The following is a 47,484-nucleotide window of genomic DNA, read 5'->3' as shown; positions in this document are numbered from 1 at the left end:
ACATGCGCAGGAGGATTTTCCAGGCGCGGTTCTGGTACACCGCAATCGCCTGATGCTTGCGTGCATCGAGCAGTTCGTCGGTGATGGTCGGCTCGTTGGCCAGTTGCGCCAGTTTGTTCAGCTCACCGTACAGGCGATCCATTTCCGGGATGTCCAGCACGTTGCGCGCATGGTGCAACCAGACCTGAATGCGCTCGATACGCGGCAGTTGTTCAGCAAGATCTTCCGGCTGCTGCTGATAGCGTTGCAGCTGCAGAGCAGTAGCTTCTTCGCCGAGCAGACGCGGCAACCAGCTGTGCAATTGCGCGTCACCCTGACGATTACCGCGAGTATTGCGGTCGGCGGTCCAGGTGCGGGCCAGCAGCCAGCGTGAAGCGTTCAGCGAGAACTGGCCCCAGCGCGGGTCTTCCAGCTCTTCGAGGAACTGCTCAGGCGCGGCCTTGCGCACGTCTTCGTCCTCGATGCCGACCTGCACCAACGGGCGCCAGTCTTCGAGCAAGGCATCGAGGGCCACGCGCAAATCGTGGGTCGACTGACGCGGCGCCGCCTGGCCGAGGCTGCTGAGCAGGGCGCGCATTTCCGCGAGGTTCTCGACCCAGTCCTGCAACAGGCGCCAGTGGCCGTTGAAACGATATTGTTCAGCCAGACGCTGGCTGCTGCCGAGCAGATGCCAGCTCAGCGCGGCGAAGGCGTCGTCGAGACGGGTTTCGCTGGTCAGCTGCGGCGCCGGGAGGCTCAGCGAGTAGCTGTTGGCGTCGTGCAGGCGATAACCGCGCTCAGCCTTGCTGATATCGCATGGCATCAGCGCCAGGGTTTCGGCCAGTTCGGCAGCCAGTTCCAGCAGCGCCGCAGGCTCGCCTTCGCGCAGTTCCAGTTCCAGCTCGCAGATCTCTTCCTTCTGCTTGCCAACCACCACGTGACCGAGGTCCAGCGCGGCTTCGATGACCACTTTGGTCTTGCCACGGCCCCAGGCGATTTCGGCGCGCTCGCGGACGAAATCGGTGGTGAAGATCGGCTTGAGGGTTTTCTTGTCCAGCTCGGCCAATGCCTCGGGCCAGCATTCGCCGTCGAGTTTCTTTACGTCGAGCTTGGCTTTCGGCAGTTTCCAGTCGTACTCGTTACGCTCGGACAGACCGGCGACGCTTTGGCCACGGGTCTTGAGGGTCTGAATCACTTCGTCACCGTCCTTGCGCAGGCGCAGTGCGACTTTGGCTTGGGCGAGGTCGCGCTCGGGGGTGTCGAAGTACTGGTTCATCAACTCACGGCGTTCCCAGCCACTTTTGTTGCGTTTCTTCAGCAGCGGGTGCTCGCGCAGGGCAGCGAGGGTTTCGCGGCTGACGCGGAGTTTGATTTCAGTTTCTTTTTGCATGGCCGGAACATCCAGAATCGGGAGCGCAGCCGGGGGAATGTGTGGCTGCCAAGGCCGTGCAGTGTACAGGAGTCAAACTTCCTACGCCCTGCGGCGGTTTATTCCGCGCGCCGGATGGTTCTATAGTGGGCCTCAATCCGGGACCTGGAGTCAGTGATGCCATTGCCGTCCATGCAAGACCAGTTCGCCGCGCTGATTGCCGCGCCATCGGTCAGCTGTACTCAACCGAACCTGGACCAGTCCAACCGCGCCGTCATTGATCTGCTCGCTGGCTGGCTTGGTGACCTGGGCTTCAGCTGCGATATCCGGCAGGTCAGCCCCGGCAAATTCAATCTGCTCGCCAGTTTCGGCAGCGGCCCCGGCGGCCTGGTGCTGGCCGGGCACAGCGACACCGTGCCGTACGACGACGCGTTGTGGCAGACCGACCCGCTCAAGCTCACGGAGGTTGATGGCCGCTGGGTCGGGCTGGGCAGCTGCGACATGAAGGGTTTCTTCGCGCTGATCATCGAAGCCGTACGGCCGCTGCTCGATCAGCCGTTCAAGCAACCGCTGCTGATCCTCGCCACCTGCGACGAAGAAAGCTCGATGTCCGGCGCCCGCGCGCTGGCCGAGGCCGGGCAACCGCTGGGCCGCGCGGCGGTGATCGGCGAACCGACCGGGCTCAAGCCGATCCGCATGCACAAAGGCATCATGATGGAGCGCATCGACATTCTCGGGCAGAGCGGCCACTCGTCTGATCCGCGTCTGGGCCACAGCGCGCTTGAAGCGATGCACGATGCCATCGGCGAACTGCGCGGCCTGCGCCTGTTGTGGCAGCGCGAATTCACCAATCCACAATTCAGCGTGCCGCAACCGACGATGAACTTCGGTTGCATTCATGGTGGCGACAACCCCAATCGCATCTGCGGCCAGTGTTCGCTGGAGTTCGACCTGCGGCCGCTGCCGGGCATGGACCCGAACCTGCTGCGCGCGGAAATCCTGCGCAAGCTCAACCCGGTGGCCGAGCGGCATAAGGTGAAAATCGATTACAAACCGCTGTTCCCGGAAGTGCCGCCGTTCGAACAGTCAGAGGATGCCGAACTGGTGCGCATCGCCGAAAAGCTCACCGGCCATCGCGCCGAAGCAGTAGCGTTCGGCACCGAAGCGCCTTATCTTCAGCGCCTCGGCTGCGAAACCATCGTCCTCGGCCCCGGCGACATTGCCTGCGCGCATCAACCCGGCGAGTACCTTGAAATGTCACGTTTGCAGCCTACCGTGCATCTGATCCGGCAGTTGATTGAACATTATTGCCTGACGACAGACGAACGATGACGGCCCTGTGTGGGAGCGAGCCTGCTCGCGAAAGCGTTTTGTCAGGCGCCATTGATGAACCTGATCCACCGCTTTCGCGAGCAGGCACGCTGCCACAGGGTTAAATGTCTTGCATCAACCCGGTAAATTGCCTGCACCACAACCCGTATTCATGAGGAGAGCGCGCGTGTCGCCAAGCCTGTTCCGACGATAACCATCAGCCCGCTGTGCGTTTTTCGTTTCGCCCCTTTTTTCGGCTGCTCTTTATTACAGGCCCAGGTTCATGCCCGAATACGTTAATTGGCTTCGCCACGCGTCCCCTTACATCAATGCCCACCGCGATTGCACCTTCGTCGTCATGCTGCCTGGCGACGGCGTCGAGCATCCGAATTTCGGCAATATCGTCCACGACCTGGTCTTGCTGCACAGTCTGGGCGTGCGTCTGGTGCTGGTGCACGGCTCGCGCCCGCAGATCGAAACCCGCCTCGCCGCCCGTGGCCTGACCCCGCATTACCATCACGGCATGCGCATCACCGATGCCGCGACCCTGGAATGTGTGATCGACGCGGTCGGCCAGTTGCGCATCGCCATCGAAGCGCGGCTGTCGATGGACATGGCCTCGTCGCCGATGCAGGGCTCGCGCCTGCGCGTGGCCAGCGGCAACCTCGTCACCGCGCGGCCGATCGGTGTGCTGGAAGGTGTCGACTATCACCACACCGGTGAAGTGCGTCGGGTTGATCGCAAGGGCATCAACCGCCTTCTCGACGAGCGCTCGATCGTGCTGCTGTCGCCGCTGGGCTATTCGCCGACCGGCGAGATCTTCAACCTTGCCTGCGAAGACGTCGCCACTCGCGCCGCGATTGATCTGGGCGCGGACAAGCTGCTGTTGTTCGGCGCCGAGCTCGGCCTGATCGACGAGAACGGCAAACTGGTGCGCGAACTGCGCCCACAGCAAGTGCCGGCCCATTTGCAGCGTCTGGGCATGAGCAACTATCAAGCGGAGTTGCTCGATGCCGCCGCCGAAGCCTGCCGTGGCGGCGTGGCGCGCAGTCATATCGTCAGTTACGCCGAAGACGGCGCACTGCTGACGGAGCTGTTCACCCGTGACGGTGGCGGTACGCTGGTGGCGCAAGAGCAGTTCGAACTGGTGCGCGAAGCGGCGATTGAAGACGTCGGCGGTTTGCTCGACCTGATCAGTCCGCTGGAAGAGCAGGGCATTCTGGTGCGCCGCTCGCGGGAAGTGCTGGAGCGCGAGATCGAGCAGTTCAGCGTGGTCGAGCGCGAAGGCATGATCATCGCCTGTGCGGCGCTGTATCAGATTGCCGACTCCGATGCCGGTGAACTGGCGTGTCTGGCGGTGAATCCGGAATACCGCCATGGCGGACGCGGCGACGAATTGCTCGAACGCATTGAAACCCGCGCGCGGGCGCAGGGTTTGAAAACCCTGTTCGTACTCACCACGCGCACCGCGCACTGGTTCCGCGAGCGCGGATTCGAGCCGAGCAGCGTGGAACGCCTGCCAGCGGCACGGGCGTCGCTGTACAACTATCAGCGCAACTCGAAGATCTTCGAAAAGACCCTCTGAACAACAGCGAGGTCTGTGGCGAGGGGATTTATCCCCGCTGGACTGCGCAGCAGTCCCCTAGCATTTCCAAGTGAAAACATAGGTGGTCGCTACGCGACCCAGCGGGGATAAATACCCTCACCACAGGGTTCTGCATTCAGTCAGTGATGAATTTGGCGCTGACGTACGGCGAATAATCAGGCAGCACCGTCTCGACCTTGCCTTGTTCCTTCAGGAATTTCGCCGTTTCGGCAATGGCCTTGGCGGTGCCGCCGTCCAGCAGCTCCGTGGTTTGCTGCGCCTTGGCATCCGGGAACGCCGAACCGGCCAGCAGTTCCGGCACATCTGCTGCGTTGGCACCGGTCAATTTGGCGATTTTCTGCACAGGCACCGAGTCGGCCGTCCAGCTGTCTTTGTGTGCGGCGTAATCAGCGAACGAGTCCAGGGTGACCTTGGCAAACTTGGCCACGACCTCGGGATGCTTCTCGGCAAAGTCTTTGCGCGCCACCCACACCTCGAAGGTCGGCGCACCCCACTGGCCGACCTGTGCGGCGTCGGTCAGGGTCTTGCCGGTCTTGCGGATCTCGCCCAGTGCCGGCGACCAGACAAACGCCCCGTCGATGTCGCCTCGCTTCCAGGCGGCGGCAATCTCGGCCGGTTGCAGATTGACCACTTTGACTTGCGAGGTAGTCAAGCCCCAGTGCTTCAACGCCCCAAGCAGACTGTAGTGCGAGGTCGACACGAACGGCGTGGCGATGGTCTTGCCGATCAGGTCCTGTGGTTTGTCGATGCCGCTGCCGTTGCGCACCACCAAGGCTTCGGCGGCATTGATCTGCGCCGAAACGATAAACGCCACGATCGGCAGATTGCGTGAAGCAGCTGCTGCCAGTGGGCTTGAGCCAAGGTTGCCGATCTGCACGTCGCCAGAAGCAATGGCAGTGACGACTTCCGGGCCGCTGTTGAAACGACGCCAGTCGATCTTCTCGCCGATGGTTTTTTCATAGACACCATCGGCCTGCGGCACTTTGCTCGGATCGATCCCGGTCTGGTAGCCGACCGTCAGACCGGCGGCATGTGCGGAAAAAGAAAACAGTGCCGACACACAAACTGTAACAAATTGACTTGATAGTGCGCGTTTCGCCATGATGCGTCGCCTTTTCGATGGGATTTGCCGTGTTGGGAGTACGGCAAAGCTAATCGATCTAAAAAAAGGTCAGCAAATACCATTTAGGAATGAGCTTAGGCGCCGATACGCTGTTTCCCGGCGCGGATGGCCATTAATGGGCCATATGCCTGAATGGCATGAAAAAGGACGAATAAATTCTTTTTGGGATTATCAGGAAGTCTTTACGCTGCAGGGACCCAATCACTGGCGATTAGACGATGGTCGTAGACACACAAGGTTACGATTGACTTGGCAGTCACGGTCTGGCGCTAATCGCGCATCTTAGGATTCAGGGCAAATCGACCCCGAACCAGGAACACAAGAATTAGAACGAGAGGAGCGATACATGAACAAGTCCACCTTGGCCCTGGCTGTGGCCGTTGGGGTTATGGCGCAGCAGGCAGGCGCCGCCGGTTTCATCGAAGACAGCAAGGCTACTCTGGGGCTGCGTAACTTCTATATCAACAACGATAACCGTGATAGCGCTGCCAATAGTCCCGCTAACAAGCGTAACGGTGTGCAGAGCAAGAACGAAGAATGGGGCCAAGGCTTCGATCTGCGCTTCATCTCCGGCTACACCCAAGGCACCGTAGGTTTTGGTATCGATGCTATCGGTCTGCTGGGCGTTCGCCTGGATTCGGGCGGTGGTACCAACGGTGCGACCTCGACTTCGTACGGCGGAACTGTATTCCCAAGCAAATCCAATGGCGAAGCTGTTGATAACTTCTCGAGCCTGGGTCTGACGGCTAAAGCCAAGATTTCCCAGACAGAGCTGAAGCTGGGTACCTTGCAGCCGAAGAACCCGGTCATCGTCACCAACGACGGTCGTCTGCTGCCGCAAACCTGGCAGGGTGGCCAGATTACTTCCGGCGAGATCAAGGACTTGACGCTGGTCGGTGGCCAGATCGAGCACGTGAAAGGTCGTAACTCCAGCAACAATGAACAGCTGTCGATCGGTGGCGCAACTGCGCGCACCACAAACAGCAACAAGTTCATCTACGCCGGTGGTGACTATAAAATCACCAAGGATCTGACGGCCCAGTACTACTACGGCAACCTGGAAAACTTCTACAAGCAACACTTCCTGGGTCTGGTGCATAACTGGTCGATTGGCCCAGGTGTGTTGAAGTCCGACTTCCGGTACTTCAATAGCTCCGATGACGGCCGCAATGGCAACGATTCGGACTACTTCAGCAACGGTGCGTACGGCAACAGTACGCTGGGTAACGGCAAAGGTAAGGTCGACAACAACCTGTACAGCGGCTTGTTCCTTTATACCGTTGCCGGTCACACCTTTGGTGGCGGCTATCAGGTGAGCAACGGCAGCAGCGACTTCCCTTGGCTGAACCAGGGTGACGGCTCGTCTAACTACACGATCACCGACATGCAGATCCAGAAGTTCAACCGTGCCGGCGAGCGCACTTGGCAGGCACGCTACTCCTATGACTTCGCCAAAGTTGGCGTGCCAGGCCTGACCGCTGGCATGGTTTATCTGCGCGGCGACAACATTGATACCTACGGTAGTCGTGTGCAAACCTCGAATGGCGCCTCCGAGTGGGAACGCGATTTGACCGTGGCGTACGTTGTTCCGGAAGGCCCGTTGAAGAACGTCGGCTTCATGTGGAAAAACGCTACGTGGCGCAACGACATCGCCGGTCAACGCGACCAGGACGAAAACCGCCTGATCCTCAGCTACTCGATCCCGCTGCTGTAACAGCTCGACCAAGTAACTGAAGCAAAAAAAGCCCCGTCCGGCATCGCGCCGGACGGGGCTTTTGCGTTTCGAGTCAGGCTCACCCCCGTAAGCCCTTCTCGATTTCCCTCTTTGCTGCAACTCAAGGCCTTCTCGAACCTTGCAACCGATATTCGTCGCGATGCCGGCCGGTGTCCAATGAACAGATGTTTAATATTCATTAATGATCTAGATATCTAGTTATTTATTCTTTTTCACGCTGTTCGATCACGAGCTACAGTTGTTGTCTCCCATCCCTCATCAGGAGCAGCACCATGAGCCTCAGACTCGGCGACATCGCCCCCGATTTCGAACAAGACTCCAGCGCCGGCAAGATTCGTTTCCACGAATGGCTGGGCGATAGCTGGGGCGTGCTGTTCTCCCACCCGGCGGACTTCACCCCGGTGTGCACCACCGAGCTGGGTTTCACCGCCAAGCTCAAGGATGAATTCAGCCAGCGTGGCGTCAAGGCCATCGCGCTGTCGGTCGACCCGGTGGACTCGCACCACAAGTGGATCGAGGACATCAACGAAACCCAGAACACCATCGTCAACTTCCCGATCCTGGCCGATGCCGATCGCAAGGTCTCCGATCTCTACGACCTGATCCACCCGAACGCCAATGACACGCTGACTGTGCGTTCACTGTTCGTCATCGATCCGAACAAGAAGATCCGCCTGACCATTACCTATCCGGCGAGCACCGGGCGCAACTTTCACGAGATCCTGCGGGTGATCGACTCGCTGCAGCTCACCGACAACTACAAGGTCGCCACCCCGGCCAACTGGCAGGACGGTGAAGAGGTGGTGATCGTGCCGTCGCTCAAGGATGAGGACGAAATCAAGCAGCGCTTCCCCAAAGGCTATCGCGCGGTGAAGCCGTACCTGCGCCTGACGCCGCAGCCGAACAAATAAGTCAGTGAGATTTTGATCGTTCCCACGCTCTGCGTGGGAATGCCGCCCGTGACGCTCCGCGTCACAGTGGACGCGGAGCGTCCATGGATTCATTCCCACGCAGAGCGTGGAAACGATCTTCGTGTGACTACGCAGGGGAATTTCGGCCGTTTCGACGGCTTTTTTTTCGCCTGTATTCTGCGCAGCGGTATATCTCTTAAATGCATAACCAAATGAATAAATATGATTTATGGATATATAAATCAGCTGGTAAGGTCACTGCCATTGAAGCGAGATCGCAGCCTGCGAATCGCCCGTAACGCTTAAAGGAATCTGCAATGCTGGTCGTCTCACTCGGTGGCAGCCCCAGCCTGCGCTCCCGTTCCGGGGTGCTGCTGGAGCGTTCGCAACGCTGGTTGCAACAGCAAGGGGTGGAAGTGGTGAGTTATCAGGTGCGGGACTTCCCGGCCGAGGATCTGCTCCACGCGCGCTTCGACAGCCCGAAGGTCCTCGACCTGCTGCAACAGATCGCAAACGCCGATGGCCTGCTGATCGCCACGCCGGTGTACAAGGCCTCGTTTTCCGGAGCGCTGAAGACCCTGCTGGATCTGCTCCCCGAGCGTGCCTTGAATCACAAGGTAGTCTTGCCGATGGCTACCGGCGGCAGCATCGCCCACATGCTGGTGGTCGATTACGCGCTCAAGCCTGTGCTGTCGGCACTCAAAGCGCAGGAAATGCTTCAGGGCATTTTCGCCGAGGACAGCCAGATCGCTTACGGCGAAGGCAGTGCCGCCGCGCAACTGGCGCCGGCCCTGGAGCAGCGCTTGCACGAGGCCCTGGACCAGTTCGTCGGTGCCATGGCGCGCCGGCCGAAACCGCTGGAGCCGGGCCTGCTGAACGAACGTTTGTTGAGTGCTCGCTGGAGCATTTAAGCCTCATCGAAATTTGAAGTACTGGCCTTACTCGCCCGCCAACGGGCAAGCAGGTGCAGCCAAAACCCAACAGCAAAAAGGAGAGCGCTATGCGCACTGTATTTTTGCGTCGTGGTCTGGTCGCTCTGTTTGCTGCGGCTGTCACCTTCGGCGCCATTACCCAAGCTCAAGCCGAGACCCTTCGGATCGGTTATCAGAAGTACGGCACGCTGGTGCTGCTCAAAGCCAAAGGCACGCTGGAAAAACGCCTCGCCGCGCAAGGCGTCGACGTGCAATGGACCGAGTTTCCCGGCGGCCCGCAGCTGCTCGAAGGCCTCAACGTCGGCTCGATCGATTTCGGCGTGACCGGCGAAACCCCGCCGGTTTTCGCCCAGGCCGCTGGCGCGGATCTGCTCTACGTCGCCTATGAACCGCCAGCGCCGAACAGCGAAGCGATCCTCGTGCCGAAGGACTCGCCGATCAAATCGGTGGCCGACCTCAAGGGCAAGAAAGTCGCCCTGAACAAAGGCTCCAACGTGCACTACCTGCTGGTGCGTGCACTGTCAGACGCCGGCCTTAAGTACAGCGATATTCAGACCGTGTTCCTGCCACCGGCCGATGCCCGCGCTGCGTTCGAACGTGGCAGTGTCGACGCCTGGGTCATCTGGGATCCGTACCAGGCCGCTGCCGAGAAACAACTGCAAGCGCACACCCTGCGTGACGGCAAAGGCATCGTCGACAACCACCAGTTCTATCTCGCGACCAAACCTTACGCGCAGAAAAATCCCGAGGTGATCAAGACCCTCGTCGAAGAGGTGCGCGCGGTGGGTGAATGGTCGCAAGCCAATCTCGAAGACGTGACGCAACAGGTCGCGCCACTGCTGGGCCTGCCGGCGGACATCACCCTGACCTCGGTGAAACGCCAGGGCTACGGCGCGTTGTTCCTGACCCCGGAAGTGGTCGCTGCGCAACAGAAAATCGCTGACACGTTCTTCCAGCTCAAGCTGATTCCCAAGCCGTTGAGCATCAAGGATGTGATCTGGACCCCGCCGGCCGCTGTGGCCCAAAGCTCCCCAGCCCAGTAATTCGAATCCACAAGGAGACCACTCCATGAGCCTCAATATCTTCTGGTTCCTGCCTACCCACGGCGACGGCCATTACCTTGGCACCGCCGAAGGCGCCCGCGCGGTTGATCACGGTTATCTGCAACAGGTCGCGCAAGCGGCGGATCGTCTGGGTTTTGGCGGGGTGCTGATTCCCACCGGGCGTTCCTGCGAAGACTCATGGCTGGTCGCGGCCTCACTGATTCCGGTGACCCAGCGTTTGAAATTCCTCGTCGCCCTGCGCCCCGGGATCATTTCCCCGACGGTCGCGGCGCGGCAGGCAGCGACGCTGGATCGTTTGTCCGGCGGGCGTGCGCTGTTCAATCTGGTCACCGGTGGCGATCCGGAAGAACTGGCCGGCGACGGTCTGTTCCTCAATCACCAAGAGCGTTATCAGGCTTCGGTGGAATTCACCCGTATCTGGCGCCGTGTGCTGGAAGGCGAAACCGTCGATTACGACGGCGAGCACATTAGCGTGAAGGGCGCGAAGCTGCTGTATCCGCCGATCCAGCAACCGCGTCCGCCGCTGTATTTCGGTGGCTCTTCGGAAGCGGCGCAGGATCTGGCGGCCGAGCAGGTCGAGATGGTCCTGACCTGGGGCGAGCCGCCGGCCGCGGTGGCCGAGAAGATCGCACAAGTCCGGGCCAAAGCCGCCAAGCTCGGCCGCACCGTGCGCTTCGGTATTCGTCTGCATGTGATCGTCCGTGAAACCAACGCCGAAGCCTGGCAGGCAGCGGACCGGCTGATCTCGCATCTGGACGACGACACCATCCAACGTGCGCAGGCTTCGCTGGCGCGCTTCGATTCGGTCGGCCAGCAACGCATGGCCGCGCTGCACGGCGGCAGCCGCGACAACCTCGAAGTCAGCCCCAACCTCTGGGCCGGCGTCGGTCTGGTACGTGGCGGTGCCGGTACTGCGCTGGTCGGCGATGGCCCGACCGTGGCAGCGCGGGTCAAGGAATATGCCGATCTTGGTATCGACACCTTCATCTTCTCCGGTTATCCACACCTCGAAGAATCGTATCGCGTGGCCGAGCTGCTGTTCCCGCACCTCGATGTCGAACGCCCGGAACTGCCGAAGAGCGCCGGTTATGTCAGCCCGTTCGGCGAGATGGTCGCTAACGACATCCTGCCCAAAGCCGCATCGCAGAGCTGAGGCGCGGCCATGAACAAATTTATCCACAGCCTCGCGCCTTGGGCGTTGCCGGTGTTGCTGCTGGCGGTGTGGCAGTTGTCGGTGTCGACGGGCTGGTTGTCGACACGGATTCTGCCGGCACCGGTGGCGGTAATCGAAGCCGGTGTCAGTCTGGTGCGCAGCGGCGAGATCTGGACGCACCTGGCGATCAGCGGCTGGCGCGCGGCACTCGGTTTTACCATCGGCGGCAGCATTGGTCTGGTGCTGGGTTTCATCACCGGCCTGTCGAAGTGGGGCGAGCGCCTGCTCGACAGCTCGGTGCAGATGATCCGCAACGTGCCCCATCTGGCGCTGATTCCGCTGGTGATCCTGTGGTTCGGCATTGACGAGTCAGCGAAGATTTTTCTGGTGGCGCTGGGCACCTTGTTCCCGATCTACCTGAACACGTATCACGGCATCCGCAACGTCGACCCGGCGCTGGTGGAGATGGCGCGCAGTTATGGTCTGAGCGGTTTCAGCCTGTTCTGGCAGGTGATTCTGCCGGGTGCGTTGCCGTCGATTCTGGTTGGCGTGCGCTTCGCTTTGGGCTTCATGTGGCTGACGCTGATCGTCGCTGAAACCATCTCGGCCAGCTCCGGCATCGGCTATCTGGCGATGAACGCCCGCGAGTTCCTGCAGACCGATGTGGTGGTGCTGGCGATCCTGCTTTACGCGGTGCTCGGCAAACTCGCCGACCTCGCCGCCCGTGGACTTGAACGTGTGTGGCTGCGCTGGCATCCGGCCTATCAGGTTGCCAAGGGAGGTGCGGCATGACCGCTCAACAACCTCCACGCCTGTTGCGCGGGATTCCACTGGCGGTGCGCAACCTGCAGAAAACCTTCGGCGCGCGCCAGGTGCTGCGCGACATCGATCTGCACATTCCGGCGGGGCAGTTTGTCGCCGTGGTCGGGCGCAGCGGTTGTGGCAAGAGCACGTTCTTGCGCTTGCTCGCCGGCCTCGATCAACCGACTGGCGGCGAGCTGCTGGCCGGCTCCGCGCCGCTCAGCCAGGCGCGCGACGATACGCGGCTGATGTTCCAGGAAGCGCGGCTGCTGCCGTGGAAAAGGATCATCGACAACGTCGGTCTCGGCCTCAAGGGCAACTGGCGCCAGCAAGCGCTGGATGCACTGGAAGCCGTGGGTCTGGCTGATCGCGCCAATGAGTGGCCGGCGGCATTGTCCGGTGGCCAGAAGCAGCGCGTGGCGCTGGCCCGGGCGCTGATTCACCAGCCGCGCCTGCTGCTGCTCGACGAACCGCTCGGCGCACTGGATGCCCTGACCCGCATCGAGATGCAGCAACTGATCGAACGGCTGTGGCAGCAACACGGTTTTACCGTGCTGCTGGTGACCCATGACGTCAGTGAAGCGGTGGCGATTGCCGATCGGGTGATCCTGATCGAGGACGGCGAAGTCGGCCTCGACCTGCACGTCGAACTGCCGCGCCCGCGTGTCCGTGGCTCGCATCGCCTCGCCGCACTGGAAACCGAAGTGCTCAACCGTGTTCTGTCCCTGCCCGGCGAACCGCCGGCGCCGGAACCCGTTTCACCCCTGCCTACGCAACTGCGTTGGGCGCAATGAAGCAGCTGCAAGCTTCAAGCTACAAGCCGCAAGAACAAGCCTGGTGCTTTTACTTGCAGCTTATAGCTTGCCGCTTGCAGCTCATTTCGATCCTAGGAGAAATGCCATGACTATCAAAGCCATCAACGTGCGCAACCAGTTCAAAGGCTCGATCAAGGAAATCGTCCTCGGCGACGTGCTGTCGGAAATCGACGTGCAGACCGCTTCGGGCATCGTCACTTCGGTGATCACTACCCGCTCTGTTAAAGAGCTGGAGCTGGTGGTCGGCAGTGAGGTGATCGCCTTTGTGAAATCCACCGAGGTATCGATCGCCAAGTTGTAAGCCGGTGAACAAAAAACAACCCCGGAGGGCGTGAGCCCTGCGGGGTTTTTTGTGCCTGTCGCGGATTCGGCGGCGCGGCTTTCGCGAGCAGGCTCGCTCCCACAGGGGAACGCATTTCAAATGTGGGAGCGAGGCTGCTCGCGAAAGGGCCGGTGCATGCGCTAGAGATTTCTTTTGGGTAAATATGGCGGAAGGTACAACCCGATATAGGCATCAAACACGCGCATCCCTTCCTCGGCCATGCGCGGGGTGATCTGCCCGTGCTGCTGCACCGAACGGGCATACACCCGGTCGCCCAGTTCCATCGCCAGGGCAAACACATCGACATCGTCCGGCAGCCTTGGCAACTCGAAATGCTGGTCGAACAGCTTGTGCATCAGGTCGCCCAGTTCCAGATCGTGCTGGCGGTCGGCCTGGGTCACTTCGGTCAGGCCGTGTTGCGCCAGGATCAATTGCCGTGCGGCCGCATCCTGGTCGTAGATCTCGAGCATGCGCTGTTCGACCAGTCGCGACAGATCTCGCCAGTCACGCAAAGCATCGTGATCGATCGGCGCTTGCAGGCAAGCGCGGAAGGCTGCGTGGACATCGGCGGTCAGCGCTTCGAGCAGCGCCGGTACGCTGGCGAAGAAGTGATACACGGAGGAGGGCGGAATCTGCGCGCGCTCGGCGACGCTGTAAATCGACAGACTGGCCACGCCCTCGGCCGCCAGCAGCGTGCGCGCGGCATCGAGGATCGAATCGATCCGCGCCTGACTGCGGGCACGGGGTTTGCGAACGGTGGCGGGACGCGTCATGGAAGTCTCCTGCGGGGCAGCGGGCATTGTACGAGGCGGTTCAGGTGTTGTCTGCCAGTACCCTGTAGCGAGGGGATTTAGCGAAACGTCGCACCGCCCCGTTCGGCTGCGCAGCAGTCGTAAACCCTGAGAGCCGGGTATTCCTGACGCACCGAGTGGGATGGATTTGGGGCTGCTTCGCAACCCAACGGGGATAAATCCCCTCGCCACAGGTTTTGTGTTCGGCCATAAAAAAACGCCGCTGGCTGAATCAGCCAACGGCGTTTTTTTTGAAGCTGCAAACCATTTAAACGGTATGCAGATACCAGTTGTACTCAAGGTCGGAGATGGAGTGTTCGAACTCCTCCAGCTCGCTTTCCTTGCAGGCGACGAAGATATCGATGTACTTCGGATCGATGTACTTGGCCATCACCTCGCTGTCGTCCAGCTCGCGCAGGGCATCGCGCAAGTTGTTCGGCAGGCTCTGTTCGTTCTGCTCGTAGCTGTTGCCTTCGACAGGCGCGCCCGGTTCGATCTTGTTGACCAGACCGTGGTGCACGCCGGCCAGTACCGAAGCCATCAGCAGGTACGGGTTGGCGTCGGCGCCGGCCACGCGGTGCTCGATACGTACGGCATCGGCAGAGCCGGTCGGTACGCGAATCGCCACGGTGCGGTTGTCCAGGCCCCAGCACGGCGAGTTCGGTACGTAGAACTGCGCGCCGAAGCGACGGTAGGAGTTGACGTTCGGGCAGAGAAAAGCCATCTGCGCCGGCAGGGTCTCGAGCACACCGCCGATCGCGTGACGCAGCGCGGCGTTCTGCTCGGGATCCTCGCTGGCAAAAATGTTTTTGCCGGCTTTGTCCAGAATCGAAATGTGTACGTGCAGACCATTGCCCGCCTGGCCCGGATACGGCTTGGCCATGAAGGTGGTGTCCATTTCATGGTCGTAGGCGATGTTCTTGATCAGACGCTTGAGCAGGACGGCGTAGTCGCAGGCCTTGATCGGGTCGGCGACGTGGTGCAGGTTCACTTCGAACTGCGCCGGGGCACTTTCCTTGACGATCGCATCGGCCGGGATGCCTTGCTCTTTGGCACCTTCCAGAATGTCCTGGAGGCAGTCGACGTATTCGTCGAGGTCGTCGATCAGGTAGACCTGCGTCGAGTGCGGGCGTTTGCCGGAGATCGGCGAGCGTGGCGGCTGCGGACGGCCGTTCACGTTTTCCTGGTCGATCAGGTAAAACTCGAGTTCGAAGGCGGCGCAGATGGTCAGGCCGAGCTCGTCGAACTTGGTCACCACCTGGCGCAGCACTTCACGGGGATCGGCGAAGAACGGATCGCCTTCGAGTTCGTGCATGGTCATCAACAGCTGCGCGGTCGGGCGCTTCTGCCATGGCTCGTTGCACAGGGTATCGGGGATCGGATAGCAGATGCGATCGGCGTCGCCGATGTCCAGGCCCAGACCGGTGCTTTCCACCGTGGAGCCGTTGATATCCAGAGCAAATAGAGAGGCCGGCAGGTTGATGCCTTTCTCGTAAACCTTGTGGAGGCTGGTGCGTTCGATGCGCTTGCCGCGCACCACACCATTCATATCCGCAATCAGAAGGTCAACGTACAGAACCTCAGGATGTTCCTTAAGGAACGCGTTCGCTTCGTTAAGCTGAACGGCACGCGGGGGTACCGACATGATGCAACACCTTTGTTGTTAAAAATATCAATCATTGATCTTTTCTGGTTTCAGTCAACCCGAACGGCCTGCCGAAGTCAAGCGAGGCCTTTTTTGCCCTGAAAAAGCGCTTGAAGGGCATTTATGGGGCACTTTGGGGCGTTTTTTCAAACCTTGAACGTTGCTCAGCTGCGGGCTTGAGCAGGCCGTGTTGTATTTTTTACGGGGGTGTTGTGTAAAAAAATGAACAAGGCTAAGCTCCGGTCAAACCCATAACAGCAATAATACCGGGGTGCTTCATGTCTCGCCTGCCGTTAATCGGCATCACCGACTGCTCGCAACAGTCCGGTCTGCATGCTCATCACATCAGTGGCGATCAATCCGTCCGTAGCGCAGCCAGCAAGGCGCGCAGCCTGTCGACGACACGCTCGTCCACATCCGGCAAAACGGCAGCGTCCGATATTCTGGACGTCGGGCACAGCATCCGCTTTATGGCGTCTCCTTTCACTATAGAACTCTTTCCCTCCCAAAGCCCGTGCCGCACTCAGCGTCATGCTTGTGATTCTGCACGTTTGCAAAGTGCACGGGAAATGCAACGCCAGCGTCAAGGGCAGGTAAGCTCCTCTTTCATTGTCTATGCGCGGTGCCAGGCGTAAGCCGGCACTGCGCGAGCAAGCCCCCTTTAACGCGACGCCGCAAGCGTCAAAATTGCCTGACATCGCGTCAGGAGACTCAGCCCAGAGGCATTTATGAGTAACAACCTCGACCAGCTCACCGATTGGTTGAAAGACCGCAAGATCACAGAAGTCGAATGCATGATCGGCGACTTGACCGGTATTACCCGGGGCAAGATCTCGCCGACCAACAAGTTCATCGCCGAGAAAGGCATGCGTCTGCCGGAGAGCGTGCTGCTGCAGACCGTGACCGGCGACTACGTCGAAGACGACATCTATTACGAACTGCTCGACCCGGCCGACATTGACATGATCTGCCGCCCCGACCAGAACGCCGTGTACCTGGTGCCGTGGGCCATAGAGCCGACCGCGCAGGTGATCCACGACACCTACGACAAGCAAGGCAACCCGATCGAGCTGTCGCCGCGCAACGTTCTCAAGAAGGTCTTGAAGCTGTATGCCGACAAGGGCTGGCAGCCGATCGTGGCGCCGGAAATGGAGTTCTACCTGACCAAGCGCAGCGACGACCCCGACTATCCGTTGCAGCCGCCGATCGGCCGCTCGGGCCGTCCGGAAATCGGTCGGCAGTCGTTCTCCATTGAAGCGGCCAACGAGTTCGACCCGCTGTTCGAAGACGTCTACGACTGGTGCGAATTGCAGGAGTTGGACCTCGACACGCTGATCCACGAAGACGGCACCGCGCAGATGGAAATCAACTTCCGTCACGGTGACGCCCTGTCGCTGGCCGATCAGATTCTAGTGTTCAAGCGCACCATGCGCGAAGCCGCGCTCAAGCACGACGTAGCGGCGACATTCATGGCCAAGCCGATGACCGGCGAGCCGGGCAGCGCCATGCACCTGCACCAGAGCATCATCGACATTCAGACCGGCAAGAACGTCTTCTCCAACGAAGACGGGACCATGAGCCAGTTGTTCCTGCACCACATCGGTGGCTTGCAGAAGCTGATCCCCGAGCTGTTGCCGCTGTTCGCGCCGAACGTCAACTCGTTCCGCCGCTTCCTCCCGGACACATCGGCACCGGTGAACGTCGAGTGGGGCGAAGAGAACCGTACCGTCGGCCTGCGCGTACCGGATGCCGGCCCGCAGAACCGCCGCGTGGAAAACCGCCTGCCGGGCGCCGACGCCAACCCGTACCTGGCGATCGCCGCGAGCCTGCTCTGCGGTTACATCGGCATGGTCGAGGGCCTGAACCCGAGCGCGCCAGTGGTCGGCCGTGGTTACGAGCGCCGCAACCTGCGCCTGCCGCTGACCATTGAGGACGCGCTGGAACGCATGGAAAACAGCGCGACCATCGAGAAGTACCTCGGCAAGACCTTCATCACCGGCTACGTCGCGGTCAAGCGGGCCGAGCATGAAAACTTCAAGCGCGTGATCAGTTCCTGGGAGCGTGAGTACCTGCTCTTCGCCGTCTGATGCGCCGGGCGCGGCGGCCAGCCGTCGCGCCTTCACCGATAACAAGGAGAACTGGCATGACCAGCAACAACCCGCAAACCCGTGAGTGGCAAGCGCTGAGCAGCGATCACCACCTGGCCCCGTTCAGCGACTTCAAGCAACTGAAAGAGAAGGGCCCGCGGATCATCACCAACGCCAAGGGCGTTTATCTGTGGGACAGCGAAGGCAACAAGATCCTCGACGGCATGGCCGGCCTCTGGTGCGTAGCGATCGGTTACGGTCGCGATGAACTGGCCGATGCCGCCGCCAAACAGATGCGCGAACTGCCGTACTACAACCTGTTCTTCCAGACCGCACACCCGCCGGCACTGGAACTGGCCAAGTCGATTGCCGACGTGGCGCCAGAAGGCATGAACCACGTGTTCTTCACCGGTTCCGGCTCCGAAGGCAACGACACCATGTTGCGCATGGTCCGCCACTACTGGGCGATCAAGGGCCAGCCGAACAAGAAAGTCATCATCAGCCGCAAGAACGGTTATCACGGTTCTACCGTGGCCGGCGCGAGCCTCGGCGGCATGACCTATATGCACGAGCAGGGCGACCTGCCGATTCCGGGCATCGTTCACATCGCCCAGCCGTACTGGTTCGCCGAAGGCGGTGACATGTCGCCGGAAGAGTTCGGCATCTGGGCGGCCAATCAGCTCGAAGAAAAGATTCTCGAGGTCGGCGTCGACAACGTCGGTGCCTTTATTGCCGAGCCGATCCAGGGTGCCGGCGGCGTGATCATTCCGCCTGATACCTACTGGCCGCGCATCAAGGAAATCCTCGCCAAGTACGACATCCTCTTTGTTGCCGACGAAGTGATCTGCGGCTTCGGCCGTACCGGTGAGTGGTTCGGTAGCGATTTCTACGACCTCAAGCCGCACATGATGACCATCGCCAAGGGCCTGACCTCCGGCTACATCCCGATGGGCGGGTTGATCGTGCGTGACTCGGTGGTGGCCGTGCTCAACGAAGGCGGCGATTTCAACCATGGCTTCACTTACTCCGGCCACCCGGTGGCAGCCGCTGTGGGCCTGGAAAACATCCGCATCCTGCGCGATGAAAAAATTATCGAGAACGCCCACAACGAAACGGCACCGTATTTGCAGAAACGTCTGCGCGAGCTGAACGATCACCCGTTGGTGGGTGAAGTTCGCGGCGTCGGTCTGCTGGGGGCGATCGAGCTGGTGCAGGACAAGGCCACGCGCAAGCGTTACGAAGGCAAGGGTGTGGGCATGATCTGCCGGCAGTTCTGCTTCGACAACGGCCTGATCATGCGCGCGGTGGGCGACACCATGATCATCGCGCCGCCGCTGGTGATCAGCAAAGCGGAGATCGATGAGCTGGTTACAAAAGCACGCAAGTGTCTGGACCTGACCCTCGGTGCGCTACAGGCCTAGGTGCTAGGCTTTGGGCGGGGGAGCCGCGGCGCACTCGCTCAAAGCTGTCAGAAAGGCTGGTCTTTTGTTGAAAGACCGCCTCGGATCTTGCCAGACTAGCCGCGGTTCCAGTTGTCCGGGTTCGGCCGCTGAACAAAGTGGTTCAAAAAAGAAAAATTTGGAGCATGACGCATGAAGGCATTAGGTAAAAAGCTAGCTGGCAAGACTCTGCTCGCGCTGTCCATGGCGGGCATGATGGCGGGTGCGGTGCACGCGGACGACAAGGTACTGCACGTCTACAACTGGTCCGACTACATCGCGCCGGACACCGTGGCCAACTTCGAAAAAGCCACCGGGATCAAAGTCGTCTACGACGTCTTCGACAGTAACGAAACCCTGGAAGCCAAGCTGCTGGCCGGCAAGTCCGGTTACGACATCGTGGTGCCTTCCAACAATTTCCTCGCCAAGCAGATCAAGGCCGGCGTTTACCAGGAGCTGGACAAGTCCAAGCTGCCGAACTGGAAAAACCTCGACGAAGATCTGCTCAAGGCCGTTGGCGATGCCAGCGACCAGGGCAACAAACACGCCTTCCCGTACATGTGGGGCTCGATCGGCATCGGCTACAACCCGGCCAAGGTCAAGGCTGCGCTGGGCATCGACAAGATCGATTCGTGGGACGTGGTGTTCAAGCCTGAAAACATCGAGAAACTCAAAAGCTGCGGTGTGAGCTTCCTCGATGCCCCGACCGAAATGATTCCGGCGGCATTGCACTATCTGGGCAAGCCGACCAACAGCAAGGACAAGGCTGACCTGAAAGCCGCCGAAGACCTGTTCCTGAAGATCCGTCCGTCGGTCGCCTACTTCCACTCTTCCAAGTACATCTCCGACCTGGCCAACGGCAACATCTGCGTCGCCGTCGGTTACTCGGGTGACCTGGAGCAATCCAAGACCCGCGCCCAGGAAGCCGGTGACAAGGTCAAACTGGCCTACACCATTCCGAAAGAAGGCGCCGGTACTTTCTATGACATGGTCGCCATTCCCAAGGATGCCGAAAACGTCGAAGCCGCCTACAAGTTCATGAACTACCTGATGGAGCCGCAAGTGATGGCCGGCATCACCAACGCCGTGCGTTTCCCGAACGGCAACAAGGCGGCGACGCCTATGGTGGATAAGGACATCACCAGCGACCCGAGCATTTACCCGTCGGCTGAAGTGAAGAAGCAGCTCTATGCGATCAGCGATCTGGACGCCGCCACACTGCGTCTGATCACCCGTAGCTGGACCAAGATCAAATCGGGCAAATAAGCCGGTTTGTCGCCACAACCACTGGCCGTCGTCGTCGCGGCGGCGGCCAGCGGATAATTAAATGACAGAAAGTTTTGCTGGATCGGTTTTTCGAGGGTAAGTTGCGCGCCGGTTTTGTTGTCGGGCAGCCATGGCTGTCATGCAGCGCGGGGCAACTTGGGCCCAATCCATTTAGAGGACCTCCACTTGCCTGTATTTTCTTCTTTGCGCAAAGCCCTGCTGGCCGCTGCCGGCCTGACAATCGCTGTCGGAGCCCAGGCCGCCGGTACGGTGCATATTTATAACTGGTCCGATTACATCGGCGAATCGACCCTGGCCGACTTCGAGAAAGAGACCGGGATCAAACCGGTCTACGACGTTTTCGACTCCAACGAAACCCTGGAAGGCAAGCTGCTCGCCGGGCGCACCGGTTACGACGTGGTCGTGCCGTCGAACCACTTCCTTGGCAAGCAGATCAAGGCGGGCGCGTTCCAGAAGCTCGACAAGGCGCAGCTGCCGAATTATTCCAACCTCGACCCGGTGCTGCTCAAGCGCCTGGAACAGAACGACCCCGGCAACCTCTACGCCGTGCCGTATCTGTGGGGCACCAACGGCATTGGCTACAACGTCGACAAAGTCAAAGCCGTGCTCGGTATCGACAAGATCGATTCCTGGGCCGTGCTGTTCGAGCCGGAAAACATCAAGAAGCTGCACAGCTGCGGTGTCGCGTTCCTCGATTCGGCTGATGAAATGATGCCGACCATGCTCAATTACCTGGGCCTGAACGCCAACAGCACCAACACCAAGGACTACGAAAAGGCCACCGCCAAGCTGCTCGCGGTGCGTCCCTACGTGACCTATTTCCATTCCTCGAAGTACATCGGCGATCTGGCCAACGGCGACATCTGCGTGGCCATCGGTTTCTCCGGCGATATCTTCCAGGCGAAGAACCGTGCCGAGGAAGCCAAGAAGGGCGTCAACATCGCCTATTCGATTCCGAAAGAGGGCGGCGCGCTGTGGTTCGACATGCTGGCGATCCCCAAGGATTCGTCCAACGTCAAGGAAGCCCACGCCTTCATCAACTATTTGCTGAAACCTGAGGTGATCGCCCAGGTCAGTGATTACGTCGGTTACGCCAACCCCAACCCGGGTTCGGACAAGCTGATGGAACAATCCATTCGCACCGATGAAGCGGTTTACCCACCGCAAGCAGTCCTCGACAAGACCTACGTGTCGACCGAGTTGCCAGCCAATATTCAGCGTTTGATGACCCGCAGCTGGACCAAGGTCAAGTCGGGCAAATAACGCACAAACTATCCAGGGTTCGTCTTGCGGGGCGAACTGCTGCTTCTGTTGGGAGTTTCGTAAATGGCAGTTGCCTCCGGCGCCTACAAGAAAGCCCTCGAGGGCGACCAGACACCAAAACAGGTGCTGGTCAAAATCGACCGGGTCACGAAGAAGTTCGACGAGACGATTGCCGTGGACGACGTGTCCCTGGAAATCAAGAAGGGCGAAATTTTTGCTCTGCTCGGGGGTTCGGGATCGGGCAAATCCACCTTGCTACGGATGCTTGCAGGCTTCGAACGGCCCACGGAAGGGCGGATTTTCCTCGACGGCGTCGACATCACCGACATGCCGCCGTACGACCGTCCGATCAACATGATGTTCCAGTCTTACGCTTTGTTCCCGCACATGACCGTGGCGCAGAACATCGCCTTCGGCCTGCAGCAGGACAAGATTCCCAAGGCTGAAATCGACGCCCGCGTGGCCGAGATGCTCAAGCTGGTGCAGATGAGCCAGTATGCCAAGCGCAAGCCGCATCAACTGTCCGGCGGTCAGCGTCAGCGCGTGGCCCTGGCCCGCTCGCTGGCCAAGCGCCCGAAGCTGTTGCTGCTCGACGAACCGATGGGCGCACTGGACAAGAAACTGCGTTCGCAGATGCAACTGGAACTGGTGGAAATCATCGAGCGCGTCGGCGTGACCTGCGTGATGGTGACCCACGACCAGGAAGAGGCCATGACCATGGCCGAGCGCATCGCGATCATGCACCTGGGCTGGATCGCGCAGATCGGCAGCCCGATCGACATCTACGAAACACCGACCAGCCGTCTGGTCTGCGAATTCATCGGCAACGTCAACATCTTCGAAGGCGAAGTGATCGACGACGCCGAAGGCCACGCGACCATCACCTGCAAGGACCTCGACCGGCAGATCTACGTCGGCCACGGCATCAGCACCTCGGTGCAGGACAAGTCGGTCACCTACGCGATTCGTCCGGAGAAGCTGCTGGTCACCGCCGACATGCCGACCTGCGAGTACAACTGGTCGAGCGGCAAGGTCCACGACATCGCTTATCTGGGCGGACACTCGGTGTTCTACGTCGAATTGCCGAGCGGCAAACTGGTGCAGTCGTTCGTCGCCAACGCCGAACGTCGCGGCGCGCGTCCGACCTGGGGCGATCAGGTCTACGTGTGGTGGGAAGACGATAGCGGCGTGGTGCTTCGCTCATGAACATGCGCAAATTCAAACGCCGTATAAACCGAATCATCCCCAATGGCCGGCAGATGGTCATCGGGGTGCCGTTCATCTGGCTGTTCCTGTTCTTCATGCTGCCGTTCTTCATCGTCCTGAAGATCAGCTTCGCCGAAGCCGACGTGGCGATCCCGCCTTACACCGAGATCTACACCTACGCCGAGCAGAAGCTGCAAGTGCTGCTCAACCTGGGCAACTACGCGTTGCTTGGCGACGACGAGCTGTACATCGCCGCCTATCTCGGCTCGCTGAAAATGGCCTTTATCAGCACCGTGCTCTGCCTGCTGATCGGCTATCCGATGGCCTACGCCATCGCCAGCGCGCGCAAAGAGCTGCAAACGGTGCTGGTGCTGCTGATCATGATGCCGACCTGGACGGCGATCCTGATCCGCGTCTACGCGTGGATGGGCATCCTCAGCAACAACGGCCTGCTCAACGGCTTCCTGATGAGCATGGGCCTGATCGACGAGCCGCTGCAGATTCTCAATACCAACCTGGCGGTGTACATCGGGATTGTCTATTCGTACCTGCCGTTCATGATCCTGCCGCTCTACGCCAACCTGGTCAAACACGATCAGAGTCTGCTGGAAGCCGCGTCTGATCTGGGTTCGAGCACGTTCAACAGCTTCTGGAAGATCACCATTCCGCTGTCCAAGAACGGCATCATTGCCGGCTGCATGCTGGTGTTCATTCCGGTGGTCGGCGAGTTCGTGATCCCGGAACTGCTCGGCGGCCCGGAAACCCTGATGATCGGTAAGGTGCTGTGGCAAGAATTCTTCAACAACCGCGACTGGCCGGTGGCGTCCGCGCTGGCGGTAGTGATGCTGGCGATCCTGATTGTGCCGATCATTCTGTTCAACCGCAGTCAGGCCAAGGAAATGGAGGGTAAAGAATGAAGCGCTTCCGTTTCTCCAGCCTGATGCTGGTATTGGGTCTGCTGTTCATCTATCTGCCGATGCTGATCCTGGTGATCTACTCGTTCAACGCCTCGAAACTGGTGACGGTGTGGGGTGGCTGGTCGATCAAGTGGTACGTCGGCCTGCTCGACAACTCGCAACTGATGGGCTCGGTGCTGCGCTCGCTGGAAATCGCCTGCTACACCGCGATCGCTGCGGTGGCGCTGGGTACCCTGGCAGCGTTCGTGCTGACGCGCATCACCCACTTCAAGGGCCGCACGCTGTTTGGCGGCCTGGTGACTGCGCCACTGGTGATGCCGGAAGTGATCACCGGTCTGTCGCTGTTGCTGCTGTTCGTGGCCATGGCGCAGATGATCGGCTGGCCGCAGGAGCGCGGCATCGTCACCATCTGGATCGCCCACACCACGTTCTGCGCGGCGTATGTGGCGGTGGTGGTGTCGGCGCGCTTGCGTGAGCTGGACCTGTCGATCGAAGAGGCGGCGATGGACCTGGGCGCGCGGCCGTGGAAGGTGTTCTTCCTGATCACCATCCCGATGATCGCGCCGTCGCTGGCGGCGGGCGGGATGATGTCGTTCGCGCTGTCGCTGGATGACCTGGTGCTGGCGAGCTTCGTGTCCGGCCCGGGTTCGACGACGCTGCCGATGGAAGTGTTCTCGGCCGTGCGCCTGGGTGTGAAACCGGAAATCAACGCCGTGGCCAGCCTGATTCTGCTGGCGGTGTCGCTGGTGACCTTCCTCGTCTGGTTCTTCAGCCGCCGCGCCGAAGAAGCCCGCAAGAAAGCCATCCAGCAAGCCATCGAAGAAAGCGCGGCTGATTCGTGGAAGCAACCGGACGCACGCCGCGCGCCTGCGCCACAGACTGTGTGAGCCGGCGGGTTGGTTTCATTCCCGAGGCCAACCCAAATCAAAATGTGGGAGCGGGCTTTTGTGGTGAGGGAATTTATCCCCGATGGACTGCGCAGCAGGCCTTTTTTTGGGGGTCGCTTCGCAACCCAACGGGGATAAATCCCCTCGCCACAGAGCCCAGTTCCAAATCTGGTTTTAAGCAGTCCAGGGAGACTGGCGGATGACCTCGACGAAATTCATCGGTTTGAACCCCGGCTCCTGATCCACCAGCACATCGGTCTTCACATTGCCAAACGTGGTCTGCGGTCGATGACGCAAGCCGTCGGCAAACGCGCAGATGATGCACTCCTTGAAACCCTCCCCACGCGGATGCGCATGCACCACGGCTTCGCGCTGCACGCTGCTGAACGCCGCGTAGTCCATGCCCAGCACGTCCATCTCCACCCCGGCCGTCACCAGCGCGACGGTCGGGCGCAGATGCCTGGGTACGCCCGGCGTGGTGTGCAATGCGATCGACAGCCAGACTTGCTCGATATCGTCGTCGCTCAGCCCGTACGGTGTGAGAAAGGCTGCGGCGGCATTTGCGCCGTCCACTTCAAAGCGCTCGTCATCGCTGCGATGACCTGCGACCAGACCAAGGTCGTGGAACATCGCGCCGACATACAGCAGCTCCGGGTTATAGGCCAATTGCTGGCGCTCGCCGCTCAAGGCACCGAACAGAAACACCCGGCGCGAGTGGTGATAAAGCAGTTCGGATTCGATGTCGCGGATGTATTCGGTGGTGGCCCGGGCGAGGGCGCTGTCAGGGATCTTGATGCCGGCGATGGTGCTGGTCATAACGGTTTCCTCGTCGAAAACGCCGTCGTGGCGCTGCTGGAGAAAGTCTGTTCCCCGCGCGCCAAGCGAACAATCGAGTCATGGCTGCGATCCTTGCCATTGCACCTGCAAATCGTGCCAAGCTCACTTGTCGGGTGTGGGCTGGCCAGGGTTAGCTCGATCAACCAGTTGGACATGGCCCATGTGGGAGCGAGCTTGCTCGCGAAAGCGGTTTCTCATTCGACAGCTATGTTGCGTGTGTTGGCCTCTTCGCGAGCAAGCTCGCTCCCACGGGTTTGTGTGTTTGCCACAGGTATTGAGGACGTTTCAGTCATGAACAAATCCGTCGCCATTGTGGTGTTCCCCGGCGTGCAGTCACTGGACGTCAGCGGCCCGATGGACGTGTTCGCCGAAGCCAACCGCTTTCTTGCGCCGCAGGATCACTATCGCTTGCAAGTGATCGGCGTCGAGCATGGACCGATGGCCTGTTCCAACGGAATGAGCCTGAACGCCCATCGTCACTTCAGCGAAGCAAAGGATAGCCCTGACCTGTTGCTGGTCGCCGGTGGCCCGCAGTTGCCGTTCATGGATTTTGGCCCCACGTTCGATGCCTGGCTGCGTGAAGCCTGTGGCCGCGCCCGGCGTTTCGGCTCGATCTGCAATGGCGCGTTCATGCTCGCCCGCGCCGGTTTGCTCGAGGGGCGCACTGTCACCACGCACTGGAACGATGCCGAGGCGTTGGCGCAGTTGTGCCCGACCACGCGGGTCGAAGCGGATCGCCTGTATGTCGAGGACGCCACGCTCTACACTTCGGCCGGGGTCACGGCGGGCATCGATCTGTCGCTGTACCTGCTGGCGCGCGACCACGGTGCCGAGGTCGCGCTGAGTGTGGCGAAACGGCTGGTGGTGTTCACCCAGCGCTCGGGCGGGCAATCGCAGTTCAGCCCGTTCCTCACGCCGCATGCCGAGCCGACGTCAGCGGTGGCGCTGGTGCAGTTGTATGTGCTGGCCAATCTCACTGGCGATCTGACGATCGCCGATCTGGCCAATGCGGCGAACATGAGTGCGCGCAATTTCTCGCGGGTGTTTGCGCGGGAAGCGAAAGTGACCCCGGCGGAGTTTGTCGAACGGGCGCGGGTGGATGCGGCGCGGGTCATGCTGGAAAGCACCACGGCGCCGCTGAAGACCGTGGCCTATCAGTGCGGGTTTCGTGATGCGCAGCATATGCGCAGTGTGTTCAACCGCAGATTAGGCGTGACGCCGCAGCAGTTTCGGATGAATTTTGCGCTGAATGTTTGATCCGGGCTTGAGCTCGAAAGCCCTCACCCCAGCCCTCTCCCAGAGGGAGAGGGAGCCGACTGCAGTGTCTGGCGTGTTATATCGACCTGAAAGACCTTATCGATTATGGATTCGGCGCCAATCTTTCACGTCGGCGTTTCTCATGAATATCCCCCAATCGGTCCCCTCTCCCTCTGGGAGAGGGCTAGGGTGAGGGGCTCTTCAGGGCTTGCGCGCAGGCAGCAGCTTCAACGTACTGCGCGTATTCGCCAGCACCTCTTCCTCGCTGAAATGCGCCTGCACATAAATCCCCTCCACATACGCCTCGGCCTGGTCGTCATAGTGAGTGTCCAAAGGCACGCCACTCTGGCCGACCGGGTTGATCGTCAGGCCATGCACCGGATCGGCGAAATCCACCAGACGTCGCGTCGACGGTCCATAGGTCACCGGCCATGGCGCCGGGCCGATCTTCGCCGAGAGGTTGTTCGGCACTTCGTGGCTGCCCGGCGCTGCGAACGGGCCGACGTTGAACAGGCGGTCCAGCGGCTTCTGCTGCCCCAGCGGATGGCCGTGGGTGAGGGTGTGCGCCGCGCCCCACTGCCAACCGGCCACGTTATCGCCGAGGGTCAGTTTCAGATGCGCCATGCTTGCCGCCCACGCCGTGCGCACGACATCGGCGCGGGTTTCTTTGGCTGGCGTGCTGCGATTGTCCCACCACGGTGAATCCGCCTTGGCCGCCAGGCGTGGCAGCGCCGAATCGATCACCCTCGTCGACAGCAGTGTTTCGAAGAAGTCATTGCCCAACTCATCGCGCATCGCCGCATCGGCAAGGTCGTAGAGGAATTGGTTGAACAGCGTCGCGCTGACGGAATTCAGCGGATAGTCGCCGGGCCACTGCGGCAGCTGCTCGACCAGTTTCAGTTGCGCCGGATCACTGACCACCTCACGCAACACCGGCAACAGCGGCGCCAACAGACGCGGGCCGTAACCGGTCGCCGTGCCCAATTGCAGTTTTTGGTTGGCCTCGTTGCTCCACTTCACCCGGTTGTCGCTGAGCTGACGGTCAAGCTGCTGACCACGATCGGCAAGGTTGTAGTAACCGGGAATCTCCATGCCGGTCGGCGACACGGGCTGGAAGTTGGCCGAGACGATATAGCCGCGCGCCGGGTTCTCTTCCTGCGGGTTGGCGCTGAACGGGTAGTAGCCGTCCTTGTCCGCCTCGGGCGTGCTCCCGTCGAGGATGAAGCCCGGTTTCACCCCGGCCGGACGTTTGGGCAGCAGGGCCGAGGCCCACCAGGCGATATCGCCCTTGGCATTGGCGTACACCAGATTCAGACCCGGCGCCTGCACCTTGGCCGCTGCCGCGCGGGCCTTGGCCAACGTGTCGGCGCGGTTGAGCTGGTAGAAACCGTCGAGGATCGGGTTGGGTGTTTCGAGGAAGGCCCACCACATCGCGATCGGGGTCTTGCCGGCGGCGCTGCCGAGGGCATCGTTGACGATGGGGCCGTGCGGGGACTGGCGCAAGATGAGAGTCACCGGCGCCTGCCCCTTTACATTGATCTGTTGTTCGCTGACGAGCATCTCGGTCCACTGGCCGCGATACCAGACCTGATTGGGGTTGTCCGGGTTGACCTTCTCGGCGATCAGATCGAGATCGTCGTTCTGGAACATGGTCAGGCTCCAGCCGAAATCGAGGTTGTGCCCCAGAAACGCGAACGGCACCAGCGCCTGATGATGGCCGTACAACTCGAAACCCGGCGCCGACAGCTGCGCCTCGTACCACACCGACGGCACCGAGAAACGGATATGCGGATCGCCGGCCAGCAACGGCTTGCCACTCTGGCTGCGGCTGCCGGCAATCACCCAGGCGTTGCTGCCCTCGAACTGCGGCAGGCCGTTGTCGAGCAGCGCCTGTTCGCTGAGGCGGGCGAGGGCGGTGAGGTCCTGCCAGTCGCCGGCGGCAAGGGCCGGTGCGTGCCGGGTGTAATCGGTGGCCAGAACGCCTTTGGCCTGCCATTCGAGATCGAACACATCGAGGTAATCGGCGCCGAGCTGATCGCGTACGTAGGTCAGCAGCGGCTCGGTGCGAAACGCGGCGGCAAAGCTGTAGGCCATGTAACCGGCGACGCTGATGCTGTCTTCGGCCGTGAACGGCCGCTTGGGGATGCCCAGCACGTCGAACTCGATCGGCGCGGCGTGGCTGTCCTGATATTGGTTGATGCCGTCCAGATAGGCTTGCAGGCCCTTCCACGCCGGCGACTGCTTGTCGAGGCTGGCGACGTAACTGGCCGCACGCTCGCGAATGCGCAGGCTGCGAAACAGTTTGTCGGTGTCGAGCAGTTTCGGCCCGAGCACTTCGGCCAGCTCGCCCCGGGCGAGGCGGCGCATGGCTTCCATCTGGAACAAGCGGTCCTGCGCGTGCACATAACCGAGGGCGCGATAGAGGTCGGTTTCGTTCTCGGCGCGGATATGCGGCACACCGCGCTCGTCATAGCGCACGGTCACTGAGCCTTGCAGGTTGCGCAACTCGACCTGGCCCTGGCGCGTCGGCTGTTTGCTGTAGATATACCCGCCGGCGGCGCCGAGCAGGACAACGATGAGCAAGGCAACGACGATCAACGCACGCTTCATGGTGACTCCTTGTGCAGGCGGGAAGGCCGCCCGTCGGGCTGCAAACATTTAGCACAGAGCATCTGTGCGGTGCAGCGCTGTCCTTGAAAAGTCCGGAATGCCTTACTTCGCGTCCGCCGGCCACGGGCAATAACACCCCACCGCCAGCGTATGCGTGGCATTGACCGGGCGATCTTCCGTCAGGGCATGCAGGATCGGTTCGATAAAGCTGTTGCTGGAGTTGCAGGTCAGGCCTGCGCTGTACGGGCCGAAGTAGGCGAGTTTGCCGCTACGATCCCAGATCGCCACGGCGGGGCTGGCGGGGATCTGTTCGGCGCCGGGCAGGACGATGATGGTTTTCAGGCTGGCGAGGGTGGCGGGCAACTGGCCGTGGCTGCCGGGCTTTTGCACGGCGAAGAACTCCACGCCGCGAGGACCGAACTGTTCGACCATCTCGCTCAGGTGCTGTTGATTACCGACGTTGCACGGGCAGGCCGGGTCCCAGAAGTGCACCAGGCGGATATTGCCCGGCCCGGCGAGGTTGTCCGGCAGGCGCAGCGGGTCACCGGAAAATACCGTATGTTCGCTGAACGCGCGCAGATAGCGGCCCTGAAACCAGTCATACGCCGCCCACAGCACCCCGGCGCAGATCAGCGCGAGCAGGCTGGCGAACAGTGCGGTGCGGTAGGGCGAACGCATGATTTCGGAATCTGAAAAGGTTGGCTAGCTTGCCATGCTTGCTCCGACAGATGAATATCGCAGGCCGATAAAGTCCGTTTACCGCTTTGGAATGTGCGCATGCCTGATACTTTCGACCCCGATCATTTACGCGCGAGCCTCAAGCCATTGGCCGAGTGGCAGCCGTTATCGGATGAGGCGAAGGCTTATCAGCGCTTCTACAAGACCGACTTCGCCGAGCGCGATGTCTGGCGCGGCATGGGTCGTTTCGAGGTCGATGGCTACGAGCTGGTCAGCCATTGCTGGTGGCCGGAGAAGGTCAAGGCGACGCTGTTTCTGCTGCACGGTTACTACGATCACATCGGCCTGTACCGGCATGTGATCGAATGGGCGCTGGATCAGGATTTCGCCGTGATCGCCTGCGACTTGCCGGGCCATGGTCTGTCGAGCGGGCCACGGGCAAGCATTCGTGATTTCTCTGAATACCAGGACGTGTTGCAGGCGCTGTTTGCTGAAGCGAACTCGATCGCGCTGCCGCAGCCTTGGCATTTGTGCGGGCAAAGCACCGGTGGCGCGATTGTCGTCGATCACCTGCTCAACCATGGCGAGAACAGCCCGGCGCAGGGGCAGGTGATTCTGCTGGCGCCATTGGTAAGGCCGAGGGCGTGGGGCTGGTCGCAGTTGAGTTATTACCTGCTGCGGCCGTTTGTACGCGGGGTCGCGCGACGCTTCAGCGAGAACTCCAACGATCCGGATTTCCTGCCGTTTCTGCAGGCCGATCCGTTACAGCCAAGACGCCTGCCGACGAAATGGGTGGGCGCGCTGTCGCGCTGGATCATCCGCGTCGAGCACGCGAAAAAAAGTCCGCGACGGCCGCTGATCATTCAGGGGCAGGCGGACATGACTGTCGACTGGCAGCACAATCTGCAGGTGTTGAAATGGAAGTTCGACCGGCCGCAGATTCTGCTTCTGGCCGAGGCACGGCATCACCTGGCCAATGAAACGGCGGAGATGCGTGAGGAGTATTTCGAATTCTTGAGCAAGCGGATCAGGGGCCGGAATCTCTAGTGCCTGGGAGGGCCTCTTCGCGAGCAGGCTCGCTCCCACAGGGCAATGCGTTACAACTGTGGGAGCGAGCCTGCTCGCGAATGCGATCTTTCAAGTAACGAACATCACTGGCCGACCGCCAACCCCGCCCGAATCGCCGCCAGTGCCGCCTGGTAGTAAGCCTTGCCCTCGGTCGACTCGGCAAATGTCGCGAACTCTTCCAGCTCTTCATCCGACAAGTCGCGATAGACATAGAGCAGCGTGTTGTTCAGATCGGCGCCGATCTGATCCATCAGGCGCTGGCGCTGACCGTTCAACATGCCCTGCGCCTGTCCACCGCCGAGCAGTCCCGGGATCATCGAACTCAAGCTGTCCGCCGCTACGCCGGCAATCGCCAGGCTGACCTCGGCGCCCGCCTCACGGGCTGGCAGGGCCTGGGCGAGATGGCCGATGATCAGCAAGCGACTGTCGCTGGCCTGCATCTTCGGCAGGCCCTGAGCATTTTTTGCCAGTTGATCGCGACGGGTTGCGAGCAATTCGGCGGCGACGATTTTCTTGCCCAGCGGTGACTGGAAGAAGGTCAGCGCGGGTTTAGGGTCGGCGAGTTTCTGCCGCAGTTGCGCTTCGGCACGCTGATCCATGGCCTGCGCGGCAAAGCGTTGATTGCTGTTGTTGACCAGCGCCTGAAATACCGCAGGCGGCAGGCTGTTCTGATAGCGCTGCTGGGCGGCGCTCAGGGCATCGTTGAAATGCGCGCGTTGTTCTGGCCAGCCGGCGACCTTGTACAACTGATCAAAGCCGTCCGCCCAGGCGGGCAATACGCAGAACATCAACAGTGAAAAAAGCAAACGGCGCATAGGGACTCCTGTCAGCAGCGGACTATTGTCCGTGCGGTGCCGGTACTTGTCGAGAATTCGTAGCAAGGCGCTGCGTGGCTCTGTCGGATTTGTTGCCGTCGGCATACTATGCGCGCCATGCCGATATCCTCTGAACACCCGCTGCTGTTACGCATTGTCGACGACCTGGCCGAACACGGCTGGTCGCAGCAGAACATCTTCCTGCCCGCCGATCTGACCCGTGCGCTGGCGGCCGAGTGCCGTAAACGTGAAGCCGAAGGTGAGCTGGCGCCGGCGGCGGTCGGACGCGGGCCGTTTTCGGAGATTCGTGAAGGTATTCGCGGCGATCACATTCAGTGGATCGACCCGGGTCAGGCCGACGCCACTGACCGTTACCTGAGCCTGATGGACAGTCTGCGCGAGGCACTTAATCGCGGCTTGTTTCTGGGGCTTGAGGATTTCGAATGCCATTTCGCCCTGTACCCGCCCGGCGCGTTTTACCTCAAGCACGTTGATCGCTTTCGCGATGATGACCGGCGCATGGTCTCGGCCGTCATTTACCTCAACGAGGCCTGGTTGCCGGAGGACGGTGGCCAGTTGCGCATGTACCTGGGCGATGAGCGCGTGCATGACGTACAGCCGACCGGCGGGTGTCTGGTGGTGTTTCTCTCCGGCGAAGTGCCCCACGAAGTGTTGCCGGCCCATCGCGAGCGCCTGTCGCTGACTGGCTGGTTTCGTCGCCGTGGCAACGAGCCGTTCTGAACATGGAAAAGATCCTGGTCAGTCGCTGCCTGTTGGGCCATCGCGTGCGTTATGACGGTGGTGCGAGCGGGCCGTTTGATCTGCTTGAGCAATGGATCGAAGAAGGGCGGGTAGTGCCGTTGTGTCCGGAGGTGGCCGGTGGATTGCCGACGCCGCGGGCGGCGGCGGAGATTCCCGGCGGGCAGGGCGGTGAGGTGCTGGATGGCACTGCTGCTGTGATCACTACCGATGGCGAGGATGTCAGCGCGCAGTTTCTCGAGGGGGCGCGGCGAGCGCTGGAACTGGTGCAAAAGCACGGCATTCGGGTGGCGGTGCTCAAGGCCAACAGTCCTTCTTGCGGGAATCTGCTGACGTATGACGGCACCTTCAGAGGGGTCAGAGTCAGTGGCGAGGGGGTGACGGCGGCGTTGCTCAAGCGTCATGGGGTTCGGGTGTTCAGTGAGCTTGAGCTGGCTGAGGCGGCGGTGACTCTGGCGGCTTTGGACTGATCCGCCATCGTTGCCCTCACCCCAGCCCTCTCCCGGGGGGAGAGGGGGCCGACCGAGGTGTCTGGCGCTGTCCATCGACCTGAAAGACCTTGGCGACCAGGGATTCGACAAAGCCATGATCAGTCGATTTCGGATTCGGTATAGCAATCCCAAGTCGGCGTACCTCTAAAGCATCCCCGGATCAGTTCCCTCTCCCTCCGGGAGAGGGTTAGGGTGAGGGACTCTTACGGTTTCAACCACTTCTCGGACAACGCCGCCAACCGCCCATCCGCCTTGATCCGTTCCAGCGCGCTCTTGAGGCTGGCCTGAAACGCCGGATTACCCTTCTGAAACGGTATCGCCAATTCCACCGGCGCTGCCGCTTTCGGCTTCGCTTCGGTCAACGCCTGCACCAGCACCATCGGCCGCGGCGTCTCGTCCTTCTTCGCCAACAATTGCCCATCAACCTCGCCGTACGGCTCGCTGAAGTCGAAACGATCCTTGAGTTCGGGTGTCAGTGCTATGTGGTTGAGCGCGACGTCGTACTTGCCGCTTTCAACGCCCTGGAGCAGGTCGCCCTCGTCGGTGACGATGAAGTCGGCGCGTACATCCAGCTCCTGGGCCAGAAGTTGCCCAAGCTCGACCTCGAACCCCGTGAGGGTGTCGCCTTCCTTGTAATTGAAGGGCGGTGTATTAGCCTCAAGGGCTATGCGCAGCTCGCCACGGTCGTTGACGTCATCAATCAGTTCGGCGTGAGCCAGCGGGCTCAGAAGGGGTAGCAGGCAGATCAGGCCAGGCAGCAGGCGCATGGTCACTCCTTTGAAATCATTATCGCGACGCTCTGATTCAGGCTCGCTTTGCTATGGTTGTCGAGTGCCTTCGACAACGAATGGTCATGAAGTTGTCATGACCGTGCGGATTTTACGGAAAAACTGGAGAAGAAAATGAAAAGCTTTTTGTCACGTGCAGCGTTGGCCGGTGTGCTGATGGGTGTTTCGGTGCTGGCCAGTGCGGCGACACCGGCGCCGAAGGATGCTGAAGTGTTCATCGTTTCTCCCGAGGACGGCGCTACCGTCTCGCAGGAATTCAAGGTCAAGTTCGGCGTCAAGAACATCGCGCTGGCCCCGGCGGGTGACACCACCAAGAACACCGGCCACCATCACCTGCTGATCGACGTCGACGACCTGCCGGCCGAAGGCGCGCCGATCCCGACTGACGCCCATCACATGCATTTCGGCAAGGCGCAGACCGAAGCCACGATCAAACTGGCCCCGGGCAAGCACACCTTGCAATTGATCCTCGGCGACAGCGGCCACATGCCGTTCGACCCATCGATCGTTTCGGAAAAAATCACGGTCAACGTGAAATAAAAAAAGGGAGCCCTGCGGGGCTCCCTTTTTTAATTCAGCTTCAAGTGGCTGGCTGCAAGCGGCAAGGTAAAGCAAAAGCGCTGTTCACTTGCCGCTAGTAGCTTGAAGCTTGCCGCTGCTTCTTCAGAAGAGAACACGGCTACGGATAGTGCCGTTGACGTGTTGCAGTTTCTCTTGCGCCAGCTCCGAGTATTCGGCGTCGACGTCGATCACCACGTAACCGACTTTCTCGTTGGTCTGCAGGAACTGACCGGAGATGTTGATGCCGTTTTCGGCGAAAACCTTGTTGATCTCGCTCATCACACCCGGGATGTTCTCGTGGATGTGCAGCAGGCGGTGCTTGCCAGGGTGAGCCGGCAGGGCCACTTCCGGGAAGTTGACCGACGACACCGAAGTACCGTTGTCGCTGTACTTGACCAGTTTTTCCGCCACTTCCAGACCGATGTTGGCTTGCGCTTCGGCGGTCGAGCCGCCGATGTGCGGGGTCAGGATCACGTTGTCGAGGCCACGCAGCGGGCTTTCGAACTCTTCGTCGTTAGAGCGTGGTTCCACCGGGAACACGTCGATGGCCGCGCCGATCAGGTGCTTGTCCTTGATCGCGTCCGCCAGGGCGTCGAGCTCGACCACGGTGCCGCGCGCGGCGTTGATCAGGATGCCGCCCTTTTTGATGGCGCGGATTTCCTTCTCGCCGATCATCCACTGAGTGGCGGCGGTTTCCGGGACGTGCAGGGTGACGATGTCGGACATGCCCAGCAGCTCGTGCAGGTTGTTGACCTGCGTAGCGTTGCCCAGTGGCAGCTTGGTCACGGTGTCATAGAAGAACACCTGCATGCCCAGGCCTTCAGCCAGCACCGACAACTGCGTGCCGATCGAGCCGTAGCCGACGATGCCCAGCTTCTTGCCACGGATCTCGAACGAGTTGGCGGCGGACTTGATCCAGCCGCCACGGTGGCAGGATGCATTCTTCTCAGGGATGCCGCGCAGCAGCAGGATCGCTTCGGCCAGTACCAGCTCGGCTACGGAACGGGTGTTGGAGTACGGCGCGTTGAACACGGCAATACCGCGCTCGCGGGCCGCACTGAGGTCAACCTGGTTGGTGCCGATGCAGAAACAGCCGACCGCGACCAGTTTCTTCGCGTGATCGAAGATCTCTTCGGTCAGTTGCGTGCGCGAGCGGATGCCGATGAAGTGAGCGTCAGCGATCTTTTCCTTGAGCTGGGCTTCCGGCAAGGAACCAGTCAGGTATTCGATGCTGGTGTAGCCCGCCGCCTTGAGGACGTCGACAGCCGATTGGTGGACGCCTTCGAGAAGAAGGAACTTGATCTTGCTCTTATCGAGAGAAGTCTTGCTCATCTGCGTAAACCTGTATCCCGGAGAAAAATGGCAGGGAGGGAGCAGCCTGGAGCTGACCCGCACGGCAACAAAGCCGTCACCGCGGATCTGGCCTTGGGCACTGTCCTGCGGGGTCGGTATGCTAGCATAGCCACCCCGCTAAACACTCATTCCTGCGACGTGAAGCGTTCTCAGGATGACCATGAATTGTTCGAGAGTTCTGTCGATGACCAATCCTGCGCTGATTGATGAACTGAAGACCCTGGTTGAGCCTGGCAAAGTCCTCACTGACGCCGACTCCCTGAACACTTACGGCAAGGATTGGACCAAGCATTTCGCGCCGGCGCCGAGCGCCATCGTGTTTCCCAAGACCATCGAGCAAGTGCAGGCCGTGGTGCGTTGGGCCAATTCCCACAAAATTGCGCTGGTGCCATCCGGCGGGCGCACCGGGCTGTCCGCCGCAGCAGTGGCGGCCAATGGCGAAGTGGTGGTTTCGTTCGATTACATGAACCAGATTCTCGACGTCAACCTCACCGATCGCACCGCCGTGTGCCAGCCGGGTGTGGTCACTGAGCATCTGCAGAACGTCGCCGAGGAAAACGGCCTGTACTATCCGGTCGACTTCGCCTCGGCGGGTTCCAGCCAGATTGGCGGCAATATCGGCACCAACGCCGGCGGGATCAAAGTGATTCGCTATGGCATGACCCGCAACTGGGTGGCCGGCATGAAAGTCGTCACCGGCAAGGGCGACGTGCTGGAACTGAACAAGGACCTGATCAAGAACGCCACCGGTTACGACCTGCGTCAGCTGTTCATCGGTGCCGAAGGCACCCTCGGTTTCGTTGTCGAAGCGACCATGCGCCTCGATCGCGCGCCGAAAAACCTCACCGCCATGGTCCTCGGCACCGCCGATTTCGATTCGATCATGCCGGTGCTGCACGCCTTCCAAGGCAAACTCGACCTGACGGCGTTCGAATTCTTCTCCGACAAGGCCTTGGCCAAGGTCATGGGCCGTGGTGACGTGCCGGCGCCATTCGAGACCGAGTGCCCGTTCTACGCCCTGCTGGAATTCGAAGCGACCACCGAAGAAGTGGCCAACAGCGCGCTGGAGACCTTCGAACACTGCGTAGAACAGGGCTGGGTGCTCGACGGCGTGATGAGCCAGAGCGAAACCCAGCTGCACAATCTGTGGAAGCTGCGCGAGTACATCTCCGAAACCATCTCCCACTGGACGCCGTACAAGAACGACATCTCGGTTACCGTCTCGAAAGTGCCGGCGTTCCTGCGCGAAATCGACGCGATCGTTGGCGAGCACTACCCGGATTTCGAAATCGTCTGGTTCGGCCACATCGGCGACGGCAATCTGCACCTGAACATCCTCAAACCGGAAAACCTGAGCAAGGACGAGTTCTTCGCCAAGTGCGCCACCGTCAACAAGTGGGTGTTCGAAACCGTCGAGAAGTACAACGGCTCGATCTCGGCCGAGCACGGCGTCGGTATGACCAAGCGTGATTACCTGACCTACAGCCGCTCGCCGGCCGAGATCGAGTACATGAAAGCGGTCAAGGCAGTGTTCGACCCGAACGGCATCATGAACCCGGGCAAGATTTTCCCGGTTTGATCGGTAATCTCTGTTGAATCAATAAAGGCAGGAGTCGGTAAATGAGCTATCAGCACCAGTACGTCGACGGCACGCGCATTCACTTCCCGATCGGGAAAGTAGTGTGCATTGGCCGCAATTACGCCGAGCACGCCAAGGAACTGGACAATCCGGTGCCGACCGAGCCGCTGCTGTTCATCAAACCGGGCAGTTGCGTGGTGCCGCTGGAAGGCGGGTTCAGCATTCCGACCGAGCGCGGTTCGGTGCACTACGAAGCGGAAATCGCCGTGTTGATCGGCAAGCCGTTGTCAACCAAGCCGAGCCGTGAAGAAGTCCTCGATGCGATCTCCGGCTTCGCTCCGGCGCTGGACCTGACCCTGCGCGACAAGCAGGCCGAGCTGAAAGCCAAGGGCCTGCCGTGGGAAATCGCCAAGTCGTTCGACGGCGCGGCGGTGATCGCGCCGTTCGTGGTCGGCAGCACCTTCGCTGACCTGACCGACATCGGCATCCGCCTGACCATCAACGGCGAAGTGCGCCAGGACGGCAACAGCAGCGCGATGCTCAACCCGATCGTGCCGATGATCCAGCATATGGCCGGCTGCTTCTCGTTGCAGGCCGGCGACGTGATCCTCACGGGCACGCCAGTGGGCGTCGGCCCGCTGAACGTCGGCGATGAAATCGTCCTCGAACTGCCGGGTGCGAGCAGCTTCAGCAGCAGCGTGCGCTAACCGCAGAACCCCTTGTAGGGGGTGAGCTTTGTGGTGAGGGGGTTTAGCGAAGCGTCGCACCGCCCCGTTGGCGCGCGAAGCGGGCCCCTCTTGATCTTAAAGAGGGGCCTGCTGCGCAGTCCAACGGGGATGAATCCCCTCGCCACAAGGGCCATTCCATATCTGTAATGTGTTGCTGCTGGCAAATGCACACGGCAATCCCGCCATTTGCCGTTTTTTTTACATCCTCTCTGGATAATTCCCGCGATTCTGGCGTCTCAGCCGGCCCCTTTGTGCTATTACCCTTGGCCTGAATTAACGGAACGCATCCCTTGATGGCATCTTCAACTCAGCAGAAATCCCCCTTCCGTTCGCGCTTCGTCCTGCGCTGGTATGTCTGGCTGTTGCTGGTCATCGCCGCAGCCTATGGGCTGGCGTTCGCCATGCATTGGGATGATCGCGGCGTGCTGTGGGTGCTGGAGCGCTTCGAGAGCAAGGCCGAGCAGAAGGAGAGCGTGTGGCTGCCGGACTATCAGGTGGTGATCGATGCCAAGCCGCTGCCGGGCATGGAGAAGGACGAAGCTTCGGATCTGGCCTACAACCCGCAGACCAGGACCCTGTTTGCGGTGATGGGCAAGAATGCCTTTCTGGTCGAGCTGACGCTTCAGGGCGACGTGTTGCGCAAGATGCCGTTGGTGGGCTGGAGTAATCCGGAAGGCTTGACGGTCATGGAAAACGGTTTGCTGGCCATTGTCGATGAGCGTGAGCATACGCTGTCGATCGTCAAGGTCGATGCCGCGACTCGTGAGCTGAACATCGCCGATTTCCCCAAATACGACCTCGGGCCGTCGAAAGATCAGAACAAGGCTTTTGAGGCCATCACGTGGGATCCGCGCAATCAGCGACTTATTCTGGGGGAGGAACGCCCCCCGGCGCTGTTCACCTGGAAAAGCGATGGCGGCCAGACCCTGCAGGGCGACAAGCAGAAACTGGCCAGCGATCAGCTGGATCTGCGCAACCTGTCGGCGCTGGCTGTCGATCCGCGCACTGGCCATCTGCTGGTGTTGTCCGCCGATTCGCACCTGTTGCTGGAACTGGACGAAGCCGGCAAGCAAGTCAGCTTCATGACATTGCTCGGCAATTTCAACGGTCTGAAAGACACCATCCCCCGCGCCGAAGGCATGACCATGGATGAGGAAGGCACGCTGTACATGGTCAGCGAACCGAACCTGTTCTACCGATTCGAAAAACACCGGTAATTTTCCCTACGACAATCGCGTAATTGTGCGGTTGTCGTGGCGGGCAAGTGGCCATTAAGCTTCAATTCAGACGGGCGTGATATTTCATCGGCCTGTCATGAATCCGAGCCTGCCTGAATGCGTCGACTTGCCCGCCCCAAACCGCTGATCCTCGTCCTGTTGATGATTGTCCTGATCGCGTTGATCGCGATCGGCCAATACCTGCGCCTGTTCGAGCGCGCCTGGTTCAACCTGCACACGCTGTGGCAACCGGTGAGCAGCGAGGCGATCGGCCTGGATCAATATCGGGTGACCATCGAAGCGCGGCCGATCGACGGGCTCGACGATGACGTCTCGGCGCTGACCTACGATCCGGTGCGTAAAAGCCTGTTCACCGTGACCAACAAGAATTCCGAACTGGTCGAATTGTCCCTGGAAGGCAAGATTCTGCGGCGCATCGCTCTGGTGGGGTTTGGCGATCCGGAAGCCGTCGAGTACATCAGCGCCGACACCTACGTGATCACCGACGAGCGCCAGCAACGGCTGATCAAGATCCACCTCGAAGCCGACACCACTTTTCTCGATGCCGAAGATGCCGAGCAAATGACCCTCGGCGTGCACATGTCCGGCAACAAGGGTTTCGAAGGGCTGGCTTACGATTCAGTGGGCAAGCGGCTGTTCGTGGCAAAAGAACGCGACCCGATGCTGATCTACGAGGTCCACGGTTTTCCGCACTTCAAACCGGACAAGACCTACGCGGTGCACGTGATCAACAACCCCAAGCGCGATGCCGGGATGTTCGTGCGTGATCTGTCGAGTCTGCAGTACGACGAGCGCAGCGGGCACTTGCTGGCACTGTCGGACGAGTCGCGGTTGATTATCGAGCTGGATGTCGACGGGCGCCCCTTGAGCACCATGTCGATCAGCGGCGGGCGTCAGGGTTTGCAGAAAACCGTGCCGCAGGCGGAGGGAATTGCGATGGATGATGACGGCACGTTGTACCTGGTGAGCGAGCCGAATCTGTTCTACGTCTTCAAGAAGCCCACACAAAACTGACCAACACCACAAAACACTGTGGGAGCGAGCCTGCTCGCGAATGCGGTTGGCCAGTCAATGAAGATGTTGGCTGAACAGGCGCATTCGCGAGCAGGCTCGCTCCCACAGGTTTATTTGTCTGCCCATGATTCGGGCAGTCTGTTACTCAGCCTTCAGGGTTTTCACGCCTTCACTGGTGCCCAGCAACAACAGATCCGCCGGGCGCGCGGCGAACAGGCCGTTGGTGACCACGCCGACGATGGCATTGATCTGCGCTTCCAGCTCCACCGGGTTGGTGATCTGCAGGTTGAACACGTCGAGGATGATGTTGCCGTTGTCGGTCAATACGCCTTCGCGGTAGACCGGGTCGCCACCGAGTTTGACCAGTTGGCGGGCAACGTGGCTGCGGGCCATCGGGATCACTTCCACCGGCAGCGGGAACTCGCCGAGCACCGGCACCAGTTTGCTGGCGTCGGCGATGCAGATGAAGGTCTTGGCCACGGCGGCGACAATCTTCTCGCGGGTCAGGGCGGCGCCGCCGCCCTTGATCAGGTTCAGGTGCGCATCGCTTTCATCGGCGCCGTCGACGTAGAACTCCAGATCGCTGACGGTGTTCAGCTCATACACCGGAATCCCATGGCCCTTGAGGCGTGCGGCGGTGGCTTCGGAGCTGGCGACCGCGCCATCGAACGCGCCCTTGTGCTGGGCCAGTGCATCGATGAAGCAGTTGGCGGTGGAGCCGGTGCCGACGCCGACGATGCTCTTGTCGTCGAGTTTCGGCAGGATGAAGTCGACAGCGGCCTGGGCCACGGCCTGTTTGAGTTGATCCTGGGTCATGCGGGCTCCGGAAGCGGGCAAGGGTTGGGCAGAAAGGCCGGCATTATAGGCCTCGCGGTGGTACGGGGGGAAACAAGCTGTGGTGAGGGGATTTATCCCCGTTCGGCGACGCAGTCGTCGTAAGACCCTGGAACGCGGTGTAACTGAAAAAATGCAGGGGAGCGCTTCGCACTCCAGCGGGGATAAATCCCCTCGCCACAACGGTGCTCACTCAAGAATGGGTTTCCAGACCCTAAAACCACCTGTTTAGTGTGGTCGCCTCGGCAAAAGGCGGGTTAGACTCGCTGGTCCCGCCCAATCGCCAGTGATGCTTTCCGATGCTCGAACAGTACGTCAAAAAGATCCTCACCTCGCGCGTTTATGACGTTGCCGTAGAAACCCCGCTGCAGAACGCCCGCCAGCTCTCCGAGCGGCTGGGCAATGACATCTGGCTCAAGCGCGAAGACTTGCAGCCGGTGTTCTCGTTCAAGATTCGCGGCGCCTACAACAAGCTGACGCAACTGAGCGACGAAGAGCGCGCCCGCGGCGTGGTCACCGCCTCGGCGGGCAATCATGCGCAGGGTCTGGCTCTGGCGGCGAAAGTGTTGGGCGTCAAAGCCACCATCGTCATGCCCAAGACCACCCCGGAAATCAAAGTGGAAGGCGTGCGTTCGCGCGGCGGCAAAGTGGTGCTGCACGGTGACTCGTTTCCGGAAGCGCTGGCCTACTCGCTGAAACTGGTCGATGAAAAAGGCTACGTCTACATCCACCCGTACGACGATCCGCACACCATTGCCGGGCAGGGCACCGTGGCGATGGAAATCCTGCGTCAGCACCCGCAGCCGCTGGATGCGATTTTCGTCCCGGTCGGCGGCGGCGGCCTGATCGCCGGTATCGCGGCTTACGTGAAGTATCTGCGCCCGGACATAAAAGTGATCGGCGTCGAACCGGACGATTCCAATTGCCTGCAAGCAGCGATGGCAGCGGGCGAGCGCGTGGTTCTGCCGACCGTGGGCATCTTCGCCGACGGCGTGGCGGTGGCGCAGATCGGCCAGTACACCTTTGAGATCTGCAAGGATTACGTCGATGAAGTGATTACTGTCAGCACCGACGAGATCTGCGCAGCAATCAAGGATATCTACGACGATACCCGCTCGATCACCGAGCCTGCTGGGGCGCTGGGCGTGGCCGGGATCAAGAAGTACGTCGAGCAGCGTGGCGTCAGCGGCCAGACTTTCGTCGCCATCGACTCAGGCGCCAACGTCAACTTCGACCGCCTGCGCCACGTCGCCGAACGCGCCGAACTGGGCGAAGGTCGCGAGGCGATCATCGCCGTGACCATCCCGGAAAAGGCCGGCAGCTTCAAGGCGTTCTGCGAAGCCATCGGCAAGCGCCAGATCACCGAATTCAATTACCGCTACAACACCGGCAGCGAAGCGCACATCTTCGTTGGCGTGCAGACTCACCCGGACAACGATCCGCGCAGCGCCTTGCTGGCGAGCCTGACCGAGCAGGGTTTTCCGGTTATCGACCTGACCGACAACGAACTGGCCAAGCTGCACATCCGCCACATGGTCGGCGGCCGTGCGGCGCAGGTGGTCGATGAAGTGGTGCTGCGCTTCGAATTCCCGGAGCGCCCGGGCGCGTTGTTCAACTTCCTCAACAAGCTCGGCGGGCGCTGGAATATCTCGATGTTTCACTACCGCAACCACGGCGCAGCGGACGGCCGCGTGGTCGCCGGACTGCAAGTGCCCCATGACGAACGTCATCTGGTGCCGGCGGCACTGGCGGAAATCGGCTACCCGTATTGGGATGAAAGCGACAACCCGGCCTATCAGCTGTTTCTTGGCTGAGCGGCTACGCTGATGGGCATGGATCTACGGATGAGAACGACATGGAAACCCTGACCACCCTGAAAGTCCTCCACGTCGCGGCGACCGTGGTCATCCTCGCGAGCGGGCTGGGGCTCGCCGCCCTGACCTGGCGTAATCGCAGCGAAGGCCCGGCCAGTACGATGCGCCGTCCGTGGCTGTTCATCTGGTGTCTGATGCTGATCGGCATGCTCAGCATGCCTTTCACCGGCTGGTGGCTGGTGCACCTGGTGGGCTGGCCATTGGGCCAATTGTGGATTCTGGGGTCCAGCGTGATCTACGCCGTGGCCACGCTCAGCGCGGTCTGGCTGCTGGTCCGGCTGGATCGGCTGTGGACAAGCGGGGTGGGCAACCGCACATTCAATCTGGCGCTGGCGATTGTCAGCGGCGTCGGGTTTGTCGCCATAGCGGCGTTGATGGGGGCCAAGCCGGTTTAAGGCTTGAGACCGAGTCGATCCCATTCGCGAGCAAGCTCGCTCCCACATTGGATCTGTGTCGTTCACAAATTCCCTGTGGGAGCGAGCTTGCTCGCGAAGGCGGAGTCAGCCGCGCAGACTGATCACCGGCCAGCCACGCTTCTCGGCTTCGGCCCGCAGATTCGGATCCGGGTCCACCGCCACCGGATTCGCCACCTGCTCCAGCAGCGGCAGATCATTCATTGAATCGCTATAGAAATAGCTGTCCTCAAGCGAATGCCCGGTCTCTTCCAGCCAACGATTGAGGCGCGTGACCTTGCCTTCACGGAAGCATGGAATGTCGGTGCTGCGCCCGCTGTAGCGGCCGTCGACCATTTCGCATTCGGTGGCAATCAGGGTTTCCACGCCCAGGCGCACAGCGATCGGCGCGGTGACGAAACGGTTGGTGGCGGTGATGATCACCAGTTTGTCGCCGGCATCGCGGTGCTTCTTCAGCAGCTCCAGTGCCTTGGGCAGCACGATCGGCTCGATGCAGTCGCGCATGTAATCGCTGTGCCAGGCGTCGAGTACGGCCATTTCGGTGCGGCCGAGAATTTCCAGGCAGAAGTTCAGGTAGGCGGCGTTGTCGAGCTTGCCGGCCAGGTAATCCTGATAGAACTCGTCGTTGCGCGCCTTGTAGGCGATCGGGTCGAGGAAGCCGCGCTCGCACAGATAATCGCCCCAGGCGTGATCGCTGTCGCCGCCCAGAAGGGTGTTGTCCAAATCGAATAAAGCCAGGCGCATTGCAGTTACCCGCTGAAAAGTCAGTAAAAAGGCGACAAGAATACGGTCTTTTCACAAGAGTGCACATAAGGTAGGAACCTTCGTTGCCGCCTCATCAAGCTTTGTGGAACAATGCGGCGACATGCGTTTGCGAGGTTGTTGCCGTGATCGACCCCGATGGTTTCCGCCCCAATGTCGGGATCATTCTGACGAATGACGCCGGCCAGGTGCTATGGGCTCGCCGTATCAATCAGGACGCCTGGCAGTTTCCGCAAGGGGGGATCAACCCCGAGGAGACGCCGGAAGACGCCTTGTACCGCGAGCTGAACGAAGAAGTTGGCCTGGAACGTGAAGATGTTGAAATACTGGCCTGTACCCGAGGCTGGTTGCGCTATCGTTTGCCGCAACGCCTGGTGCGTACCCACAGCCAACCGCTGTGCATCGGCCAGAAACAGAAATGGTTTCTCCTGCGCCTGATCTCCAACGAGCAGCGGGTGCGGATGGATCTGACCGGTAAACCGGAGTTCGATGGCTGGCGCTGGGTCAGCTATTGGTATCCGTTGGGCCAGGTGGTGACATTCAAGCGCGAGGTGTATCGACGCGCTCTCAAAGAGCTTGCCCCGCGCCTTTTAGCGCGCGACTGACGACGGAGTTCGACCCCGAGCCATGCTCAATACGCTGCGCAAGATCGTCCAGGAAGTTAACTCCGCCAAGGATCTCAAGGCGGCGTTGGGGATTATTGTGTTGCGCGTCAAAGAGGCCATGGGCAGCCAGGTCTGCTCGGTCTACCTGCTTGATCCGGAAACCAATCGCTTCGTCCTGATGGCCACCGAGGGCTTGAACAAGCGCTCGATCGGCAAGGTCAGCATGGCCCCCAACGAGGGTCTGGTCGGTCTGGTCGGCACGCGTGAAGAACCCCTGAATCTGGAAAACGCTTCGGTTCACCCGCGCTATCGCTACTTCGCCGAAACCGGTGAAGAGCGTTACGCCTCGTTCCTCGGTGCACCGATCATTCACCACCGCCGCGTCGTCGGCGTGTTGGTCATCCAGCAGAAAGAACGCCGCCAGTTCGACGAAGGTGAAGAAGCCTTCCTCGTGACCATGAGCGCGCAGCTCGCCGGCGTGATCGCCCACGCCGAGGCCACCGGTTCGATCCGTGGTCTGGGCCGGCAGGGCAAGGGCATTCAGGAAGCCAAGTTCGTCGGCGTGCCGGGTTCGCCGGGTGCTGCCGTCGGTACCGCCGTGGTCATGCTGCCGCCGGCGGACCTGGACGTGGTGCCGGACAAGACCATCACCGACATCAACGCTGAGCTGGCGCTGTTCAAGACCGCCATCGAAGGCGTGCGCGCCGACATGCGCGCCTTGTCCGCCAAACTGGCGACCCAGTTGCGCCCGGAAGAGCGCGCGTTGTTCGACGTCTACCTGATGATGCTCGACGATGCCTCGCTGGGCAGCGAAATCACCACGGTGATCAAGACGGGGCAGTGGGCTCAGGGCGCCCTGCGTCAGGTGGTCACTGAGCACGTCAACCGTTTCGAACTGATGGACGACGCCTACCTGCGCGAGCGCGCCTCGGACGTCAAAGACCTTGGCCGCCGTCTGCTCGCCTATCTGCAGGAAGAGCGTCAGCAGAATCTGGTCTACCCGGAAAAAACCATTCTGGTCAGCGAAGAGCTGACGCCGGCGATGCTCGGCGAGGTGCCGGAAGGCACGCTGGTCGGTCTGGTCTCGGTACTCGGTTCCGGTAACTCTCACGTCGCGATTCTGGCCAGGGCCATGGGCATTCCGACGGTGATGGGCCTGGTCGATCTGCCGTACGCCAAGGTCGACGGCATCGAAATGATCGTCGACGGCACCCGTGGCGAGGTCTACACCAACCCCAGCGAAGTGCTGCGCAAGCAGTTCGCCGAAGTCGTCGAAGAAGAGAAACAACTGGCGCTGGGCCTCGACACCCTCCGCGACCTGCCGTGCGTGACCCTCGATGGCCACCGCATGCCACTGTGGGTCAATACCGGCCTGCTCGCCGATGTGGCGCGGGCGCAGAAGCGTGGCGCCGAAGGGGTTGGTCTGTACCGCACCGAAGTGCCGTTCATGATCAACCAGCGCTTCCCGAGCGAGAAGGAACAGCTGGCGATCTACCGCGAGCAGCTCGCCGCGTTCCATCCGCAACCGGTGACCATGCGCAGCCTCGACATCGGCGGTGACAAATCGCTGTCGTACTTCCCGATCAAGGAAGACAACCCGTTCCTCGGCTGGCGCGGTATCCGCGTCACCCTCGACCACCCGGAAATCTTCCTCGTGCAGACCCGCGCGATGCTCAAGGCCAGCGAAGGCCTGAACAACCTGCGGATTCTGCTGCCGATGATCTCCGGCACCCACGAACTCGAAGAAGCCCTGCACCTGATCCACCGGGCCTGGGGCGAAGTGCGCGACGAAGGCACCGATGTGCCGATGCCGCCGATCGGCGTGATGATCGAAATCCCGGCAGCGGTGTACCAGACCAAGGAACTGGCGCGGATGGTCGACTTCCTCTCCGTTGGCTCCAACGACCTGACCCAGTACCTGCTGGCGGTAGACCGCAACAACCCGCGAGTGGCCGACCTCTACGACTATCTGCACCCGGCGGTGCTGCAAGCCCTGCAAACCGTCGTCACTGACGCCCACGCCGAAGGCAAACCGGTGAGTATCTGCGGCGAGATGGCCGGGGATCCAGCGGCGGCGGTGCTGTTGATGGCGATGGGTTTCGACAGCCTGTCGATGAACGCCACCAACCTGCCGAAGGTGAAGTGGATGTTGCGCCAGGTGAACCTGAGCAAGGCGCAGGAGATGCTGGCGGAACTGATGAAGATCGATAACCCGCAGGTTATCCACAGCTCGCTGCAACTGGCGCTGAAGAATCTCGGGTTGGCGAAGATGAATTCGCCGGTGGTGACCAAGGCTCTCTAAAGATCAAAAGCCCCTCACCCTAGCCCTCCCGAAACGTCGGACCGCCCAGAGGGAGAGGGGACTGATTGGGGGATGCTGCAGAACTCCGTCGACCTGTAAGTGCTTTGCTGAATCCATAATCGACTCGATCTTTCAGGTCGATGTATACCGCAAGACACCTCGGTCGGCCCCCTCTCCCAGAGGGAGAGGGGACTGATTGGGGATGCTGCAGAACTCCGTTGACCTGTAAGTGCTTTGCTGAATCCATAATCGACTCGATCTTTCAGGTCGATGTA

Annotated in this window: 42 protein-coding genes and 1 pseudogene; 31 read left to right on the top strand and 12 right to left on the bottom strand. The window is 60.7% G+C overall.

The window, feature by feature from the left end; all coding sequences use genetic code 11:
* Nucleotides 1-1,369: CYTH domain-containing protein (locus D8U82_RS01050; RefSeq protein ID WP_122612321.1), on the bottom strand; the 1,369-nt coding region annotated here is incomplete at its 3' end.
* Nucleotides 1,370-1,525: 156 nt separating this feature from the next.
* Between D8U82_RS01050 and argE the strand changes: the two genes are divergently transcribed.
* Both argE and argA read left to right on the top strand, forming a co-directional pair.
* Entirely contained in the window at nucleotides 1,526-2,680 is a 1,155-nt protein-coding gene (gene argE / locus D8U82_RS01045) for an acetylornithine deacetylase (RefSeq protein ID WP_130901497.1), read from the top strand.
* Between the two features lie 262 nt (nucleotides 2,681-2,942).
* Entirely contained in the window at nucleotides 2,943-4,244 is a 1,302-nt protein-coding gene (gene argA, locus D8U82_RS01040) for an amino-acid N-acetyltransferase (protein WP_016772647.1), read from the top strand.
* Nucleotides 4,245-4,380: 136 nt separating this feature from the next.
* On the opposite strand, the gene tauA is transcribed toward argA, so the two are convergent.
* Complete coding sequence (gene tauA, locus D8U82_RS01035) at nucleotides 4,381-5,370, bottom strand: taurine ABC transporter substrate-binding protein (RefSeq protein ID WP_125925403.1); 990 nt, start codon at nucleotides 5,368-5,370, stop codon at nucleotides 4,381-4,383.
* 364 nt (nucleotides 5,371-5,734) lie between these two features.
* Between tauA and D8U82_RS01030 the strand changes: the two genes are divergently transcribed.
* The 8 genes from D8U82_RS01030 (at nucleotide 5,735) to D8U82_RS00995 (ending at nucleotide 13,100) form a co-directional block, all read left to right on the top strand.
* Nucleotides 5,735-7,102, top strand: coding sequence for an OprD family porin (locus D8U82_RS01030; protein ID WP_071172168.1), 1,368 nt, complete (start codon nucleotides 5,735-5,737; stop codon nucleotides 7,100-7,102).
* Nucleotides 7,103-7,395: 293 nt separating this feature from the next.
* A complete protein-coding gene (locus D8U82_RS01025; protein ID WP_024014725.1) occupies nucleotides 7,396-8,034 on the top strand; it encodes a peroxiredoxin in 639 nt (212 codons plus the stop codon).
* 317 nt (nucleotides 8,035-8,351) lie between these two features.
* Nucleotides 8,352-8,945, top strand: coding sequence for an NADPH-dependent FMN reductase (gene ssuE, locus D8U82_RS01020; protein ID WP_130889098.1), 594 nt, complete (start codon nucleotides 8,352-8,354; stop codon nucleotides 8,943-8,945).
* 89 nt (nucleotides 8,946-9,034) lie between these two features.
* On the top strand, nucleotides 9,035-10,009 hold the full coding sequence (locus D8U82_RS01015; RefSeq protein WP_130901496.1) for a sulfonate ABC transporter substrate-binding protein: 975 nt from the start codon (nucleotides 9,035-9,037) through the stop codon (nucleotides 10,007-10,009).
* Between the two features lie 25 nt (nucleotides 10,010-10,034).
* The gene (gene ssuD / locus D8U82_RS01010; protein ID WP_130901495.1) at nucleotides 10,035-11,183 is read left to right on the top strand and encodes an FMNH2-dependent alkanesulfonate monooxygenase; all 1,149 of its coding nucleotides are present in this window, start codon (nucleotides 10,035-10,037) and stop codon (nucleotides 11,181-11,183) included.
* 9 nt (nucleotides 11,184-11,192) lie between these two features.
* Complete coding sequence (gene ssuC / locus D8U82_RS01005) at nucleotides 11,193-11,975, top strand: aliphatic sulfonate ABC transporter permease SsuC (RefSeq protein ID WP_122612327.1); 783 nt, start codon at nucleotides 11,193-11,195, stop codon at nucleotides 11,973-11,975.
* Entirely contained in the window at nucleotides 11,972-12,778 is an 807-nt protein-coding gene (gene ssuB / locus D8U82_RS01000; RefSeq protein ID WP_016772655.1) for an aliphatic sulfonates ABC transporter ATP-binding protein, read from the top strand. The genes ssuC and ssuB overlap by 4 nt, the downstream gene beginning before the upstream one ends.
* A gap of 106 nt (nucleotides 12,779-12,884) precedes the next feature.
* Nucleotides 12,885-13,100 carry a TOBE domain-containing protein gene (locus tag D8U82_RS00995; RefSeq protein ID WP_003229256.1) on the top strand — a complete coding sequence of 72 codons (216 nt, stop codon included), beginning with the start codon at nucleotides 12,885-12,887 and terminating at the stop codon, nucleotides 13,098-13,100.
* Between the two features lie 161 nt (nucleotides 13,101-13,261).
* Here the strand turns inward: D8U82_RS00995 and D8U82_RS00990 are convergent, their stop codons facing one another.
* On the bottom strand, nucleotides 13,262-13,894 hold the full coding sequence (locus D8U82_RS00990; protein WP_095181294.1) for a TetR/AcrR family transcriptional regulator: 633 nt from the start codon (nucleotides 13,892-13,894) through the stop codon (nucleotides 13,262-13,264).
* 286 nt (nucleotides 13,895-14,180) lie between these two features.
* On the bottom strand, nucleotides 14,181-15,557 hold the full coding sequence (locus D8U82_RS00985) for a glutamine synthetase family protein (protein ID WP_016772657.1): 1,377 nt from the start codon (nucleotides 15,555-15,557) through the stop codon (nucleotides 14,181-14,183).
* A gap of 278 nt (nucleotides 15,558-15,835) precedes the next feature.
* Here D8U82_RS00985 and D8U82_RS28345 point away from each other — a divergent pair.
* The 8 genes and pseudogenes from D8U82_RS28345 to D8U82_RS00950 form a co-directional block, all read left to right on the top strand.
* Nucleotides 15,836-15,952 (top strand): annotated as a pseudogene (locus tag D8U82_RS28345) (gamma-glutamyl-gamma-aminobutyrate hydrolase family protein); the annotation flags it as partial.
* A 333-nt stretch (nucleotides 15,953-16,285) separates the two neighbouring features.
* Nucleotides 16,286-17,644 carry a glutamine synthetase family protein gene (locus D8U82_RS00980; RefSeq protein WP_016772658.1) on the top strand — a complete coding sequence of 453 codons (1,359 nt, stop codon included), beginning with the start codon at nucleotides 16,286-16,288 and terminating at the stop codon, nucleotides 17,642-17,644.
* Nucleotides 17,645-17,700: 56 nt separating this feature from the next.
* The gene (locus D8U82_RS00975) at nucleotides 17,701-19,065 is read left to right on the top strand and encodes an aspartate aminotransferase family protein (protein ID WP_071172173.1); all 1,365 of its coding nucleotides are present in this window, start codon (nucleotides 17,701-17,703) and stop codon (nucleotides 19,063-19,065) included.
* A gap of 171 nt (nucleotides 19,066-19,236) precedes the next feature.
* The gene (locus D8U82_RS00970) at nucleotides 19,237-20,349 is read left to right on the top strand and encodes a polyamine ABC transporter substrate-binding protein (RefSeq protein ID WP_016772660.1); all 1,113 of its coding nucleotides are present in this window, start codon (nucleotides 19,237-19,239) and stop codon (nucleotides 20,347-20,349) included.
* A gap of 186 nt (nucleotides 20,350-20,535) precedes the next feature.
* Nucleotides 20,536-21,633 (top strand): polyamine ABC transporter substrate-binding protein, encoded by a 1,098-nt coding sequence (locus D8U82_RS00965; RefSeq protein ID WP_038860901.1) that lies wholly within the window; start codon nucleotides 20,536-20,538, stop codon nucleotides 21,631-21,633.
* A 63-nt stretch (nucleotides 21,634-21,696) separates the two neighbouring features.
* Nucleotides 21,697-22,839 carry a polyamine ABC transporter ATP-binding protein gene (potA, locus tag D8U82_RS00960; RefSeq protein WP_016772662.1) on the top strand — a complete coding sequence of 381 codons (1,143 nt, stop codon included), beginning with the start codon at nucleotides 21,697-21,699 and terminating at the stop codon, nucleotides 22,837-22,839.
* Between the two features lie 35 nt (nucleotides 22,840-22,874).
* Nucleotides 22,875-23,756, top strand: coding sequence for an ABC transporter permease subunit (locus tag D8U82_RS00955; protein ID WP_177421658.1), 882 nt, complete (start codon nucleotides 22,875-22,877; stop codon nucleotides 23,754-23,756).
* Nucleotides 23,753-24,643 (top strand): ABC transporter permease subunit, encoded by an 891-nt coding sequence (locus tag D8U82_RS00950; RefSeq protein ID WP_130889100.1) that lies wholly within the window; start codon nucleotides 23,753-23,755, stop codon nucleotides 24,641-24,643. The genes D8U82_RS00955 and D8U82_RS00950 overlap by 4 nt, the downstream gene beginning before the upstream one ends.
* Before the next feature lie 174 nt (nucleotides 24,644-24,817).
* On the opposite strand, the gene D8U82_RS00945 is transcribed toward D8U82_RS00950, so the two are convergent.
* Complete coding sequence (locus D8U82_RS00945; protein WP_130889101.1) at nucleotides 24,818-25,459, bottom strand: HD domain-containing protein; 642 nt, start codon at nucleotides 25,457-25,459, stop codon at nucleotides 24,818-24,820.
* A gap of 312 nt (nucleotides 25,460-25,771) precedes the next feature.
* On the opposite strand from D8U82_RS00945, the gene D8U82_RS00940 reads away from it, so the two are divergent.
* On the top strand, nucleotides 25,772-26,737 hold the full coding sequence (locus D8U82_RS00940; protein WP_125916743.1) for a GlxA family transcriptional regulator: 966 nt from the start codon (nucleotides 25,772-25,774) through the stop codon (nucleotides 26,735-26,737).
* A gap of 201 nt (nucleotides 26,738-26,938) precedes the next feature.
* Here D8U82_RS00940 and D8U82_RS00935 read toward each other — a convergent pair whose 3' ends face one another.
* Both D8U82_RS00935 and D8U82_RS00930 read right to left on the bottom strand, forming a co-directional pair.
* A complete protein-coding gene (locus D8U82_RS00935) occupies nucleotides 26,939-29,347 on the bottom strand; it encodes a penicillin acylase family protein (protein WP_130889102.1) in 2,409 nt (802 codons plus the stop codon).
* 102 nt (nucleotides 29,348-29,449) lie between these two features.
* Nucleotides 29,450-30,025, bottom strand: a complete 576-nt coding sequence (locus D8U82_RS00930; protein WP_130901494.1) for a DUF6436 domain-containing protein — start codon at nucleotides 30,023-30,025, stop codon at nucleotides 29,450-29,452.
* A 99-nt stretch (nucleotides 30,026-30,124) separates the two neighbouring features.
* On the opposite strand from D8U82_RS00930, the gene D8U82_RS00925 reads away from it, so the two are divergent.
* Entirely contained in the window at nucleotides 30,125-31,072 is a 948-nt protein-coding gene (locus D8U82_RS00925; protein ID WP_024014713.1) for an alpha/beta hydrolase, read from the top strand.
* A gap of 104 nt (nucleotides 31,073-31,176) precedes the next feature.
* Here the strand turns inward: D8U82_RS00925 and D8U82_RS00920 are convergent, their stop codons facing one another.
* Complete coding sequence (locus D8U82_RS00920) at nucleotides 31,177-31,908, bottom strand: DUF2059 domain-containing protein (protein ID WP_123441772.1); 732 nt, start codon at nucleotides 31,906-31,908, stop codon at nucleotides 31,177-31,179.
* Between the two features lie 108 nt (nucleotides 31,909-32,016).
* On the opposite strand from D8U82_RS00920, the gene D8U82_RS00915 reads away from it, so the two are divergent.
* Together D8U82_RS00915 and D8U82_RS00910 are read left to right on the top strand one after the other, a co-directional pair.
* Nucleotides 32,017-32,649 (top strand): 2OG-Fe(II) oxygenase, encoded by a 633-nt coding sequence (locus D8U82_RS00915; RefSeq protein WP_130889104.1) that lies wholly within the window; start codon nucleotides 32,017-32,019, stop codon nucleotides 32,647-32,649.
* Nucleotides 32,650-32,651: 2 nt separating this feature from the next.
* On the top strand, nucleotides 32,652-33,137 hold the full coding sequence (locus D8U82_RS00910; RefSeq protein ID WP_130889105.1) for a DUF523 domain-containing protein: 486 nt from the start codon (nucleotides 32,652-32,654) through the stop codon (nucleotides 33,135-33,137).
* Between the two features lie 224 nt (nucleotides 33,138-33,361).
* Here D8U82_RS00910 and D8U82_RS00905 read toward each other — a convergent pair whose 3' ends face one another.
* Complete coding sequence (locus D8U82_RS00905; RefSeq protein WP_125925409.1) at nucleotides 33,362-33,925, bottom strand: transporter substrate-binding domain-containing protein; 564 nt, start codon at nucleotides 33,923-33,925, stop codon at nucleotides 33,362-33,364.
* Between the two features lie 135 nt (nucleotides 33,926-34,060).
* On the opposite strand from D8U82_RS00905, the gene D8U82_RS00900 reads away from it, so the two are divergent.
* On the top strand, nucleotides 34,061-34,486 hold the full coding sequence (locus D8U82_RS00900; RefSeq protein ID WP_024014708.1) for a DUF4399 domain-containing protein: 426 nt from the start codon (nucleotides 34,061-34,063) through the stop codon (nucleotides 34,484-34,486).
* Nucleotides 34,487-34,609: 123 nt separating this feature from the next.
* On the opposite strand, the gene serA is transcribed toward D8U82_RS00900, so the two are convergent.
* Complete coding sequence (serA, locus tag D8U82_RS00895) at nucleotides 34,610-35,839, bottom strand: phosphoglycerate dehydrogenase (RefSeq protein ID WP_024014707.1); 1,230 nt, start codon at nucleotides 35,837-35,839, stop codon at nucleotides 34,610-34,612.
* A 205-nt stretch (nucleotides 35,840-36,044) separates the two neighbouring features.
* On the opposite strand from serA, the gene D8U82_RS00885 reads away from it, so the two are divergent.
* The 4 genes from D8U82_RS00885 to D8U82_RS00870 all read left to right on the top strand — a co-directional run bounded on the left by D8U82_RS00885 (nucleotide 36,045) and on the right by D8U82_RS00870 (nucleotide 40,419).
* Complete coding sequence (locus D8U82_RS00885) at nucleotides 36,045-37,439, top strand: FAD-binding oxidoreductase (RefSeq protein ID WP_125925410.1); 1,395 nt, start codon at nucleotides 36,045-36,047, stop codon at nucleotides 37,437-37,439.
* A gap of 41 nt (nucleotides 37,440-37,480) precedes the next feature.
* A complete protein-coding gene (locus D8U82_RS00880) occupies nucleotides 37,481-38,146 on the top strand; it encodes a fumarylacetoacetate hydrolase family protein (protein WP_024014705.1) in 666 nt (221 codons plus the stop codon).
* Nucleotides 38,147-38,460: 314 nt separating this feature from the next.
* The gene (locus D8U82_RS00875) at nucleotides 38,461-39,384 is read left to right on the top strand and encodes an SdiA-regulated domain-containing protein (protein ID WP_130889106.1); all 924 of its coding nucleotides are present in this window, start codon (nucleotides 38,461-38,463) and stop codon (nucleotides 39,382-39,384) included.
* 117 nt (nucleotides 39,385-39,501) lie between these two features.
* Nucleotides 39,502-40,419, top strand: a complete 918-nt coding sequence (locus D8U82_RS00870) for an SdiA-regulated domain-containing protein (RefSeq protein ID WP_130889107.1) — start codon at nucleotides 39,502-39,504, stop codon at nucleotides 40,417-40,419.
* Between the two features lie 141 nt (nucleotides 40,420-40,560).
* Here D8U82_RS00870 and rpiA read toward each other — a convergent pair whose 3' ends face one another.
* The gene (gene rpiA / locus D8U82_RS00860) at nucleotides 40,561-41,235 is read right to left on the bottom strand and encodes a ribose-5-phosphate isomerase RpiA (RefSeq protein ID WP_007913886.1); all 675 of its coding nucleotides are present in this window, start codon (nucleotides 41,233-41,235) and stop codon (nucleotides 40,561-40,563) included.
* 317 nt (nucleotides 41,236-41,552) lie between these two features.
* Here rpiA and ilvA point away from each other — a divergent pair, with 317 nt between their 5' ends.
* Nucleotides 41,553-43,067 (top strand): threonine ammonia-lyase, biosynthetic, encoded by a 1,515-nt coding sequence (gene ilvA / locus D8U82_RS00855; RefSeq protein ID WP_071172186.1) that lies wholly within the window; start codon nucleotides 41,553-41,555, stop codon nucleotides 43,065-43,067.
* 41 nt (nucleotides 43,068-43,108) lie between these two features.
* A complete protein-coding gene (locus D8U82_RS00850) occupies nucleotides 43,109-43,522 on the top strand; it encodes a DUF2269 family protein (protein WP_024014701.1) in 414 nt (137 codons plus the stop codon).
* A gap of 105 nt (nucleotides 43,523-43,627) precedes the next feature.
* Here D8U82_RS00850 and D8U82_RS00840 read toward each other — a convergent pair whose 3' ends face one another.
* On the bottom strand, nucleotides 43,628-44,284 hold the full coding sequence (locus D8U82_RS00840; protein ID WP_073471005.1) for an HAD family hydrolase: 657 nt from the start codon (nucleotides 44,282-44,284) through the stop codon (nucleotides 43,628-43,630).
* A gap of 143 nt (nucleotides 44,285-44,427) precedes the next feature.
* On the opposite strand from D8U82_RS00840, the gene D8U82_RS00835 reads away from it, so the two are divergent.
* Together D8U82_RS00835 and ptsP are read left to right on the top strand one after the other, a co-directional pair.
* Complete coding sequence (locus tag D8U82_RS00835; RefSeq protein WP_003229203.1) at nucleotides 44,428-44,907, top strand: RNA pyrophosphohydrolase; 480 nt, start codon at nucleotides 44,428-44,430, stop codon at nucleotides 44,905-44,907.
* A gap of 22 nt (nucleotides 44,908-44,929) precedes the next feature.
* Entirely contained in the window at nucleotides 44,930-47,209 is a 2,280-nt protein-coding gene (gene ptsP / locus D8U82_RS00830) for a phosphoenolpyruvate--protein phosphotransferase (RefSeq protein ID WP_024014698.1), read from the top strand.
* Nucleotides 47,210-47,484: the final 275 nt, after the last annotated feature.

The organism is Pseudomonas sp. Sample_23 (assembly GCF_004307595.1).
GTDB lineage: Bacteria > Pseudomonadota > Gammaproteobacteria > Pseudomonadales > Pseudomonadaceae > Aquipseudomonas > Aquipseudomonas atacamensis.
Note: the sequence above shows the minus strand (reverse complement) of the source record. Positions and strands in the feature narration are given on the sequence as shown.

Bases quoted from the DNA above. Each gene is read 5' to 3' on its own strand.
- argE (WP_130901497.1), top strand. From the start codon at position 1,526: ATGCCATTGCCGTCCATGCAAGACCAGTTCGCCGCGCTGATTGCCGCG.
- argA (WP_016772647.1), top strand. From the start codon at position 2,943: ATGCCCGAATACGTTAATTGGCTTCGCCACGCGTCCCCTTACATCAAT.
- D8U82_RS01030 (WP_071172168.1), top strand. From the start codon at position 5,735: ATGAACAAGTCCACCTTGGCCCTGGCTGTGGCCGTTGGGGTTATGGCG.
- D8U82_RS01025 (WP_024014725.1), top strand. From the start codon at position 7,396: ATGAGCCTCAGACTCGGCGACATCGCCCCCGATTTCGAACAAGACTCC.
- ssuE (WP_130889098.1), top strand. From the start codon at position 8,352: ATGCTGGTCGTCTCACTCGGTGGCAGCCCCAGCCTGCGCTCCCGTTCC.
- D8U82_RS01015 (WP_130901496.1), top strand. From the start codon at position 9,035: ATGCGCACTGTATTTTTGCGTCGTGGTCTGGTCGCTCTGTTTGCTGCG.
- ssuD (WP_130901495.1), top strand. From the start codon at position 10,035: ATGAGCCTCAATATCTTCTGGTTCCTGCCTACCCACGGCGACGGCCAT.
- ssuC (WP_122612327.1), top strand. From the start codon at position 11,193: ATGAACAAATTTATCCACAGCCTCGCGCCTTGGGCGTTGCCGGTGTTG.
- ssuB (WP_016772655.1), top strand. From the start codon at position 11,972: ATGACCGCTCAACAACCTCCACGCCTGTTGCGCGGGATTCCACTGGCG.
- D8U82_RS00995 (WP_003229256.1), top strand. From the start codon at position 12,885: ATGACTATCAAAGCCATCAACGTGCGCAACCAGTTCAAAGGCTCGATC.
- D8U82_RS00990 (WP_095181294.1), bottom strand. From the start codon at position 13,894: ATGACGCGTCCCGCCACCGTTCGCAAACCCCGTGCCCGCAGTCAGGCG.
- D8U82_RS00985 (WP_016772657.1), bottom strand. From the start codon at position 15,557: ATGTCGGTACCCCCGCGTGCCGTTCAGCTTAACGAAGCGAACGCGTTC.
- D8U82_RS00980 (WP_016772658.1), top strand. From the start codon at position 16,286: ATGAGTAACAACCTCGACCAGCTCACCGATTGGTTGAAAGACCGCAAG.
- D8U82_RS00975 (WP_071172173.1), top strand. From the start codon at position 17,701: ATGACCAGCAACAACCCGCAAACCCGTGAGTGGCAAGCGCTGAGCAGC.
- D8U82_RS00970 (WP_016772660.1), top strand. From the start codon at position 19,237: ATGAAGGCATTAGGTAAAAAGCTAGCTGGCAAGACTCTGCTCGCGCTG.
- potA (WP_016772662.1), top strand. From the start codon at position 21,697: ATGGCAGTTGCCTCCGGCGCCTACAAGAAAGCCCTCGAGGGCGACCAG.
- D8U82_RS00950 (WP_130889100.1), top strand. From the start codon at position 23,753: ATGAAGCGCTTCCGTTTCTCCAGCCTGATGCTGGTATTGGGTCTGCTG.
- D8U82_RS00945 (WP_130889101.1), bottom strand. From the start codon at position 25,459: ATGACCAGCACCATCGCCGGCATCAAGATCCCTGACAGCGCCCTCGCC.
- D8U82_RS00940 (WP_125916743.1), top strand. From the start codon at position 25,772: ATGAACAAATCCGTCGCCATTGTGGTGTTCCCCGGCGTGCAGTCACTG.
- D8U82_RS00935 (WP_130889102.1), bottom strand. From the start codon at position 29,347: ATGAAGCGTGCGTTGATCGTCGTTGCCTTGCTCATCGTTGTCCTGCTC.
- D8U82_RS00930 (WP_130901494.1), bottom strand. From the start codon at position 30,025: ATGCGTTCGCCCTACCGCACCGCACTGTTCGCCAGCCTGCTCGCGCTG.
- D8U82_RS00925 (WP_024014713.1), top strand. From the start codon at position 30,125: ATGCCTGATACTTTCGACCCCGATCATTTACGCGCGAGCCTCAAGCCA.
- D8U82_RS00920 (WP_123441772.1), bottom strand. From the start codon at position 31,908: ATGCGCCGTTTGCTTTTTTCACTGTTGATGTTCTGCGTATTGCCCGCC.
- D8U82_RS00915 (WP_130889104.1), top strand. From the start codon at position 32,017: ATGCGCGCCATGCCGATATCCTCTGAACACCCGCTGCTGTTACGCATT.
- D8U82_RS00910 (WP_130889105.1), top strand. From the start codon at position 32,652: ATGGAAAAGATCCTGGTCAGTCGCTGCCTGTTGGGCCATCGCGTGCGT.
- D8U82_RS00905 (WP_125925409.1), bottom strand. From the start codon at position 33,925: ATGCGCCTGCTGCCTGGCCTGATCTGCCTGCTACCCCTTCTGAGCCCG.
- D8U82_RS00900 (WP_024014708.1), top strand. From the start codon at position 34,061: ATGAAAAGCTTTTTGTCACGTGCAGCGTTGGCCGGTGTGCTGATGGGT.
- serA (WP_024014707.1), bottom strand. From the start codon at position 35,839: ATGAGCAAGACTTCTCTCGATAAGAGCAAGATCAAGTTCCTTCTTCTC.
- D8U82_RS00885 (WP_125925410.1), top strand. From the start codon at position 36,045: ATGACCAATCCTGCGCTGATTGATGAACTGAAGACCCTGGTTGAGCCT.
- D8U82_RS00880 (WP_024014705.1), top strand. From the start codon at position 37,481: ATGAGCTATCAGCACCAGTACGTCGACGGCACGCGCATTCACTTCCCG.
- D8U82_RS00875 (WP_130889106.1), top strand. From the start codon at position 38,461: ATGGCATCTTCAACTCAGCAGAAATCCCCCTTCCGTTCGCGCTTCGTC.
- D8U82_RS00870 (WP_130889107.1), top strand. From the start codon at position 39,502: ATGCGTCGACTTGCCCGCCCCAAACCGCTGATCCTCGTCCTGTTGATG.
- rpiA (WP_007913886.1), bottom strand. From the start codon at position 41,235: ATGACCCAGGATCAACTCAAACAGGCCGTGGCCCAGGCCGCTGTCGAC.
- ilvA (WP_071172186.1), top strand. From the start codon at position 41,553: ATGCTCGAACAGTACGTCAAAAAGATCCTCACCTCGCGCGTTTATGAC.
- D8U82_RS00850 (WP_024014701.1), top strand. From the start codon at position 43,109: ATGGAAACCCTGACCACCCTGAAAGTCCTCCACGTCGCGGCGACCGTG.
- D8U82_RS00840 (WP_073471005.1), bottom strand. From the start codon at position 44,284: ATGCGCCTGGCTTTATTCGATTTGGACAACACCCTTCTGGGCGGCGAC.
- ptsP (WP_024014698.1), top strand. From the start codon at position 44,930: ATGCTCAATACGCTGCGCAAGATCGTCCAGGAAGTTAACTCCGCCAAG.